Genomic DNA, 56,542 nt, shown 5'->3' on the forward strand with positions numbered 1-56,542 from the left:
GGACGCGATGAGCCCCCCTCAGCAACGATCTTAGATGCGCGAGTCATCCAATCCACTCCCGAGAGTGGTGCCAGAGCCGGTTACGATGGCGGCAAACGGCGGAAGGGCTCGAAGGTTCACGTGGCCATTGACACGCTCGGGCACCTTCTCGCCTTGAAAGTGACCCCAGCCAATGAACAGGAGCGAGCCCAGGTTTCCGACTTATGTGTCGCTGTGCAGGAGGCGACTGATCAGGCCATTGAAGTCGCCTATGTGGACCAAGGTTATACTGGCGAGAACGCGGAAGAGGCTGCCGCTGAGCAGGGAGTGGAACTGCGCGTCGTGAAACTCCCTTATGCCAAGAAAGGATTCGTATTATTGCCACGTCGGTGGGTCGTGGAGCGGACCTTTGCCTGGCTAGGACGATCACGGAGGCTGGCACGTGACTACGAACGACTGGCAGAAGTCTTGGCCGGATGGCACTGGGTGGCCATGGTCGCACTGCTGCTCAAATACACGCCGATCGTCGTCCAGAGTTCATAACAGGCTCTAGACTCGAATGCAGGGGCGGCTTGGCGAACAAATGGTCTTTTTTGCCCTGTATCCGCCAGTTGCATCAGCTTCTGAAATTGACATGGCTCGAAGAGAGTTGCCCGAAATCGGTTCACTCTCTTCGAGCCATGTTCGCCTTTGAGATTCGTCCTGTCAGATGAATCACGAATCAACGTTATTGTGGAGTCGAGCCTTCTCCTTCGAAGGGTCTCCGACCAAACGCAGCGCGAGGAGGTTCTCCCGTTTCCTGAACCTCGATCCGCAACCGTTCGAGTTCTTGCTTCAATGCCTGAACGGTCTCGGCAGAAGCGGGATCAGAGTAAAAATTCTTCACTTCCAGCGGATCTTGTTGACGGTCGAGCAATTCCCACTCATCCTCTTGGCTTGGAAGATAGTACCGAACCAGCTTGTAGCGGTCGGTGACCACTCCGTAGTGGGGACGCACGTGATGAGGTGCGGGGTATTCGTAGTAGTGGTAGTAAAAGCTCTTTCGCCAGTCTTCGGGGGTCTGCCCACTTAGCAACGGAACCAGGCTGCGTCCCTGCATATCTTCGGGCACTGCGACCTGAGCAGCGTCGAGCACCGTTTCTGCGACGTCAATGAGCGAGACGATTTCATCGTTGACACTTCCCGCTTTGACTTTTTCTGGCCAACGTACCAACAGAGGTGTCCGCAGCGATTCTTCAAAAATCCAACGTTTGTCGAACCGGCCATGTTCGCCGAGGTAAAACCCTTGATCGGAAGCACAAATGACGATGGTATTCTCTGTGAGGTTTTCCCGATCGAGCAGATCCAGCAGGCGGCCGACGCTCTCATCGACCCCTTTGACGCAGCCGAGGTAGTCGTGCATATAGCGATTGTATCGCCAGCGGACGAGGTCAGGTCCAGTTGGTTTCGACTCTCGGTATGCGGCGTTTCGTGGATCATAATATTTGTTCCACTCCTTTCGCGGTTCCTCTGTCATTCCTGGAACCGGCGAGAGTTTGACGTCCAGATCCAGAATCGTCTCCGCCAAACCCATATCGTGATCTTTGACCGCTTGTGCGCGACCTTCAAAATCGTCGAACAGTGTTTCAGGCTCAGGATAGTCTCGGTCGTTGTCCCATCCCAAATGACGAAGTGCAGGGGACCATTCGCGGTGAGGAGCTTTGTGTTGGCACATCAACAGGAATGGCTTCGACTTGTCTCTGTTGTTCAGCCAGTCGATCGACAGATCTGTAATGATGTCGGTCACATAGCCGGGCTGCTTCTCGGAGACCCCCATGCGGATCATTTCAGGGTTGTAGTAAATTCCCTGTCCGGGGAGGATGCGCCAATGGTCGAATCCAGTTGGATCAGAGCCAAGGTGCCATTTGCCAATCAAGGCTGTCGAGTAACCCGCCTGCTGTAACAGTTTCGGGAAGGTTTGCTGGGCGCCGTCGAATCGCGAATTCGCGTTGTTATAAAATCCGTTGAGATGAGAGTATTTTCCCGTCAACAGAACTGCTCGGCTCGGTCCACAGATGGAGTTGGGAACGAGGCAGCGGTCGAATCGCATCCCCTTGCGAGCGATGCGGTCCATCTGCGGCGTTTCCAATAATTTTCGCTGTTCCCCGTATGCGCTGATCGCCTGCCAAGCGAGGTCATCCGAAAATATGACGACGATATTCGGTCGTTGAGGTTCCGCAGCGTGAAGTACGCGGGGGATGGAGACACTCAATAGCTGCATAGCAGCCATGAGCACCAAGTAAGATTTTTTCACGATCGTGTCCTGTTTACGTGTTTGTTCTACTTGAGGTGGACCAGTCTGATTCGGCGAACGTCCATGACCGATTTTCCAGGAATGGTCAGGGCCTTGAGGACGAGAGGACCCTGTCCTTCGTTTCAAGGACACATTTCAACAGAGTATTTCTGTTTCTACTCGCGATCAGTCAGGTCCAACTTTAGAGCCGGCGGACAAAACTTAATCGGCGTTGAGGAATCGCCAGGTGATCAGTGAGTTAGTGATGTCATGAAACGCCTGAAAGATCTGTCCCAGCGGATCCGGATTCGACGGAACTGCTTGAGCCAGGCGATCGTCCGTTCAACGGGCCAGCGGCTGCCGCCTAGAGAAGAGGCCTGTCGCGTTCCGCGCTTGGGGATGTGCGTTTCAATCCCGGCCACGGCGAGAAGATCACGGGTGGTCTGGCAGTCGTAGCCCTTGTCCGCGATCACGCTACGGGGACGGTCCAGTGGCCGTCCTCGCTTGCCACCAATCTTGGGAAACTTCAGAAACACCAGCGGGAGAAGTTGTCTCAGATCAGGGACATTGGCAGCAGTGAGCGTGTTGGCCAATGGAATCCCGTTGTGAGTGGTCATCAGGTGCGACTTGCTGCCGCAGCGGCCGCGGTCTGTCGGATTCGGGCCGATTTTTGTCCTCCCAGCGGGGACTTAATCAACCCAGCATCGATGAGCACGTCGGCCAGTTCTAGGCGACCAGCGGCGTTGAGCTGCGTGAGGAGGTGGCGATGAATGTCTTGCAGGACTCCCAGATCGATCCATTGGCGAAGCCGCCGGTAGCAGGTCTTGTAAGAACAGCCCAGCTCCAGTGGCAGGTCTTCCCAGGCGATCCCAGTCTTGAGCACAAACAGAACGCAGGTGAAGACGGTGCGGTTCTCCGCAGGAGGTCGGCCCCCTTTGGGAGAGAACTCGTAGGTTGGGAAGAACGATTCGATCTCGTTCCACAAATCATCACTGAGCAATTGGCCAGCCATGTCGGTTCCTCCATGAACAGAAAAACCAGACCTTCCCACAATCCTCAAAACGTGCCAAGATCAGTTTTGTCCGAACGCTCTATGGATTCTCGGACAGTTGAGCTGCGGGCGAACTCCATCGATCTCGCGTTCATCTGTGACACATACCATCACTTCGAGTTTCCTCTCAAGACTATGGCCTCATTGCATCAGGCCATGAAGCCAGGAGGGCGAGTGATCATCATCGACTTCAAGCGAATTGAAGGACAAAGTTCGGACTGGGTCTTGAACCACGTTCGAGCTGGTCAGGGAGTTGTCGAAGAGGAAGTCCGGCAAGCTGGTTTTCGGAAAGTCAAAGAGCGTTCGCTGTCGCTCACAGAAAACTACTTCGTCGAGTTTCAAATGATTCCGAAGTCACAGGCCCTCAAGACGTCGCTGTTACCCGGTGTCGGCGGCGTGGCGGAATTGACAGGGGCTCCCGGTGCTCCAAAACAAGGCGGAAAGATCGTTTTTGACATCACGATTTCTAACAAGCCGGAGGAAGTAAACGCCGGGTTGGAACGTGCTGCGAGAGTGCTGAACCTTTATGGTGCCGGCGGCATGAACACCCGCGATGTTCAGATCTCGCTGGTGTTACACGGTGACGCAGCCTTCTGTGTCCAAACAGATGCATCAGCAACCGATTCGAAGAATCCCAACCGGGAACTCATCGCAGCTCTGAACCGCGCAGGTGTCGAAATCTTTGTCTGCGGGCAAACCTTAGCGAGAAAGAAAATACCACATTCGAATGTGTCTGAAGGAGTGACAATCGCGACATCAGCGATGACGGCACTCGTGAACCATCAGGTGGACGGGTATTCCCTGATGACCGTTCACTGAATCAATTCAACGGGATCAACTGAACTTCACCATTGATATCGCGGGCAGATGTCAACGCCATCTACGAATTACGGTTTAAGGAACTGACGATGAACCTGTCTCGCCGCGAATTTCACGCAACAACATTAAGCCTCCTCGGAGCCCAGCTCATTCCTGCAGCGTTCGCCAGTGCGAGCCCGCCACCGAGTAAGTCACTGACATTACTCCATTTCACGGACACGCACGCACAGTTGGAGACACATCTGGACTATGTCCCGGATCAGATTCCAGCGTTCCAGCAAATGGGAGGCTTTGCCCGGTTGAAGACGGCCATTGACCTTGAGAAGGGGAATGCGGCAGGCCCTGTGTTCATTGCAGATGGAGGTGATGAGTTCCAGGGCTCAGGTCCCGCCGCTTGGACGGAGGGAGAAGCGATTGTCGCCCCCTTGAATGCGCTGGGCGCCGACGTCTTCGTGCCGGGAAACTGGGAACCAGTCTACGGTCCGAAACGGTTCAAGGAGTTAATGAGTCGACTGACTGCGAAAGTGACCTGCTACAACTTCCATGATAAAGCCACCCAGCAGCGTCTCTTCCTGCCCGCTGCGATTATCGAGCGCAATGGTGTGAAGGTTGCCTTCGTGGGGGTTACCGATCTCAAGGCCAGTGAGAGACACGCCCCGGCGGAATACGCCGGCCTGGACACGACCAACTTCGTCGGGTTCCGAGAATATCTGGCGGAACTGAGAACCAAAGAACGCGTTGATCTCGTGGTGGGACTATTCCATACCGGGCTGACGGTTGCTCGATACTTGGCCAGAGAAGTCCCTGGGTTCGATGTCATCCTGTCCGGGCATACTCATGAGCGAACACCCGAACCCATCCTTGAAGGGAATGTGATCATTGTGGAGTCTGCAGGAATGGGCTCATTCCTCGGCCGCCTCGACATCACACTCAGCGATTCCGGGAAAGTCTCAGGTGCCAAATTCCAACTGATTCCTGTGACTCCGGACGCTCATGAGGAGAATCCTCACGTTCGCCAGTTGGTCAATGACGCACTGGCACCCCACCGTGCTCGAACCGACAGGGTCATTGGCCACACCGTGACTCCCATGATGCGGTACGACGTCCTCGAAACGAATGCCGACGACTTCATCACGGACGCAATTCGAGAGTCAACCGGTGTGGACATCGCGTTCTCGAACGGGTTTCGCTTCGGTATCCCAATTCCCGCTGGCAATCTCACTGTCGGAGACGTCTGGAACCTGCTTCCAATGGAGGCTCGGGTTAAAACCGGCTGGGTCACTGGAAAGCAGCTCCGCAATTACCTGGAGAACGAACTCGAGCTCGTCTACTCATCAGATGCTGAGAAGCTCTCTGGCGGCTGGGGGCCCCGAGCGTCTGGAATGACGATGTGGTACGAAGCACGCGCTGCGAAGGGGAGTCGAATGCGTGAGATACTCGTCGCAGGTCAGCCGCTTGATGATGACAGGAAGTACTCGGTGGCAAGCTGCGAAAGACGCGGCGAGCCATTGGAAGTTGTCTGCCGCATCAAAGGGGTGAAGGATGTTGAGTTCTCACCGACGTTGCTGCACGCAGCGATTGAGAAGTATCTCCAGAAACACCCATCCATCTCCCCCAGTCGCGAAGGGCGTGCCTACGCCATCGATCTTGCTCCCGTAGTCTTCAGCCAGGATGAAGTCGTCTCGAACGGAGGTAGCCGAGGTTCTTTTGCAGGGTAGCCACATCGTCAGTTTGGGGTAGCAACTCCGTGCAATGCTTCGCCGTTACGCTATCCCGAACTGACCATCTAACGATGTGAGAATGCCTGCGGCTCGCAGTCGGAGTTGATTCAGCTGGCAACTCCGACTGCCGGACCGGTCGCGGTATCGGCCCGGCGCCGTTCGACGATGGCGGGCAACGACAACCACTTGCCGAATGCTGAACCAGAGCATGACTCAGTCTCAGCATCGACGAGGTGGAAGTGAAATCCTTCGTCGGTGGCCTGGTTCATTCCTTCCACCGCAAGGCGTCCCGATCCCGGCCAGAGAACAAACGTGTTGACATTGTGCACACAGTCGGGGTAGAGTGGACTGAGGAGAAGTACTCATGGCCACAGCACCCGAACGCCACTCTGTTAAAACATCCGTGATCAATTTGCGGATTCAGCCTGCAGCGCGGAACCTGATTGATCTGGCAGCCCAGGCTGCCGGGAAGAACCGGACCGACTTCATGGTCGAGGCGGCCCGCAGGGAAGCGGAAGCGGTGTTGCTGGACCGTCGGCTGTTCTCGCTGAGCGAGGAGGCGTTCAAGGCATTCACCACGGCTCTCGATAGGCCGCCACGGAAAAACGCGAAGCTGAAACGCCTGCTGGAGACCCCCGCGCCGTGGGAACAATGAAAAAGCAGGGAAGTTCGCTCCAGCCACCTCGGGCCATCCACGCTGACGATGATCTCACTCGCTTTGACAGCGGGGAACCGGTCCTCGATGACTGGCTGCGGAAAAAAGCCCATCACAACGAGGCGAGCGGGGCATCAAGGACATATGTGCTCGTTCAGCCCGGAACCGCCTCCGTGATTGCCTATTATTCGCTGGCCACAGGGGCGGTCCTGCGTGCCAATGCTCCCGGCAGCGTTCGCCGGAACATGCCGGAGCCGATCCCGGTGATTGTTCTCGGCAGACTGGCGGTTGACCGAAACTGGCAAAGCCACGGCCTTGGAAAGGGGTTGCTCCGCGACGCGATCCTGCGAACACTTCAAGCCGCCGAGATCGCCGGCATTCGTGCCCTGCTGGTTCACGCCCTTTCCGCCGAGGCCAAAGCGTTCTACGAACACTGCGGTTTTCAGGAGTCGCCGATTGATCCGCTTACGCTCATGCTGAGATTGAGTGACATCAGCCACGCTTGAGACATTCAATTTCAAGACAGGAGTCAGCGAGTTCGAAGATGTCCCATATGAACTTGAACCAGCTGTTTAATGCTAATCGCGTTCTGGAGCATAGCCTGAGCTCATGAGTGTGCGTGACTTCGGATGAGATTTCTCGCCCACTTCGGCGGATTCGAAAGCGGGGATTCCCAACATTCGTTCACTAGAGCGCCTTTCATAACCGCCTGAGTGTGATGAGAGCACAGGCCAAGTGGATCCACCCCGTGTAACGCAGCATTGAGGTTTCATAGCGGATGATGGTTCTGCGAAAATTGTGCAGCCATCTGTGGGTTCGCTCGACTTTGTAGCGACGTTTGTATTGGCGAACAGATCGTCCATCCTGAGTCGGCCTTGTCTTCCGGCCTCTGCGATGCGGGCAAACCAACTCAATTCCGCGCTCCTCCTGCAACTGCTTTCGCAGCGGAACGCTATCGGCTGCCTTCTCATACAACAGGTGTTCCGGGGCTCTCCCGGGAATCTGCAGGGCCAAAGCGCGTCCACTCATCGAACCGCCTCCAGCAAGTTCTCGGCGAGGGAAAGCACTTTGGTAACTTTTCCCACTGGTAGCCTGTCAGAAGTACAAACAAAATCCCTTCCAGACAGGCCCGCTGAGAATGCGGAGGACGTCCTCCCTTGGGTTGGGAGAGTGGTTCCGGAATCAGATGCTTGATGCGATCCCATTGTGCGTCCGAGAGATACGTATTGCCAACGAGGTCAATCTTCCGTGTGCATGGCATGAGCGAAGCTCCTTTCGCTCAGACTGGTACGCAACTCGCTTGCCAATCAGAGTTATGCAAGGCACTCTAGACACAATCGGTGTCAATAGAATAAAACGAAACGACTTGAAGTGCATCACCACTCCAAGTCGCTTTCAGCCGTCACCCTGTAGTAGCAGGATGGAGCCTATCGTGTTTCACACGACCGTATTATGCGGACAATCGTTCAAGCATCGTTGCGTCACATGGTCTGAAAGACCATCTCTTCTTACGCAATCGTCTCCCTAAATGAAATCGCGAGCAGCGTAGATCGTCTGTACTTATACAGCGTGGCTTGCGTCGTTTCTGTGGGTGGCTGCAATCACCAAATAGAAAGACCACGATGTCCGGCAAGACATCGTGGCCATGCTGTTCACCGTTATTCCATCGCTTATAGAGAGCAGGAATATGAACAGTTTCAATGATGAAGGCATGTCGAGTTCTCCGGAGGTCAACACCAATTCCGTTAAACGGAAGCGAAAATCCTTCGCTGAAAACTTGCACTACGAACAACTGGCCGCGTTGGCCGGTTTGCCCATGCAGCAGAACACGCTTTGTAAATGTCTCAAGATCGGTAAGCCCAGATTGCAACAGATGGTTGCGGCTGGATGTCCGGTTATTGCGACGCTTTTCGAAGATCGCAAATTCTATGATCCCGTTGCCGTTAAGCAGTGGATGTTGAATTTCGATGGAGTGCTGCCAAACATGAAACCACCGAAACAACCTCGAAGAAAGACGTCGTGACGTATGCCCATTCGTGTCACAGCCATTAAGCGCAGTGGTCGGAAGTGCTTTGAAGCTCGCTGGATTGATCCTGTAACTGGGAAGAAGAAGACTCTCAGTACTGCTGAGGTACGGCGTCGTGAAGCGGAACGATTTGCATCTGATTTGGAAATGGATCTCAACTCCGAGGATACGGAAGAGAATGCCAAAGAAGCAAAGCCCACAATCCCGAAAGCGTCCCAGGTGAACTGGGCGAAATTCCGTCTCGACTACGAAGAGATTGTGTACCCAAGCCAAAAGCCAAAGACGCGATCGACTACGACCTCCACGTTCAATGCGATCGAAAAGCTGATCAATCCGAAGACACCGCGTGACCTTCACGTAGATGCGATCAGGGAGTTCACGAAGGAAGTCCGTAAGCTCCCGGCCAGAAAAAAAGTAACGAGGGTGAAGATGTTGTAAGGGTCTCGGAGTTCACCGTCGTTCGGCATCTTCGAGAGCTGCGAAAGATTGTGAATTGGGCGATTGATAATAATTACATTCCGGAACCGGTTAAGATCCGCGTGCCAACGGCCATCGGAAGGAAGGGTCGCGACATCACCCGGGAGGAACTCGAACGCGTGTTGTCGACGACAGACAAGTGTGACTTCCTCGATGATCATCAGCGTGAACCGTACAAGTTCTTCCTCGAAGGGTTGTGGTGGAGCGGATTGCGATTGCAGGAGTCGCTGCATCTCGATTGGCAAGATGACACGAACCTCTGTGTCGATCTGGACAGGGCGCGACCCGTCTTCCGAATTCAAGCCACGAACGACAAGGGAGGGAAGTACCGAATCCTTCCGATGGCTCCGGAGTTTGCACAGCAACTCGCTTTGGTTCCAGAAACGGAACGAGTCGGAGCGGTGTTTAAGTTGCCTGGGAGACGGGGGGAGGGATACCACTTGGCAGACCGAGTTGGCCACATCGTGTCGATGATCGGCAAGGCGGCGAACGTGAGAGTCTCGGAGCAGGCCGGGCGAGTGAAATTTGCCAGCGCTCACGACTTGCGAAGAGCGTTTGGAGTTCGATGGGCAGCGTTGGTTCTGCCACCCGCTTTGATGGAACTGATGAGGCATGCTGACATCAACACGACGATGAAGTTTTATGTCGGGCAGAACGCGGATCGAACAGCATCTCTCGTGTGGGATGCGTTCGAAAAGAAAACCAATTCTCCCCGGAAACGTGCAGTCGAAAAGGAATCGGACTCAGATGACGTCGATTTTGGTAACACAGTCAGAGACACTTTTGGTAACACTTTTGGTAACAACGCCACCTGAGTGTCACATCTCAAATCTCTGATAATGAAAAACCCGCTAAATCAGCGGGTTTTTTAGTGCACCCGGAGGGGTTCGAACCCCCAACCCTCGGTTCCGAAGACCGATGCTCTATCCAATTGAGCTACGGATGCAGACCTCTTATTGGCGGCCGAAACCGTCACGTCGAGACGGGGAGTATGAAGCGTTGTCGTTCGTTTTTCAAGCGCGAGGGGAGGGGATCGCGATCACAAAAGTGAGTTTTCAACTGAATTTCTGCATTTTCGGGTCGCGACCCCCGTTTCATCCGAAGAGAATTTCGGGTGGCAGTGTGCGTCTTCGGTGAAATCACCCCAATTTTAAATGTGGTCATTGGGCTGGCGGAGCAATTTGTTTGCGGGTGAGGCGAGTTGTCCGAGGCGAATTCACCCGCAAATTTTTAAGAGTACTTTCATTTGGTCGCTTTGAGTCGCTTTTGAAAATGCCTCAACGCCGTCCCGGAGTGAGTAACGTGAGGTGATCAATGATTCCACCTCGATCTCTCCAGCAGCCAGGGCTTTCAGTGCGGGGAGAAAAGGGCCGCAGCGTGAACCGGTAACGGTAATTTCGTCGATGACAACCGGCGCGAGGTTGGGGCCGTTATCGCCAGCGACCGTTGTCTTGAGGACGACTGTTCCACGTGGACGTACAATTCGGCAGGCGTGCTGGAATCCTGATGATCGACCCGTACAATCGACAACGAGGTCTGAGAATCTCGATTCCTCGATTTCATTCAGCAATGCTGTTCGAATGCCTAATCGACTCAATCTCGCAAGTTTGGACTGATGTTTTCCGATGACGAGTGGATCGCACCCAGCTTGTTGCAGGACCTGAGCACACAGGTTTCCCAGTCGTCCATCGCCCAGGATGGCGGTCTTTGGGAATTGCGATAGATCGAGTTGAGCTGGGATTTGGAATGCTGCCGCAAGTGGTTCGGTAAACACCGCTGCGTCGTCTGTTACGGAGTCGGGGACAAGGTGCAGGTTCTCTTCAGGTAACCAGACCCGATCTGCGAATGCCCCGTCATGTTTCAAAATGCCAAGTACAGTTCGGTGGGGGCAGTGCGTCGCGAGTCCGCTTTGGCATCCGTCACATCGCCCGCAAGCACAATTGATTTCACCGACGACTCGTTTTCCTGCGAACTTGCCCCCTTCTGCAACCCCGACAAATTCGTGTCCAAGCACTCCTCGGAAACCCATGTAGCCTTTGACAAGCTGGAGATCTGTCTCGCAGATTCCCGCCTGAAGGACACGAATCGAAATCTGGCCCGCCGCGGGTTGAGGTGTGTAATTGTCACACCAGCTAAGCTGGCTTTCAGTGAGAACGAGTGCCTGCAACGAATTGCTCCGGAGGAGGGCGATGTGGGAGAGTGATTATTTTTTGCGTAGAACGAACACGACATCTTCAGTTGTCGGAGTGATCTCAGTAAAGGTGTCGAGTTCGTAGCAGAAGTCGTGAAGAGCAGCGACTTCGAGTTCCGGACAAGTCGAAAGTAGCTTGTTCATCTGGCTGGCAGTATAGGTGCGGTAGTTCATCTCATCGACAATGCGGAACTGCTTGGTCGGGGTGTAGACATCGATGGTCATCCCCAGCTTTTCGTTTCGCTTTTTCAAGTCGAGTTCCTTTGACCACATCATGGAGTTCACTTGAAGGTGTCCACGGCGTGCCACCCAGTCCTCGGTTTCAGTACGCTCACCTTGAGTTGGAGTCAGGTGCAAACCGAGAACGTAAAGTCCACCTTTGGTCAGCGAATTCGCAATGCACTTGAGATGGCTTTCCGCACCTTTCTCTGAATCGAGGTGGCGGAAACTATTGATTGTATTGAAGGCTGCGTGCACCTTCTTTTTCAGCTTGAAATCAGCCATGTCGCCAATTTGAATACTCGCGGGAAAACCGGCTTTCTCCAGGCGATCATTGCAGAATTTGACCGCCTTTGGGTTCAGATCGTTCCCTCCAACTTCGTAACCTCCCTGGGCCAGTTTGATTAACAGTCTTCCTGTGCCACAGGCCGGCTCAAAGACTCTTGAGACATCGCATTTTGCGTATCGATCAAAACACCCGAGGAGAAATTCGTATTCTGCTTTCCAGTCGGAACCGAACAGCAAGTCGTAGTATTTGGGGAAGTCGTAAATGCTGGCTTCGGTCTGTTCCATGACGTTGCGAGAGCTTTCAATTTGCTGCTAGGAAAGTGTGGATTTCGTTGAATCAGAATTGGTCGGTTCTAATTTGAGCGACCGGCGTTTGGCTGCAAATTGCGAGGTCCGATCAGTTCGCGGGTTTCATCCATCAGTTGTTGCCAGCTGCCGGTCAAGGTCCGATTGAGTGCTGCTTCTTCTGCCTGGAGTGAGTTTCTGGCGCGTTGCGTGTTGTTATTGAGGGCGTCGAGGTAGGCATTCCCAACTCGCGCTTCCAGAGCTGCTTCCTGATCGAAGTCCTTTCGCAGGATTTCAAGCTGGGCACGTGCATCAGCTTCTCTTGTCCGGTCTTTCAGATAGAGCAGGGCAAGTTGTTCGTGAGCACGTTTTCTCCACAGTGTATCTTCCACGGATGGACGGAACGCAATGACCGCTTTGAAAGCGTCTTCATCATCCAGGCGGAACATCGCATACAGATATTGGGATCTTGCGTCCGGCATGACCGGAACGTCGCCAAGTGGGTTGACTGAAGTTTCTGGAATCGTGGCTCGAGATTGCCAGCCGATCCCAGCGCTCAGAAGAAACGCAAGGAAGCAGAGTGTCGAAACCCAAAGGCGAGGGTGCTTAAATGACCCTTTTTGAGTCGGCATCGGACCGGAGAGCTTCACTTCTTCCAGTGATTCTCCCGTCCGGACTGCTTTGGCGAGTTTGCGGACATCATTGACGATCGAGGCGGCGTCCTGATAACGCTGGTCCGGCTTTTTCGCGATCATTCGATCGACCATTGCACAAACGGCGGGGGGAAGGTCTCCCCTCACTTCAGCAAGATGGATCGGTGACTCGTGAAGATGTTTTACTGCGACGCTGACTGCATTCTCCCCTTGGAAGGGTGGGAATCCCGCGAGCATGTGATAGCACATGACTCCGAATGAGTAGATGTCGCTTCGCTGGTCGACGGCGTGACCGCTGACTTGTTCTGGACTCATATAAAGAGGAGTTCCCATTGTCATCCCCTCTTGGGTGAGGTTCAGTCGTTCTCCTCCTTGAAGCTGCGCGAGTCCGAAGTCGGCGACTTTTACGTCCCCTTTTCGGTTGAGCATAATGTTCTCGGGCTTGATGTCCCGGTGAACAATTCCTTGCTCCCCCGCAGCCTGCAGAGCTGCTGCCACTTGCCGCATGATCATGAGGGCAACGGACAATTCGAGCGGACCACGTTTGACCAGCAGGGATTTCAACGTTTGTCCGTGAACGTATTCCTGGGCAATAAAGTGCTGCCCCTTTTCGCAGCCGACGGTGTAAACCTGCACGATGTTGGGATGGTTCAGCCCTGCAGCGGCTTTACCTTCTGTCTGGAATCGCTTGATGTAGTTTTCATCTTCCATCAGCTCCGGGCGCAAGAGTTTGATGGCGACGTTCCGTTTGAGGGTCGTCTGCTCTGCGAGCCAGACATCCGCCATCCCTCCCTTGCCAAGACGGCGCAAGAGTTTGAATTCCCCGAGTTCCTGTCCAGCCAGCCGTGTTGAATGCGACTCCTGCGGAGGAGGATTGTTGTTCATTTCGGTTTCTTCATCTTGACCACTCATGCAAGTCGTCCTCGGAGTTCTCCAAAATTGCATACAACAATCGGCGATCTACTTTTTCGGAGAACTCCTTTTTTGTATGGAGACGAATGTGTCCACCAAAAAAGCGGGAATGTTCTGCACGGGGGAGGTGAGCTCGCCTGACTACAAAGAACCGGAGCATCTCGATGGAGTCTGGGTTGGCAGGGGCCGATAGACCACACGCAAGAGGCACCTTTTTTTCTATCATGGCACAAATCATTCGAGGCTGCAAAGTCTTTAGGAAAAGCAGCTTCAGCCGGTTGTAATGCGGATTCTCGCAGGCCGTTGCAGTTGAATTTGAGGGCAACTCCGGATACCCTGTTCGTTTCCAAATTGTGGAATGACACGCAATAGTGGCTGTAACGCATTGCCACTCAAGGAGTTAATAAGATGGTTCTCCGTCCTCGTACGAAGTTCAAAATTCAACGCAAAGAAAAACGCTGCGGAAAATGCAACGCGTTGATTCCGAAAAAAGGTAAGAAAGTTCGTTGCAAGCGCTGCTCAAAGGCTGTTGCGTAATGTGATGCAGGTGGCCGTCTGGTTACCTGCAAGTTGCATTGTGCCGGCTTTCGGTGAGAGAACCTGACTCCTCGGGTCTTGTCGCTGGAGTCAGTTGGGTTGTGCGCGGTGTCGTTTTTGACTGGTGCGTCGATCGCTTCGAATTTGGAAAAATGATTGAGATTTCGGCTCGAATTCATCCCAGAAAATGAATTTGGTTTGCCCGAAATCTTTTTTCATTTGATCTCTGTTGTTTTCAGCGGTGGCAATGTTTCGTCCACCTGATGGCTACCAAGCGTGGCGATTGAATTCAGTCGCCCAAACCGGAGAGATGAGTCGTGCTGGATCTTGCTCAGAAAATCGCTGAAGCTGTTGAAGTGATCCGTTCAAAGTGGGACAAGACACCGCATGCGGGGATCATTCTGGGAACCGGACTGGGAGGTCTGGTGAACGAGATTCAGGTGGAAGCGGAGTTTGAATACGATTCGATTCCGCACTTCCTGAAATCCACTGCCACCAGCCATCGTGGCCGTTTGGTTTGTGGCACGCTTGATGGCGTTCCCGTGGTCGCTATGGAAGGCCGCCATCATATGTACGAGGGGTATCCCCTCAAGTTACTCACGTTGCCGGTACGTATTTTCAAGGCTCTGGGCGCAAGCCTGATGGTGGTTTCCGGTGCGGTGGGAGGCATGAATCCGCTTCATCGCTGTGGTGATATCATCGTTATTGATGACCACATCAATCTGATGGGGGACAATCCACTGATCGGGGTGAACGACGATCAGCTTGGCCCCCGGTTTCCAGACATGTGTGCACCTTATGACCATGAACTGGGCGAAGTTGCACTGGAAATCGCTCGCAAAGCAAACTTCCGTGCACATCGCGGAGTGCTGGTCGCTGTTTCAGGGCCTAACCTCGAAACTCGTGCGGAGTACCGTTTCCTGCGACAGATCGGTGCAGACATCGTCGGAATGTCGACGGTTCCAGAAGTGATTGTTGCTGTTCACGCCGGTCTGCGAACCGTGGGACTCTCTGTCATTACAGACATGTGTCTCGCTGATTCCCTCAAACCAGCGGTGGTCGCAGAAATCATCGAAACAGCTAAGCAGGCCGAACCAAACTTGCGTGCTCTGGTTCGAGGAATCCTGACTCAGGATTATCAGAAATCAACCTAATCGGTGACCTGAAACTGGTCGCCGTTTTGGCCCAATAGAGTTGAGTGCTTTGCGAGGTGGTTCGACCAGGTCGGATCACCTCATTTTTTTATTGAAATCGCCCGCACTGATGCAATTGCGTCTGTGAGCGTTGACGATCCCCACCGGGGGCTTATTGTGGAGTGGACGGGGTGAGAGTTTTTCGCTCAGATCCCCTGTCTCCAGCGAGCAGTGGTGCGAGGGTGGGAGCGTTGTACTGATTCCCTCTGGAGTTTCAGAGTCTGAGGAAAAACGTTTCGCGAGATATCGTCCAACGATTGAGGCACGCAGAGGATGAAAATTGAACTGCTGGGAACGGGAGGGTACTACGCGAATGCCAGAAGGCAGACAGCTTGTATTCTCTTTCCCGAGCATGGAATCGTTCTGGACGCCGGAAGCGCGCTCTATCGGTTCTCGCAACGCTGCTCGGCAAAGCAGATTCATCTCTTTTTGACACATCCTCATCACGATCACATTTCCGGGCTCCCATTTCTGTTGGTGCCGGTGCTTCAGAAAACATTGGAGAATGTGACTCTTTACGCAAACGATTACACCCATAAAGCGATCAAAGACCATCTGTTTTCAGAAGCGGTGTTTCCGGTTCCGGTTCCTTACAAGCCGGAAGTGCTCACTGATCATGGGGGAATGCGTCTAACTCCAGGCGTCAGTGTTCGCTGGCAACCGCTTCCGAGCCATCCTGGAGGATCTGTTGCTTATCGATTCGAAATTGAAGAGGCAGGCCGAAGTTATTCAATCGCGTATGTGACGGATACAACGGTTGATGGTTCATACACAGATTTTATCCGAGGTTCTGATCTGCTGATTCATGAGTGCTACTTTGGCGATGAAAACCAGCATTTTGCAGAGATGACTGGCCATAGCCATACCTCAGCCGTGGGCGAGATCGCAAAGGAAGCTGGAGTTCAGCGTCTGATCGTGGTTCATATTGACCCGAATTCAGAGAGCGATGACGTCGTTGACCTGCCGCTGTTACAGTCGATTTTTCCCCAATCCATCATTGGAACTGATGGGTTCGTTATGGAGCTGTAATCGCTGCAATTTTGAAAGATGGTGCTCCTGATTCGTTAAGGGCGTTTGCGCGATTTCGGTAGAGGGTTTGCAAGCCTCTTGATTCTGCCGAATGTCTTTTGATTCTACCGAGGGTCTTTTCGAATGAAGTTATTTCCTCTAAGAACTTCGCTGCTGATTATGGCTTTCGGTTCTCTTGTTTGCGGGTGGAGCTTTCTCGCAGTTGGTCAGGAAGACAAAGACTCCGGCGATGCAGTTCGAAGCGATCCAGAGGGAGAACTTGCCAGGATGATTCAACTGGGGGAAGAGATTGTCAGGAAGACGACATCGCACGAACTTTCTCGGGCCTACTCAGGGAATGCACTCAATTGTACTTCGTGTCATCTAGACGAAGGGAGGCACCCAACAGCAGCCCCATTCATTGGAGTCGCCACTGCGTACCCGGCTTGGTCTCCACGAGAGAAGAAAGTGATCACTCTCGAAGAGCGATCGCGGAATTGCTTCATGAGAAGTATGAATGGAACCGCGCCTCCATTGGGAAGCGACGTTCTCACAGCGATTACGGCCTACATCACATCGCTTTCGGAGGGGGAGCCGATTCGGATGAATCCAGTTGCTCCCCTTGGGCCAAATGCGGTTCCAGCGTTGTCGATTGATCCCCGAAAGGCAGATCCGAAGCGAGGAGGGCTTCTCTATGCTGGGCAATGCGGGCACTGCCACGGCGATCAGGGAGAAGGGACTGAGGATGGGCCCCCAGTCTGGGGGGATCGATCATTCAACGATGGCGCAGGTCTTGCGAAAGTCGAAAAGCTGGCGGCGTGGATCCGTGTTGCAATGCCATTGGATGACACTCATCTCACGGAGCAAGAAGCGTTGGACGTCGCTGCATTTATCAATTCACATTCCCGGCCCAGATTCACTCTGCCAAAAGAGTAGGGGGGATGTGTTTGAGTACTGCTGTAGAGAACAGCTCAAATAAAAAACGCCCCGCGAAAATCGGGGCGTTTTGCGTGATTTCGAATTCCGACCGGAACTCCGGGCTCTCACAAATCCGTTTTAGATTTTGCCTAACACCAAGCAGGCGTTGTGGCCACCAAAGCCGAAGCTGTTGGAGAGCACGCGGTCGATCTTGATGCGACGTGCTTCGTTGGGCACATAATCGAGATCACAACCTTCACCCGGTTCTTCGAGGTTAATGGTTGGTGGCGCGACCTGATCCAGCAATGCCATGACGCACAGCACGAACTCGACACCACCAGAAGCACCCAGTAAGTGCCCCAGGTGACTCTTGGTGCTGGAGATGACAGCGCTCTTCGCAGCTTCCTGTCCGCCCCACACTGTCTTGATCGCGAAAGTCTCGGCCTTATCGCCCAGCGGAGTGCTTGTACCGTGAGCGTTGATATAGTCGATTGACTGCGCTGGCAATTTGGCGTCTTTGAGGGCACCCATCATTGCTCGTGCTGCTCCGCGACCCTCTGGGTCTGGAGCGGTCATGTGATTGCCGTCGGCAGACATTCCGTATCCGAGGACTTCGGCAAGAATGTTTGCTCCACGAGCGCGGGCGTGTTCGTATTCTTCAAGAATGACGACTCCCGCACCTTCTGCGATCACAAAGCCATCCCGTCCTTTATCAAATGGTCGGCTGGCTGTTTGTGGATCATCATTGCGAGTTGACAGAGCCTGCATTCGAGCAAAGCCCGAGAGGCCCATTGGGGTGATTGCTGCTTCGCTTCCGCCAGTCACCATCACGTCTGCATCACCACGCTGAATCAGGCGATATGCGTCGCCGATCGCGTTGGTTGCAGAAGCACAGGCAGTCGCGACGGCACTGTTCGGGCCGCGAAGCTTCCAGCGGACTGAAACGTTTCCGCTGGCCGCATTCACCATCAACTTCGGAATCATTAATGGGGAAACGCGCGTAGGTCCCTGGTCGAACAGTGCGGAATGTTGCTGCTCAATTTCATTGAGACCACCAATCCCACTGCCGATCAAGACACCGTGCATGTATGGGTCGCCGGCATCAAAATCAATACCGGATTGCCGGATTGCCTTGTGTGCTGCTGCCATCGCGAACTGAACGAAACGGTCCAGCCTACGGACATCTTTTTCAAGCATGTCCATATGCTCCGTCAGTTCGAATCCCTGAATTTCTCCGCCGAAACGGACCTTGAAATCCATTGTGTCGAACCGGCGAATCTGGCCGATACCGCTTTTTCCAGCGCAGATGTTGTCCCAAAGCTCAGACACTTCATGACCGAGCGATGTGGAGACACCCATCCCTGTGACTACTACGCGCCTACCCATTGCTCAAGCATTCTCTTTCTGCTTGATGTAATCGATTGCATCCCCGACGGATCGCAACTTCTCGTAATCTTCGTCAGGAATCGTTACGCCAAACTCTTCTTCGAACTTCATGCCAAGTTCGACAAGGTCCAGTGAATCCGCGTGCAAATCGTCAATGAAATTGCTGTCGCGGCTGATCTCTTCTTTATTCACACTCAATTGTTCACTGACAATTGAGATTACTTTCTCTTCCACTGGTTGCTCCTTCTGCAGCTATTCGGCCATCGTCCTGATGGAACCGAGGTCACTACTGAATTTCTTTGGGTGACGGGTGTGAACTCTATTCGACAGTAGAGGTTCATTGTAGATACTCCACTGTTTTCACGGAATAGGGAACAGAAATCAGTAGATTGAATGCTCCCCGCGTGAAGATATAACGTCAATTCCAATACATGTAAACGTCAAGCAAACAGCTCAATCCGGAGAATCGGCACTCCAGTCGCGAGAGTTCACGAATCATTGATTACGCTGCAGGGAATCTTACGATTGATTCGCTTCATCAAACTTGTCAGGACGCGGCCTGGCCCAATTTCGTAAAATTCATTGATTCCTTGGTCCAGCATGTAGCGGACCGAGTCTTCCCAACGCACAGGATTGATCACCTGACGCACAAGAACCTGTTTGAGATCTTCAGGCTCGCTGTGGGGAAGGGCATCTACGTTGGAAACCACGGGGATTTCCGGAGACTTCATCTGAACTGTTGAGAGTGCTTCTGCGAGTTGCTGGTCTGCCGGCTGCATGATTTGCGTATGGAATGCACCTGCAACAGCCAGTGGAACCACGCGGGCACCAGCCGCTTCGGCGAGCTCAACTGCTTTCTCAACAGCAGAGTTCTCCCCTGAAACAACAAGGTTGCCGGGGCATAGGTAATTTGCGATTTCGAGCAACCCGAATGCTTTTGCCTGATCGCGGACTGCTTCGACTTTCTCCAGTTCGAGCATGAGCACGCTGGCCATGCCGGATGGTGTGGCGTCGGCTGCGTCCTGCATCGCTTGTCCACGTTTCTGGACGACTCGCAATCCTTCTTCGAAGGACATCGCTCCAGCAAAAACGAGGGCAGTGTATTCGCCGAGACTGAGGCCAGCAGCCATTTCGCACGCCAGAACGACGTCCGGCGAATCAGCGCGAAGTTTTTCAAGAGCAGCTAGGCTGGAGACGAAAATCGCTGGCTGGCTGATCACTGTAGTGTCGAGCTCTGAGGCTGGTCCTTCGAAGCAGATTTTGGCGAGATCGTAGCCGAGAATTTCCTTTGCCTGATCAAATAGTGAGCGGGCAGCCGGATACTGCTCGACGAGTTGCTTCGCCATCCCGATGTGTTGGGCGCCCTGACCAGGAAATAGGAAACCAATGCGACTCATGGCTGTCTGGCACTTTCTTTCGATGGGCATTTCCGGAGCAAACAGAAGCCGAGTGCGAACTCAGCCTGGGTTGGTCGGCAGTATGGTCTCGAAACATGCTCGCCCGTATCGACGAGACTCGATTACCTCTGCACGCAGCTTTTGTTTGGCGGCATGCAGGAAATAAAAAGGCGGGCGTCTGAAAACGACTAGGAAACGGTCTGAGTGAGTCCCAGTTGTTCTGTAATTTGCTCATTGACCTTGCGGTCGTGAAGTTTGATTGAAGTGCGAATCGCATTTTCAATCGCCTTCGGGTCGCTGGAGCCGTGACAGATCATGCAGATCCCGTCGACACCCAGGAGTGGTGCTCCGCCGGTTTCATTATACTCGAAAAGCCGACCCGCTTCAGCGAATGCAGCTTTCGCGAGACCTTTTTCTTGGTCGAGCGCCCCAATCACTGACTTGGCAAGCGTCTTCATCATCATGCTCGCCATTCCTTCGCTGACCTTGAGCACAACGTTGCCCACAAAGCCCTCGCAGATAATGACGTCCGCTTCGCCGTGATACAGGCCACGTCCTTCAACGTTGCCGATGTACGACGGGCCGAGTGATGTCTGAAGAATCAGCTCATGGGTTTCTCGGACGAGGTCGTTCCCTTTGCCATCTTCGCTGCCGATGTTCATCAGGCCAACGCGAGGTGAAGCGATGCCAAGAGCTTCTCTCGCAAAGACGGATCCCATTACAGCGTATTGAGCGAGATGTTCAGGACGAGCACCAGGATTGGCGCCGACGTCCATCAGAACTGTCTGGCCATTCGCGGTGGGGAGGACGACAGCGATGCCGGGGCGTTTCACCCCTTTGAGGAAGAGCCGCGTCCAGAGTCCAGCTGCGACCACTCCACCCGTATTTCCAGCGCTGACGATCGCGTCTACCTCTCGGGCAGCCATCATCTTCCAGCATCGGGAAATCGAGTTATCAGGCTTTTTACGCAATGCTTCAGTCGGCTTCTCGTCCATTCCGATAAAGCCGACTGACCCAATGATCTGCAAGCGTTCGCCTGAATACCCAGACTCTAACAGCATTTTGTCGAGGACTTCTTTATCGCCGACCAATGCCAATTCGAGATCCGGGATCGTTTTGAGTGCCTGAATTGCGCCATCAACATTGATAGCTGGAGCGGCATCCCCTCCCATCGCGTCCAATGCGATCCGCATGTATTGCTATTCCTCTGTAGCAGCGACAGGGCGACCTTGGTAGTGGCCGCAATTTGGGCAAACAACGTGCGAAGGGATTGCTGTACCACAGTGTGGGCAGTACTGCAACTTCATTGGCTTAACGGTGTTGTGGCTATTACGTTTGCGTGAACGAGATTTTGACTGACGTCGCTTGGGTACAGCCATTGTGCCGCGCCCCTTCCAATTTCTGAATGCAAAACGAACATGACCAGCGCAATCCTTCTGCGCAGTGGCTCTGATTGATCACGGATCGTACGGCAGTCAGCAAAGTTATGTCAAGGAGACAGCCAACTCTTTCAAAAGTGGGTGAATATTTTGTGCAATATCCCCATCGCATTGGGTTCGGTGTTTCTTCTATACTTCACCCAAATTCCTGTTTTGATGAATGAATTCTTAAATTCTTTCTCGCGATCCGTCGACGTTGGGATTGCTGGGTAAGAGATAATTCACGGATGTTGTGTGGGCCACGGAAAGATTGTCCATGAAGATTAACTCCTCACGTACCACGAATTCAAAAGCTGAATTAGATGTGATTTTGTCCCGCATCAAGGCGGGGGCTTTCATGACAGTGGTTTGCGGATTGTTGTTCCTGACAGTCAGCAGCACTCTCGAAAATGACGCGACTCGCACGATTCTCTTAAGCACACTCACCGCTTTATTTGTCTGTAGCGGTGGGCTCCTTGGGTTAGTGTCGATGCATCACGTCTGCCACACGCACCTTCCCGATCTGCCAGAGGATGTTGATGCGAATTCGGAACTCAATAATCCGGATCTCATCGTCAGAACTCGGCAGCGCGGTGTCGGACTGATGGGATTGCTGGCTTTTGGGTCAGATCCGGCTCGACAGTCCCTACACAAAGGTGACGCTTCAAAATAAGCGTTCAGGCGCCTTCGGGGCAGGGGCCCTGATTTTGTTTGAATCCGGGTGAGATGAAGCCTCTGTCAGCGATAGACTGGTGGGGCGATTCTATAGAAACTCTGCCATGACGCTGTCAGCGACGAAGCTTCCTTCTCGTGTCAGTCGAACGTGGGTTGCGGTCTCTTCGATCCAATTCATTTTCAGGAAGTGGTCGTAAGCTTCGGGGGAAAGCTCTCGAACCGTGGCCCCGTAGCGAGCGGCGAATGCAGACTGCTCGATCCCGTTCAACTGGCGAAAACCAAGCATCACCGCTTCTCGGGCTCGCAACTCCGCGTCAAATTCTTCTCGTTCGAGGATCGCCGATTCACCGCAACGAATCCGCTTCAGCCACGTCGTCACGCTCCGATGATTCAGCGTGCGGACCCCCTGAAGAAAAGAGGCAGCTCCCGGCCCAATTCCAAAATAGGGTTCAGCTCGCCAGTACACTTGGTTGTGCCGGGATTCAAAACCGGGAATCGCGAAATTCGAGAGTTCGTACTGCCGATATCCCGCGTTCGGCAGTCTACTCATGGAATCGGCATACATCTCGCGTTCCAGCTCTTCTGTGACTGGCTGTAGCAGATTTTTGCTTTTACGGGTCCAGAACGCAGTCCCTTTTTCATACGTCAAGCCGTACGTCGAAATATGCTGCGGGCTCAGAGTGATGGCAGCTTCCAAAGTCCGTTGCCACTCGTCTCGAGTTTGACCGGGAACGCCGAAAATCAGATCCAGCGAGATGTTTTCGAACCCGAATTCCCGAAGTTGTCGGATGACTGTTTCCACTGTTTCAGCAGTGTGGCTTCTCTCCAGGGTTTGCAGGTGTTCCGCAAAGAATGATTGAACACCCAGACTGACGCGATTAATTCCGCCTTCCCGCATTGCCGCCATGCGATCGAGAGTGAATCGTTCTGGGTTACATTCGATCGTGAAATCCGCATCTCCGTCCAGCGGAAGCCACTTTTTCAGGAGTTCAAAGAGCTGATGCAGTTCAACAGCGCTCAGGTAGCTCGGCGTGCCACCACCGATGAAAACGGTTTTCATTGGGTGAGGTTCGACAAGGCGTGACTGGAGTTCCATTTCCAGGCAATGCAGATACTCCCCGATCAGATCGTCCCGGCCTGCGATCACCGTGAAATCGCAGTATCCGCATCGATGAAGGCAGAAGGGGACGTGAATGTAAGCAGACGTCGGAAGCCTGTGTTCTCCTGTCACAAACGCACAAATTCCTTCCACTCGGTGGCAAATACGCTAGGGAAAAGCCGTATTCTAGCAGAACCAAGTCAGTGCTCGTCAGCAGTCCGCTGCAGGTTTCCGGTATTTGGAATGCATTTCCGGTACGCGTCCAACAGCGGAAGTGGGGAGACTTCGGTGACGCGTTCTTCATTCGTCAGGATCAGCGGGGCGAGGCGATGTTTCGTGAAACTTCTCGCAGTAAACCCGAAGTGGCCAGCGAAGTTTCCATTGAACATGTATTCGCTGCGGTAAGGCATTTCGCAAAAGAGATCAGCTTCTGGCACCGTCAGTTCACGTTTGGAAAATCCGACCATCCCAGCACAGATCGATTTCTTTTCATCGATCGTCCCAGCGAGCTTAGTGAAGAGACCGAGGATCACGCAGTCTGCCAGCGAAGTGAAGTTCCAGAGTTTCTTTTCAATGTGAGACAGAGCTGGGCGATAGTCGTATTCGGGTGATACTGCGACTCCCAGCAGGATGGCTCCGGTGATCTTTTGATCGTTCGGGAGCCTCTCGAGCGATTTCAGCGTCATTCCACCCCCTCCAGAATGGCCGACGAGATAGACGGGGGCAGCCGGATATTGCCTGCGATAGGCGACAATTTTCTCTGCGATCGCAATCGATTTTTCGCAGTGCAACGGGTCTGATTGAAGATTGTAGAAGAGGCGACGCCAACCGCAGGTCCAGTCGAAGATTTCGATGGAATACGGCACATCGGCGCTCGCAAACCCTCGCAGAAGATTGCGATTCCAACAGCTGTAACCCTCAATTCCCGGTAGAATGATGACCAGTCCGCGGCGGCGACGGTCTTCGGAAATCAGGGATCGCTCGAAGTCATTCATTTTCGACCTTGAACGCTAGCGACTTGTGAACGCTTATTTCAGGGTGTTAAGACCATTCCAGAGAAGGGGCCCACCAGGTTCTTCGTCGGACTTCAATTTGATCGATCAGCTTCGGGGAAAGCGGAATCGCATCCGCCCTGGGTTGATCGTGTGCGTGAAGCCAGGTTCCTCCCGGACTCTTTGTCGGATTCAATCGTTGCAGACGCTGGGACCACTCCCACGCAATTCGCCCCATCGTCCACCGCGCATTGACATCCTGAATTGATCTCAATATCAAACCATTTTGCGATTTGAAGATCATCGCATCAATCCCGACTGGGCCAAAGTACAAGGATCTCTGCAATTCTCGAGCGAAGTTCTCTTGTTCCCGGATCAACTGTTGCCGAAAAGGTTCAAATTTCGCTTCAGGTGGAACTTTGGTGCCGGAGTACCCTCCACGGGGATCACTAAACAATTGTGTAATCCCAAGGATTCTGGGCTCCCCCTGTTGCGGAATCTCCCACTGGCTCCCCAACTCCATTTCAACCTCCAGAACCGGCTCGATATGGAGATACTTCTGTCGTTCAAGGAGCCGCTGGAGGGTGGAGAGTTCTTTTTCCGTCGGGAGATCTTTTCCACGGAGATGGCCGCGACCTGACTGTCCCTGAACAGGTTTCACCAGCCATTCTGATGAAGAATCGAGAATTCTGGAGATGGCCGCCAGCGCTTCTTGTGTGGTCGCTGCGATCGACTCACCGGGGAGTAGCTGGTTGTTGGCCTGACAGTGAAGAAACGCACTTCTCCGCGAATTTGCGTTCCAGATCACATCCTGTTCCGGGGCGACGATCGGGAGACGTAACGAACTAGCAAGGCGAAGGACCTGAGGTGTCCAGCCCCATGGAACGATTTCATCTGGATGGAAATTCGGCAGTTGCTCCGCTGTGACGGGGATGACTTTCGGGAGTCCGAATCTCTGCATCTCGTCCCAGAAACTCTCGGGAAGCTTCGATCGGGTGAAAATCAAATCACCATCATCAGCGACGGCAAGCCAGATGCAGGCCAGTTCTGCCTCGAGTCGGATGACCTGCCGGGTCGCGTTTCGTCCCGGGTCAATACCATCCTCAAAGGCAAAATTCCCGAAAAACAATCTCGACATGAAACTGGAAACCAACTGAGCGTTGTGTGGACGAAGCGGAGACTTTGACCATAATTGAACGATGCGATTGACGCCAACCTTGAAGGCAAAGTGAACTCCGTGACTCAAAACAACTACGACGCCATCCTCTTTGTTTCTTTCGGTGGACCTGAGTGTCGCGAAGATGTCATTCCTTTTCTGGAAAACGTCCTACGAGGTCGCAACGTGCCGAGAGAGCGGATGTTGGCCGTGGCGGAGCACTACTATCATTTCGATGGAGTGAGCCCGATCAATCAACAGAATCGCGACCTGATTGCCGCTGTTCAAAAGAAGCTGCCCGAATTCGGAATTCACCTGCCGATCTACTGGGGAAACCGCAATTGGCATCCGCTATTGCCTGAGACCCTGCAGAGAATGGCGGATGACGACGTCCAATACGCGCTTGCTTTCGTGACGGCGGCGCACAGCTCGTATTCGAGTTGTCGGCAGTATCGTCAGAACATCGAAGACGCTTGCCAGCAAGTCGGCTCTGCGGCTCCTCAAGTCGATAAAATCCGAGTCTTCTATAATCATCCCGATTTCATCGCAGCCAGCGTCGACCGTGCCAAACAGGCAATCCAGCAACTTTCAGCGATCGACCAGGCGAATTATCGAATCGCCTTTACAGCTCATAGTATCCCGACCTCGATGGCAAATAGCTCTGCATATGAGAAGCAGCTGCGGGAAAGTTGCCGGTTGGTGGCGGACGCGTTGGAATTGCCGCGCGATCGCTGGGAACTTGTTTACCAGAGCCGAAGCGGTCGCCCGGAGGATCCTTGGCTCGAACCGGATGTTCTCGATCATCTCAAGCAGCTGAAAGAGGAGGGGACTTCTGCTGTCGTCGTCCTTCCGATCGGCTTCATCTCTGACCATATGGAAGTTTTGTTCGATCTTGATATCGAAGCCAAAGACCTCTGTGAAGAAATTGGCCTGAACTTTCAACGAGCGGGCACTGTGGGAGTACATCCCAAGTTTGTCGAGATGATTTGCAAACTGATCGCAGAACGGGTTGCGGACGCAGACCGGGATGCGATCGGCGAGTACGAAGCGAACTGGGACGTCTGTCCGCAAAACTGTTGCCCAGCCCCACAACGTCGATAACCTCGCAGCGTCCACAAAGCCATGGCGACAAAGGCGAATCATGATTTGAGGTTCATGCAATGTCGCGGCGTGCCGGCCTGGCGGAGAGAAAGTGAACGATTCGACGACCGAGTCGATGTGAACGGGCCCATCGTGTTTGAAGATTCATCAGGTTGATTCAGCCGGATGGACAGGCTTTAAAGCGTTCCCCAGTTATCCCCTCTTTCCGCTGGCAGCCAGTTCCGCGAATTGCCAGATCAGGGCCGTCTTCCCCACCCCTTTGCGACCGGTGAGCAGCAGGTTCCCAGCATGAGTTCGTGACAGCCGCCGGGCCATCTGGATGCATCGCTCCCGCAGAACAGGCGTCCACAAATACAGCTCTCGCTGCTCTCCCAGCTCAATCGCCTGCGTCAGATCTCGCACCGGCATCAACCTCTCCAACCCCTCCAGCGGAACGCAACAGGACGAATTGTCCGAACGAAACTGTGAGGTCGCTGACATGGAAATCCTGTTCGATATGGCGGATCATAATGGAATCAAAACCTGCCTGCCGTTCTGATGATGCTCACCTGTGTTGCTCCCGTGCTTTTTCAATCGCCTCGACCAGCCATTGGCGCGAACGATCCTTTGTCAGCAATGGCTGACGACGAAAACAGGAAAAAGTCAGGGCATGTGCGTGTCCCGGTTCATTGAACCGACGACATGCCTTGCGGTGCGGGGAAAAATTCAGGCTGTCGGAAAACATCTCACTCTCCAGCTCCACCCGGCATGCTCGTACTGCTGACGCGACTTGAGCATGGCACGCAATATGATTCCTCAACAATACCACCCTGCCAGAGATAAAACAGGAATTGAGCATGCTTGCTAATAACTCACTCACCGCTTCAAACCCAGATGTTAATAACTTCTCTTCCTGCCAGCTCATTAGGGCCGCCGCCAGTAACAGACGCCTTGGAGTCCATCAGGTATTTCCATGCACAGCAATGTCGACAAACAAGCGGGAAGGGATCAGCGATTCGATCGCCCTAGGGATTGTCTGCGAGTATGCTGCAGTCACTAGCGTCCGTGCCATGTTCGAGTCTCCTGTTTCAGGCTGAGTGTGGTAACCCAATCCGTACTTGAGACTCGAACTTTCTGGCAAGACCAGACTTACGCTAAACTCAACGCCAGATCAACTTCATGGGCGGCGTTAGATGGCACCCGAAAATCGCGACATCTCACCCGGGGGACGCGGCCAAAATCATTTTTGACGAGCGTATTCTGTCGGGTCTTTTTCAAAACCATCCCAATACAGCCAAAGTCGCTTACAGTTCGGACACTCTAGAAAGCTTCGCAACTCTTGATAGAGACTCTCAGAATCGATCATATCTGAGAAACCGTCATATGCGGAATCGCTGATAAAAAGCCACTCTATCGGGTTTGGAATTTCACCGTAGCGAAGGATTTCACCACATTTGCACTTAATTGAAGGCATTTCAATCTCCACCGATGATGATAACAACCTTGATATTCGTCGCTCCGGCACCCCGAATCCGCTTCAAAACATCTCCAAGCTGCGCCTGAGTCACGCATGTGTTTGATAGATCGAGCACCACGCCTTCTGCTTGGTCATTCTTCTTTGCGGCCCCACCGATAATTCGATTCGGGTTACTAGTTTTTGGAGTGTAGACGTCGTAGCGGATTCCATCAACAAGCAAATCTGATGTTCCCCCACCAACTCGTGTTCCGGTTGGAGGCCGAAGGGTGACATCGTGACCCAAATCAGCCATATACTGTGCAGCCGCCTTCTCGCTTGCCGAGTATGTGCCACTCGGATCAATTGTCAGCTTACCTTTCCCGGTAGATAACGTCTTTGGAATCGGCGTGGTGCTGGGAGCATTTTGGGGTCTCGGCGTACCATACGGAAGCCCAAATCCATTGTCACTCAATGGAGGCATTTGTCCTTTCGGCAGATCACTCGGCGTCGGGAAGACGGGCGGACTCACAGGACCACTACCCATCCTTGCTATCGGTTTTTTCGATAGATCATCTGGCGTCGGGATGACGGCAGGACAATTTTGAGCTGGCTTCGAAGAATTGGGAGAAGGAAAATCCTCTGGCGTTCTCGGATCATTCAGTCGCGTCTTAATGGTGCTGGCCAGATTTGCTAGCTTCTCAATCAATTTTTGAATTGACTTGTAGCCAACTTCGGTCCACCTCCCAACGTCGTATTGACAAGATCGTAACTGTGGCGAACGCGACTGCCTGTATGTCACCAGTCGCCAATCCCCCGTATCCTATGGTAGCCGGAGAAAACGACCACAGCGTCGCGCAGACTATCCCAGCATTCGGACCTCTAATTAAATTGGCGACAAAACAATATGACCCCTGCCGCGACCGAGATGGACAAACAAACTAGTCGGGATAGTGTGAGATAGTCCCTCCAGTGGTGCAAATTTGCCCGTATGAAATCTTGGCCGACCTGCACTTCGTCTCGAATCCAGAGGTGATCTCTGAGAGAAGACCAGTCGTACTGAGGCTCAGCAAGAGCGACTGGAGTCGCGATAAGCGATCGCACCAGCGGTGGGTTGACACGAAAGTGGTCAAATCGGCCGGTCTGCCAGTCGTACAGGCCGGACGAGAGCACTGAAAGTTCCTGAGTAACCATGCCGCATCGAGATTGAGCTACCCAGACCAAGCACGCATGTGCAGACAAAAGCGTGAACAAAGTTAAATAGACATGCCACCTGCCAGCGTTCATGGTAACGAATCCAGAGGACCCGACGAGTGAAGCATTCCGTCGGAACTTGCTAAATTGAACCCTCGCATCTCAGAGTGCGAAGGCTGATCAGCAGCCGCGTAGTCGGCAAAATGCTTAATCAGCCGCCGCCCTTCGACGAAAATGCCGAAAAATCAAAATTGCGCCTAGAGTCTGTTATGGACTTAAGTGTTGGTTTTGAAGTAGTTTCCGTGGATGAGCAAGCCCCGGATGCCTTACCCCAGTGACGTCACGGACGACGAATGGGCCTTTTTAGCCCCCTATTTGGCGCTGGTGAAAGAGGACTCGCCGCAGCGGGTTCACTCCCTTCGAGCCGTGTTCAATGCCATGCGGTGGCTGGTACGCACCGGGGCGCAGTGGCGGTTCATGCCCCATGAGTTCCCGCCTTGGCCCGTGGTCTATCAGCAGGCTCGCCGTTGGCTGGAGGCTGGCGTGTTTGAGCACATCGCTCATGACCTGCGGGAAGTGGCTCGCGTGGCTCAGGGACGCGATGAGCCCCCCTCAGCAACGATCTTAGATGCGCGAGTCATCCAATCCACTCCCGAGAGTGGTGCCAGAGCCGGTTACGATGGCGGCAAACGGCGGAAGGGCTCGAAGGTTCACGTGGCCATTGACACGCTCGGGCACCTTCTCGCCTTGAAAGTGACCCCAGCCAATGAACAGGAGCGAGCCCAGGTTTCCGACTTATGTGTCGCTGTGCAGGAGGCGACTGATCAGGCCATTGAAGTCGCCTATGTGGACCAAGGTTATACTGGCGAGAACGCGGAAGAGGCTGCCGCTGAGCAGGGAGTGGAACTGCGCGTCGTGAAACTCCCTTATGCCAAGAAAGGATTCGTATTATTGCCACGTCGGTGGGTCGTGGAGCGGACCTTTGCCTGGCTAGGACGATCACGGAGGCTGGCACGTGACTACGAACGACTGGCAGAAGTCTTGGCCGGATGGCACTGGGTGGCCATGGTCGCACTGCTGCTCAAATACACGCCGATCGTCGTCCAGAGTTCATAACAGGCTCTAGTGTAAACGCCACTAATGCGTTCAAGAGTAGCCAGACCGATCGCTGTTCTGGACCTCGATCTGTGGAAACAGGCCTTTCGCCTTTTGTGACGGGCTTCTCACCATCCCAGATTTGCTTCGGGCCGCCAGGATGGGGCACTGTCCGTACACTCCTTCCAATTGGTATTTCTAGGCTCGATAATTCATAGGTGTCGTCTGGGATTGTCTCGTTCAATGAATTTACAACAATCGTCGCGGACTCCCCGTCGACGTGTGACCCGCCATAATCACGAGTGTATTCAAAGGACTTCGGAAACCATAATCCGTTTCTCCACTCGCTCACCGTGTAGCACGTCTCGTCCTTCAATCCGATCACGTCATCTGTGCCCCTGACCTTAAGAATCGAATACCCTAAGTTCGGAGCAATCCAGTACGAAAAGTCGACGTCAGTGACGAGTCGAAGCCTCAAGTGTAAGCAGGGGATTCCATCAACCACATCCACTTCAACTGATCGATCCTCTGAAGCAAGGCCAAGCATGATCTCCTCGACACTCGACGGGGTTAATGCTCCGCTGCAGTCGAAGCCGAGCGACCTTAAGTCGTGATGAGACTGGGCGTAAGCATACTCATCGTCAATCTCTTCACGTTCAGTTCGAATCTGCGCAACGAGTTGGCCGGGTCCGGGAAGCAGCATTGAATTAAAATGAATGTATCGATCAGTGTCAAAAATGTGGCGATCCCAATAAACATCATCCTTCAGCCCATCGAATCGACCTGACTCTTCGTATTGGCGCTGCTCATCCACACGATACCTTTTGCCGTCGAATCGAACTCGCTTTAGCCGCATATCCGGAACTAAAGTTGTTTTAGATGGATCGAACTCCAGCTGGATATCATAAGAATGAATTCGCATTCGCGAATCGATTGTTTTCCGAATTAAATCATCTGCACTCGGGATATCACTAGCCACAACCAGTCCGTCCACCCGAAAAATGAGGACACACAGAGTAAAAAAGGCGATAGAGATTCGGAGCAATTTCGTCATCAAATGGTACCTAAACTGGATGTTTTTGAGAGGAGCCCTTACTATATCAAAGACGAAGCGCAAACTCTGAAGCTGCAAAAATGTGAGACGACGGGCTGTATCGAGTGAGCTGACATGCAATTGTGACCGGGATTGACGCCAGTTGGACCTGGGTCAAGGCGTTACGCCTTCGGAGTGGGGCTGCCGTCAGGACTCCAGCTGCAGGTAGGGTGACTTGATTCGATGGATTCACCTCATGAAGCTGGCTATGCGGCTGGTGGGATGGATGCGTTCTTCCATTCACTATGCGAGCAATTTTTGTTGGTCTTAGGTTTTGTAACTGCTCAGACTCAAGGGCTCATCTAGAGCGCCTTTCATCACCCTGTTTGGCAAGCGAGTTGCGTACCAGATTGAGCGAAAGGAGTTTCGCTCATGCCCTGCACACGGAAGATTGATCTCGTTGATAATACGTATCTCTCGGACACACAATGGGATCGCATCAAACACTTGATTCCTGAATCACTCTCGCAGCCCAAGGGAGGACGTCCTCCGCACTCACAACGGGCCTGTCTGGAAGGGATTTTGTTTGTACTTCTGACAGGCTGCCCATGGGAAAAGTTACCAAAATGCTTCCCTTCACCCAGCACTTGCTGGCGCCGCTTCGATGAATGGACTCGCTGGGGCATCTTTGAGGGACTGTGGTATTCCCTCCTGATGGAACTGGAAGACCTGCAGGGGATCGATTGGAGGGAGGCGGCTGCGGATGCCTAGTTCGTCCGAGCTAAAAAAAGGGGGACCAGGTTGGGAAGACCAAGTGTGGCAAAGGCTGCAAGGTCATCGACATCGTCGATCCCGAAGGAACACCTCTGGGCGTCTACTTCGCTGCCGATAACCGAAGCGAAGTGAAAGAATCACTCGAAGGTTATTCATGAGCCATGGAGCAGGAGCCGCGCAGATTTGCCTTGGCGAGGAATCGCGGAGAGAAGTACGCCACTTTATGGTATGGGATCGTCACGTTCACCCTGCAGATGTCGCGTGGACGGGCAACTGAAAGCTGATTGCTCGGATTGGAATTGTTAGCGGCGGGGATGACAGTAATAGTGACAGCCACATCGTTGGCTGTAATCCCGTGTACTGTGTTCACCAATAAATTTTTTACGTCGTTCACCACCTGTTGATTGGTCGAGCCGTCGAGGATGGCGGTACGGGCGCCGTAGCGTGCTCCATTGGTAGCGAGTTGTCCGACAGACATAGCGCGCCCGAATTCCACCATTCCGAAGACGATCATCAAAAAAATCGGCATGACGATCGCAGTTTCCACCACCACAGCGCCAGAGCGATCAGACGGTGGTGTTCGCATAATCCGACTTTTCATGGCGAATTCCCTCGGCAGAAGGCCCGATTTCTGGAGTTACAAGGGACACTACAATACGATTTGCCACGTGGTCGCCAGAAAGAGAGAATTTGTTGCGTAAACGCAACGCTGCAATGTGAGACTATAGTCTCTGTAGCGGTTATGCGGGTCTGGTTCGAGTTTCAAAGAAAGTAGCTGCCATGGCAGAAAAGACGATATTCAAGCGAATTATCGATCGTGAAATTCCAGTTTCGCTGATCTACGAGGACTCGCTGTGTCTCGCATTTCACGATATCAGCCCGCAGGCTCCGGTGCACTTTCTTGTGATTCCGAAGAAGGAAATCCGATCATTGGCAGAAGCGGAGGATTGTGACCAATCGCTTTTGGGGCATCTGCTGCTCGTCAGCCGAAAGCTTGCGAAAGAGCAGGGATTGGAAAATGGATTCCGAACGATCATGAATTCGGGGAGCGATGGCGGTCAGACTGTCGACCATTTCCACATCCACATCCTTGGAAAGCGATCTCTGGGATGGCCTCCGGGATAAGCAATTGTGGGTGAGCCCATAAAAAAAGATCAAGGGGGTGGATTGTTTGAATCGACCCCCTCGATCTCTATGTCTGAGGCCATTTCTGACCTCAGCAAATCAGCCTGTAACTTTTCTCGAACCCCCACATCTCGTAGTCAGCGTGACTTCGTCTGCTTGTCCGCTTCCGCAAAGACGAGCAAGTGCTCGATTTAATGGAAGGCTTTCTTCCCGTGGAGGGACATGCGGGGCTGCATCGGCGATCGGGTGTCGAACAAGTAGTCCGCCGTCCAGGACAGCACCATCGTGAGTGCGTAGATCACCGTCGTACTCAGCGTGGTCAGGACCATCAACAGAGCAATCAGCATCGTGGCGATGAAAACTGTTGTTAGTGAGACCATGATCTTCCTCCTTGGAGCTATCTTCAATTTGCCTGTCGTTGATAAGCTATTGTGACTGATTTGAAGTTGTGGCGAAGCTCGAAAAGGTCCCAACCTGAAGTGGCCAAGCCGAAGTGCGGGCCGAATATCGTCTCGACGCACTTCAGGTTGAGATAAGTGTGAGCAAGTTGCCTATTTCAATGTCTGGGTGAGGGGTTCTTGAGGTGGACGCATCAATTCGAATGAAGCTGCCTACTGCTTCCTGTTCGAAAGGCGATCTCAAGAAGCCGAATCACAATCGATCACTGATTGAAAGCAAGACGCAATCGGTGGGCCAATCGTCCTTAAGATTTGAAAACTGCCGAAAAGTAACAGTTTTTGTAGGCTTGTGGTGGGATTCTGGACAATTCAGTGGGCAAACGGCTTCCCGCTTGGTGGTTCACCAAGCGTTTTGAGTGCTCTGGCTCAATTCCACCATCGGAACATAGAGAACCTGTCCGCGTTTTAGGAAATGGATGCGGGCTTACTCGCGATTGAGGCGTTGACTCTGCGACCATCACTTGGTGCCGCTGAACCTCCCAGAACTCGTCCGATTCGATTGCGTAAAAGTGATTGAATCTGCACGGGTGTCGTGGAGGCAATTCTGCAAATTGAAACAGGCGTGATGAACCAAGGGAGGGGCGCGAGATGGGTGAACGGGATTTCGGCGACTGGGCAGACAGCATCCTAACAGGAGTGATGCGACGTTCTAAGACGTTGATGAACCCTGCCAGCTATGCGAGCCTCTGTCGCTGTAACTCGTAACACAGAATGCCGGCAGCGACTGCAGCGTTGAGCGATCCAACGTGTCCCTGGAGCGGAATGCACGCCAGTGTTTCGCATATCTTCATGAGGTCGGCGGGGACTCCTGAACCTTCGTTTCCGATCACAACGGCACAGCCACGAGTGAAGTCCACTTGAGCAGGGGACTGGTCTCCATGCTCCGTTGCGGCGATCAACTTCAGTCCTTCGTCGCTCATTTTTTGGCAGAAGGCGATGAGATCAGGCACTTCCACGATATCGAGGTAATTTACCGCACCCACCGAGCTTCTGGCGACGTGGGAGGAAACTCCGGATTGCTGTGAAATTGGGACGACAACAGCATCAAAGGAGAATAAGTCCGCGGATCTCAGAATCGATCCAAAATTGAATGGATCCTGAATGCCTGCGAGTACCAGAACTGCACTTTTTGCATGGAGCTTTTGTAAAAGCGTCTCTGGTGATCCATACGGGTAAGGGGGCATCTTTGCCATCAGCCCTTGATGCTCTGTTGAGCCGCACCGCCGCTGGAGTTCATCTCGCTGGAGATCGAGTGCTGGCACATCCAGATACTCGGTCAACTGGAGGAGTTCCTTTAGAAGAGCCGGTTCAAGAGTTTCCGAAGAATAAGCGATTTCGATTGGGATCCATTTTCCAGCCCGCAGGGTCTCCATCACCGCGTGTCTGCCCCAGAGCCAGCATTTCTGGTGGCTCCCCAACAGTTGTCCCGATCGAATTTTTCGCTTTTTTTTTCCGACCACGTCTTCGCTCGTTCCAGTGTTGAGGCATTCGCAAACGCTGGATTCTAGCGGATTTTCAGACGTAAGGGGATTCAGAATTTGGGTTTGAAAATTGGGGGCCAGATGACGGGATAGCATCTCAGTGGAAGAAGTTCTGTACACAAGTTCTGCAAGCTTGCAATTTTCCACAAAGCCCACGCTTGCGACGGGATTGGAACAGCATCAGAATATTGAGACAGGAAAAGGACTTATGCGAAGATTGATTTCGTTTCGAAAGCAAAACCGTCTCCCTCTCTATGTTCTCGAAGAAGAGCAGGAGGGACTCCGCGCAGCTGGGCGTTTTAACGCTCAGTTGATGGATTTCCTCCGAACGCAGGTTCGCGAAGGGATATCGACCGACGAGCTCAACACGCTCGCTGAAACGTACACTCGGGACCACGGACATATCCCTGCGTGTCTCGGGTATCACGGCTTTCCCAAGTCAATTTGCACCAGCGTCAATGAAGTCATCTGTCACGGAATTCCTGATGACTATGTGCTGAAAGCTGGGGACATTGTCAATCTGGACTGCACCTCAATCGTGGATGGCTGGTACGGGGACTCTTCAGAGACCTTCCTGATCGAACCTGTCGCAGAATCCCACCGCAAACTCGTTCAGGCAGCCTTTGACGCGATGTGGATCGGCATTCGGTCGATCGTCCCATTCAGCCCGGTCTTTGATATTGGGCTCGCAATTTCTCGGTTCGGTCGCATTCAAGGGTATGGGGTCGTCGAGAATTTTCAGGGGCACGGCATCGGGCGCAAGTTTCATCAGGAACCGGGTGTTCCGCATGTCCCGATGCGTAAAAATCGCCGCGATATTCTTGCTCCCGGAGTTTCGTTCACGATTGAACCGATGCTGAATTTAGGGACCGAGAAGACTCATGGGCCGCTGGCTGATGGCTGGACAGTGCTCACTGAAGATGGTCTTCCATCTGCCCAGTTCGAGCATCAGATTCTGATGACAGAAGCTGGTCCGGAGATTTTGACCTTAACTCAAAACGGGCCTCAGGAAGGGCATCAGTTTTAGGCTGAAGTCGTCGTCACAGGATGTCTTTCTCCTTCCCATTTCCCTCCTGCCTTGGGATGCCATGAGTCGATCATTCCTGAGTTTAACCGAGACGACGGCGTCAGATTCCCCAGCCCACCCGCTACGGGTCGTCGCCGTCATGCCAGCGTATAACGCGGCCTCGACGCTGGAGCGGACAGTTCGGGACATTCCCGACGGGACTGTTGATGAAGTGATTCTGGTTGACGATTGCAGTCGTGATGAGACGGTCAATCTCGCCCGTTCACTCGGATTGACGGTCATTGTCCACGAAAAGAATACGGGTTATGGAGGGAATCAGAAGACCTGCTACCGCCATGCGCTTGCCAGTGGCGCAGACATCGTCGTGATGATTCATCCTGATTACCAATACGACAGCCGAGTGATCGGCGCAGCAGTCGAGTTTCTTCGATTAGGGATTTGCGATGTTATTTTGGGGTCGCGAATCCGAACGCGGCGTGAAGCGCTCTCAGGTGGCATGCCCGGGTGGAAGTACATCGCCAATCGTTGCTTGACGACGATTGAGAACGTTGCCCTCGGGCAGAATCTCGGCGATTTCCACAGCGGTTTCCGCGCGTATCGCAGGGAAGTGCTGGAAGTTGTTCCGTGGGAGAAAAACACAGACGACTTCGCTTTTGACAGTCAGTTTTTGGCTCAGTCAGTCTTTTTTGGGTTCAAGCTGGGAGATATCCCGGTTCCTGTTCGCTATTTCGACGAAGCTTCCAGTATTAATTTTCGACGAAGTGTCAAATACGGGCTGACGACTCTGTATATTTTGCTGCAGTTCTGGTTACAAAAGCTGCAGCTGGCGAGCTTCCAGATCTTCAAGCGAAACTGAATTGCATCTCGCTTCAATCCGTAAAAATCGCTAAATAAGTGATAATTTAGTTGTTGCCACCGGAATAATTTTGCGATATAGTTCGTGAGATCCCAGAGCAAACTTTTTGCTGGTAATGCAGATGTCTTCCCGTGTGAATAAACTGGCCTGGCTGAGTGCCTTCACGTCGATCGTGATGTTGCTCGGGGTTCAGATGTTTCACTCCCCGTTGCTGCATACTCTGGAACATCTTCAACTTGCTGCCGCGGATCAAACTGACGAACAGCATTCTGGGAACGTTCGAGGAGGCCGTACTGGCTGCGACCATGACTACAGTCACGGTCATTCTCATCCCCGTTCCTGCAGCCATTCACACCGCGATTCTCATGAAAACTCGCACCGTCACGCGGGCTGCCAAACGAAGGGCGTGCCTTGTGGCAACTCGGATGGCGAGTCAGGCGACGGATCGCATGAACACTCTCATGACTGCTCGATCTGTAGCGTTTTAGCTCAGAAATTACAGCCTTTTACGCTTCCTGTGCATCTGGTAGGGGCGGAGACTGTTTCAGAGCAGCCCGCGATCGTTCTCCCTGAAGTGCTTCTTGTCTGGGTCTCTCTCGCTCAGCCTCGTGGACCGCCCGTTGTTGGCTAACGAGATGAACTGCTGTTTGGATGAAACCTGTCAGTATTGACGCGGTTTCTCACAGCGTGCTTTGATCATTCAACGTTGATACTCCGCTCCAGGACTGATCCGTTCTGGCGTGTTCTCAACGGTAAGGGTCTAGCTTCGTCGCCCGGAATTCAATTTTCGGTGACGGTTCATCTCTCCAGTTTGTGCACCCAATCGTGAAATGACGATTGGTGAATGCATCCGTTAGCCCTCGTTGCACGGCTTGTCGCGCGTCCATCTCGGACGATGCGTACCTCATCTATTAGCACTCATTAGCACGGCTTCTTTATCAGCCTGTGTAATGTGGAGATATTACTATGCGACCGCATCGTCGTTCAGGATTTACGTTAATTGAATTGCTTGTCGTTATTGCAATTATCGCTGTGTTAATCGCACTGCTTCTGCCGGCAGTTCAGCAGGCGAGGGAAGCGGCCCGCCGGACTCAGTGTAAAAACAATCTGAAGCAAATTGGACTGGCGCTTCACAACTACCACGATACCATGAATTGCTTTCCACCGGGTTGGATCGGTGTCTCAGGATTCGCATCCAATCCGCGAGGAGGGAATGGCTTCTCCTGGGGAGCGTCAATTCTTCCGTACGTCGACTCCTCGCCTCTCTACTCTCAACTCCGATTCGATTTGCCGATGTCGCAATCTCCCAACGCGGAATTTTTGAAGACTCGGCTTCCTTATCATCAGTGCGCCAGCGATCCCAAGCCAGACACCTTTGAGGCGGAAGGGCTCGTGCTCGCGACCTCAAACTACGCGGGGGTGTTTGGAGTGACCGAACCGGACGTGTGTTACAAATCGTACGTGCCTGGGACTCGATTCGGGCTCACTTCCAGCGGCCAGTGCGTCAGCGACGGAGCATTTTTTCACAACAGCAAAACGAGTCTGCGAGATTTCACTGACGGTAGTAGTCAAACGCTGATGGTGGGTGAACGAACAACGTTTGTACGTGGTGAGGAGGATGATCACGACCACGACCATGACCACGACCACGATCATGATCATGACGATGACCACGGGCCCGCAATTGTCTACGGAACCTGGGCTGGAGCGATTCCAGGTGAAGGTGGTGCGGCCGGACGTGTCATCGGCCACGCTGGACACCTTCCCAACGAAGGGCACTCTGCTGAAGATTTTGGAAGCAGCCACGTCGGAGGTGCTCACTTTGTCATGGCAGACGGTCACGTCGTATTTCTCAGCCAAAACATGAGCGAAGAGATTTTTAACGCTCTCGCCACACGCTCCGGTGGGGAAGTCGTCGGAGAGTACTAAAATGAATGCGGTCGCAATACGGGGCGTTTGCGGCCGCAATAGCCCGTCCGCAGAATGAGTCCCGACAATTTTGAAGTCGCGCCAGTTCATAAGAACGCAAGTCGATTCAGTTCGCTTGCGTTCTTCGCGTTTTAGGCCACTTGCTGGTCAGAGAGATCGATCGTTCGATTGACGCGGAAATTTGCCTTCTCTTCAAGAATCGACGTCGCATCGAACCGGTGCCCGAAGTACTGCCGCTGGGCCTCGGGATCATTGAGCACTGTGGCGATGTCACCACTCACAAGGACGCGCCCAGCGCAGATGATGTTGCTGCGATCGGTGATGGTCAGTGTTTCGCGTTCGCGGTGGTCTGTCAGCAAAATCGAAATTCCGGAATCTCGCAGTTCGCCGATGATGTCCTGAATGTCGTTGATGGTTGTCGGGTCAATCCCGGTGAACGGTTCATCCAGCAGGATGATCTTCGGTTCACTCGCCAGGCAACGGGCGATTTCAAGTCGGCGTCGTTCTCCTCCGGACAGCGTGGAGGAGATCTGCCGGCTTCTGTTGGTCAGTCCGAATTGGCCAAGGAGGCGATCGCAACGTTGGCGTCGTTCTTTCGCAGAGAATGGGAGGAATTCAAGGATTGCCATCACATTCTGGTAAACCGTCAGCTTGGTGAAGATGCTCTGATCTTGCGGGAGATAACCCATTCCATTGCGTGCACGCTGGAACATCGGAGCGTCGGTGACATCCTTCCCATTCAGGAAGACTTTCCCCTGTGTGGGAGCGATCAAACCACACGCCATACGGAACGTCGTCGATTTGCCTGCTCCGTTCGGGCCGAGCAGGCCAACGATCTCTCCTGGATTCACATCGAATGAAACGCCATCCACGGCACGTTTGCCACCCGGATAGACTTTCACCAGACCATGACATTCGAGAATCGACATCGGAACCCCTCCTGAAATCAAAAGCGTCACTCTGCGACGCTAGAATTGAACGGAAGTCTAGGGCACAACTCGGGAAAGGGGCAAGATGAACCTTGCCTTCGACACTCCCATCCCCCTGAAATCCGATCGATACTCTTCTTCTTTTTTGAGTTCGCAGCACCTGTAGTAAGGTGAGTCTCGGAGGGAGGTTGGGAGTTCTCGGAGTTTTTCTTGAGGTTATTGGAGTGCGATCGACCCTGATCAATCGTTTCACCTCGAACGAACCGGCCGTTTCCCATAGACTGGCGACAGGCAGAAATCCTTTCATTCTTCCAGGGGAGCGTGATGAAGACGCGATTACTGAAATTGATGCGTCCAATTCTCACACACTTCACATTGAATCGATCCTTGGGATTGCTGTTGGGGATTCTGATTCTGTTTCCCGCGGATCGCGTTTCCGCTCAATTGACCAAGCCGAAGCCCGCAGCGACTCCAAAAGAATTTGGTGGGAAGAAAAACCGGCTCGCCCGAGAATCCAGCCCGTATTTGCGATCACACGCTGATAATCCCGTCAACTGGTACCCATGGGGGCCAGAGGCGATGCAACTGGCATTGAAAGAAAATAAGCCGATTTTTCTATCGATCGGCTACAGCAGTTGCTTCTGGTGCCATGCCATGCGCCGCGAAGTGTTTGAAGATGCGGAAATCGCAGCCTACATGAACGAACACTTCATCAATATCAAAGTCGATCGGGAAGAACGCCCTGACATTGATGATGTCTATATGACCGCTCTTGAGGTCTACTTCCAGCTTTCAAAATCATCACAGGGAGGAGGGTGGCCTCTCTCCCTCTTTTTGACGCCGGATGGACGTCCGATTGCGGGGGGAACCTACTTCCCAGCAACTCCGAAGCCCGGGATCACCGCATTTCCAGATGTCTGTCGGCAAATCCAAAGTGCCTGGGAGACACGCGAAAAGGATGTGCGAAAGACGGCGGATATCATCACCCGGGAAGTCGGACGCCTCACGGTTCCCAGACTGCAGCTGAAACCTCTTGAAATTGATGAAAGACTGGTTGCAGCAGCAGTGCAACAAGTGGCTGAGTCGTATGACAGTGAATTCGGCGGCTTTGATGTTCAGCTAGACGCTGTTGAAGGACCGAAATTCCCGGTTCCTTCCAAGCTGGCACTGATTCAGGCACAAGTCGGGCGACCAGCCAAAGAAGGAGAACCCAATTATGCAGCGATGCTTGATAAAACGCTCATAGCGATGGCTTCTGGCGGAATTTGGGATCAATTGGGCGGAGGGTTCCATCGCTACAGTACAGACCGGCAATGGCGTGTCCCACACTTTGAAAAGATGCTCTACGACAACTCTCAGTTAGCAGAGATCTACGTGGAAGCGTACCGTCGCACTGGTCGGGAGCAGTTCCGCGTAGTCGCGGAAGAGATTTTTCAATTCGTCAAACAGGATCTCACCGGGCCAAGAGGAGAGTTTCTCGCGGCACTGGATGCGGAAACCGACGGCACAGAAGGTGCCTATTATGTTTGGTCGAAGGAAGAGCTTCAGAGTGTCCTCACCGCCGGAGAATACCGAATCTTCACGGTTGTCTACGGAATCGATGGCCCAAGCAGTATTGCAGCAGGATATGTGTTGCATCGAAATCAGTCGCTGACAGAGATTGCCGACAGCCTGAGCCTTCCGCTGAGCGAATTGAATCTGCGATTGTCTGAAATCCGCAAGAAGTTGCTCGTTGTCCGTTCCAAGCGCAGGCCGTTGGCGAAGGATGACCACGTCCTGACCGGCTGGAACGGATTGATGATTCGGGCTTATGCCAGAGCGGGGCTGGTTTTGAAACGCCCGGAGTACATTCAGGCGGCGGAAAAGGCAGCTCTGTATCTCCTGACAGAACATCGCGATGCGAATGGCGTTCTGCTGCGAACTTCTGCTGAATTACCTGATCCCCAGCCAGCATTTCTGGAAGATTATGCCTTCCTGATCAGCGGGTTGATCTCCTTGTATGAAGCGACAAACGAAGAAAAATGGCTGAGTGCCGCGGGGCGGCTGATGGAGGAGCAGCAGACGGGGTTCTGGGATCAGCAACGAGGAGGCTATTTCTTTACAGCCCACAATCAGGAAGTGGTTCTCGTGCGGCTGAAAGGGGGAAGCGATAATGCGCTGCCGTCCGGAAACAGCGTCGCAGCTCAAAATCTGGTTCGCTTTTCGAAATTCAAACATGATGACACTTACCGCAAAAACGCAGAGAAGGTCTTTATCGCCTTTGGATCCCAATTGAGTGAAGAGCCGGATCGAGCCCCCTATTTGGCGCTCGCATTGCAGGAATATCTCCACTGGTACGGGGCGACGGAGATCAAAGCTGCTGGTGAAGGCTTATTCGCTGGTGGCATCACTGGAACTCCTCCGCAATCTCAACAGAAGATGACTCCCCTTACGCAGCCTGGGGTGAAAAAGGAAGCGTCACTGCTGGGGGGAGAACTTCAGTTTCCTATTCAGGAAGGGGAAACAGTCAGCTTCGAGCCGGTCAATGCTCAACAGATCGCCGCACGTGGATTTCTTTCGGTGAATCAGATTCCAGTGCAAGGAGAGTGTGGATTTGCCGTCGAAGTGGTGTTGGAGAAAGACTGGCACGTCAACGCGAATCCTCCAAAACCTGATTACGTGATTCCACTGCGGGTGACCTTGACTGGTCCAACCGGGGTCGTCCTGAAAGAGGTGAGCTACCCCAACGGCAGTGATTTCAAGGTCGAAGGGATCAGTGACTCTCTCTCCGTTTATGAAAATCGAGTCATTGTCAAAGGGAGCTTCCAGACAGACCTGCAGACGAATAGTCCTGTCGAGTTGAAAGTGTCGCTCCGCTATCAACTCTGCGATCATCAGCAGTGCCTCGCCCCAAAGAATCTGGAGCTCAAGGCGACAATTCCTGTCGCAGCAGCGGACGCGACTCCTGAGCCGGTGAATGCACACTTGTTTGGGGAGAAGCAGGCGGACTGGAAGGCGAGGTCGGAGACACCGACAGCACCCCCATTTCCTGAGTAACTGCCGATCGCTCATAGGGGCGGCGAGTGTGGGAGCGGTGTGCTTTGTTGTTACTGGCTGCTGAGGCACGTACCAGAGAGCCTCGCGTGGCCCAAAAGATGAAAGGGGGGCCCGTTTCCCCTTTTGCAGCGTTTTGCTGATGAGGGCTCGTTCTTGTTGCGGATCAGATCGAACGGCTGTAGGATCAATCGCGTGAAATTGAAACGATCGAGTCGATTATACTGACGCGAATGGATTCAACATCTTGACCGGACTGTCTCCCCGGCGGCAAGATCACTCTCTTGCTGCATTAAATGACAACGACTCTGCGTCGCCGAGAATGCCCGTTTCTGTTGAGAAACAGGGCGGTATTGGCGCGTCACGGGTGCATTCCGTTGTTCGATTTCAGCGATCCGGGATTGTTCGCAATGCCGTATATATGGTCATGGCGTTGGCCCTCTTTTTCTTCTCCAGGCAACTCGTGGCTCAGGTTCTGGCTCCTATTCGCAATGCCTCCTATGCCGGTGAAGTCTCCTCTCAGGCACTGATTCAGCGAAGTTTCCCCGGCAACGAATGGACGTTCGTCTCCGCTAAAAAGGGTGGCACTCTTGAAGATACCTGGGAAATCAGAGCAGAACCGGGAGATGTCTTTCCAATTCTCGTCTGTCGCGGTCAGCCGCATGGCTATCTGAAGACGAATACGAAATATCAGAATTTCCACCTCAGCGTTGAGTGGCGGTTCCCCAAAGACCCCGATGGAAACAGCGGAATCCTCCTGTTCACCGGTGACGAAGAGCGACTTTGGCCGAAATCTGTGCAGGTACAATTGCATCAACCCGAAGTGGGGGCGACGTTTCCGGTTGGAGGAGCGAAAACAGCTAACCGTATTCGTGGCCTGCATCGTCTGGCGAAACCAGTGAATCAATGGAATCGCTGTGAAGTGGAATGCCGGAATGGCCTGGTCAGCGTGACGGTTAATGGCCATCGGCTCGGCACGATTACCGATTGCATGCCGTCCAACGGGGCAATTGGCTTACAAAGCGAAGGCTACGAGGTGCATTTCCGCAATCTCTCAATTCGAGAGATCCCCGAAGTGTCGTCCCCCGCGGTCGCAAATAGCGAAGTCACGACGGATTCTGATCGCTGAGCGTTCCACCTGATAGGCGAACCGTACCTTCGGGAATCTGTTTCCGTATCGCATTGCTTTGATGTGTTTGCTCGTCGCAACATGCGAGTCACCATTCCCATGCTGCATGCAGTGCCGCGCTCGTTGAAGAGACGCATTCCATGACTCATCTTAGCGGGGCTTGAACTCAGGCTTCTGCGGGTCCTGGCACTGTCTGGTGAAGACAATCTCGCCGTTGCTAAGGCGTATAAGGGAAAAGCACGCCTGAGAGCGTGATAGGAAGAGCGCCACGAAAGGACCTTCGAGGTTCCCTGCGAGCATCTTGCGGCAATCGCAGGCGATGTGCAATGTGCAGGGGAGAGGCGACCGAAGTTGTATCAAATTTATCGATAGAAATAAAAATGCCCTTGGTCACAAGAGAAGATTTGCTTGCGGCTCGTGGAGGTCGTTGGCTGCAGAGTGGGTCAGGCTGCAATCAAAAGCTCGCTAATCTCGTCTTGATCCCAAGGGCAATCGGTTGGGGTCGGAATTCTAATATGCATCTCTTGTGCCTTTTTTTGAAAAATCTTGTTCGATGTCAGCGCCGAGCACGTAAATCGCGTTTTCTCAGTAATTATGAACTATTTCTGTTCTTGAATTTCTTGCAAGAGTGGCTTAGAGTCGTTGTAGCGGCGCTTGTTTCGGCGCCGAAACTACAAAAAAAGCGCCGAAATGAATGGTCGAGGAATACAACGGTGGTCGATTTCGGCGCTTGCTGCGTTTGCGATCTCCTATGGCTTGGTCGTCATGTGGTACGTGCCGACCCAACCCTGTATGCCGCTCCGTTGTCTGCTGACAAATGCGACGCACCCTGATGCTCGGGGGCTGGAAATCAGGGATGTCCGACTTCTCAAAGGGCTCAGTTCCATCAAAGGAACCGTACCTGAGGTCGGGGATCGAATCATCGAGGCTGCTGGCCATCCGATTCGGAGCTTCGCCGACTGGGCGAAAGTGCATCGCGTACTGCGAAATTGGAAGAGTGACTCTGCATCTCGATTGTCGATCGGAGCAGATCCCACAGAAGAGAGCTCGTTGTCGAATCTCTCGGTTTTTGAGTTTCTCGACAAGTCCCGGGCGGTTTTGGTTTGGTTCGAGCGGGATGGCGTCGATGAACCGCTGCTTGCCTGTCTTCCGTTAATTGGTCAGTCGACGTTCGATGTGTCGATCACCCTGTTGTGGTACATGCTGCAGTTGTGCGTCGTGATTGTCGGGGGAGTGGCGACCTGGAACCGCCCGTTTGATCAGCCGCTCAGAGCGTTCTTTGCACTCTCCGCTCTGACGCTCATGGCATTTGTCGGTGGGAGTCATTGGTGGTTGATTTCCGCCAGTCCCACTCTGATCATCTTGTTCACCATCGTGGGCTGCATCCTCCCTGCGACGCTGCTGCATTTCTTCCTGATGTATCCATTCGCTCCCTCGTTCTTCGCTCATGATCGTTGGTGGATGCGGGTTCTCCTGTATTTTGTTCCCGTCATGACAGGCGTCGTGTTGGCGGGGCTCATGCTGATTACTGCATTGCTCACTGTCGATTTCGGACCCGGCCCATTTGCGTCGACTTTGGAACGTCTTATCGGCAACGCGAATCGCAGCGTGTTTCCGATCATGCGAAACGGAGTGTATTTTGCTTTGGGGATGGAACTGATGTACTTCATTCTCTCTGTGTTAGCGATTCGCAGAAGTTGTCAGGTTGCGAGAAATCCCTTCGAGCGAAATCAGGTGACTTCATTACTCTGGGGGGCGATCGTCGCTGGAGTTCTGATTGTCTTCACCTTCTATCTGGCGGTCTTTCACCACGTCTATTTCGCGTTCGGCGGTGCCCGCATTCCGATGTTCGGAGCCAGTCTCGCCTTCATGTTCGCCTATGCGGTGGGGATTGCCCGTTACAAACTGCTGCTCATTGATCAGGTTGTTTCCAGCGGCGTCTGGTATTACAGCGCCAGCGCTGGCCTGACGGTGATCTTCGCTGCACTCATTTCAGTGAGTGTGGTGAACACCATGCAACAGAATTTTTCGCCCATCGGTCAGGCGATTCCACTGACACTGGTGCTGATGATTTCGGTGCTTGTCGTGATCTGGGTGCGGGATTCCATTCAGAAGAAGCTCGACCGCAAGTTTTTCAGTGCGAAGTACCAGCTAGACAAAGCATTGAATCGGGTGAATCGAGTCGTCTCGAGCGTCCTTGAACCTGAGGCTGTGGCAGACAGTCTCTTGAATTCCTGTTGCGAGATTTTGCATGTCGATCAGGCCTCGCTTTACTTGAGAAAAGGGACCCGGCTGGAATTCCGCATGTCGACCGCCGTCGGGGATGGTCACCTTCCGTTGAATATTACGCTGGAGCAGGAGACCTTTGAGGCGATCACGGAACACCTGGTGATTCAGCGAATACCTCATCAGGGAAGTCCAACTCAATCGGTACTCCGTCAGCTACGCGCTGAAGTTGTGCATGGTTTGGAAATTCGGGAGCACATGGGTGGTCTGCTCGTTCTGGGCGCCAAACGCAACAATCTTCCTTATTCAGCTGAAGACCTCGCGTTCGTCGATGCGATGGCGAGAATTTCCGGTGTGGCATTGCACTGCGCGACTGTGCAGAAGGATGTTGCCAGATTGAATCAGGATCTTCAGCTGAAGATGAACAAGATTGAAGATCAGGAGCGTCAGCTCAGTGCATTGCACTCGGAACTCGCGTCTCTCTCCGAGACACCTGTACGCGTGGCGATTGAAAGTGATCTTCGTCGTGAAGATATCAAAGGGCACGGGCCAGCGATGTCTCATGTTCTTGAAACAGTCAAGAAAGTTGCTGGAAGCAATTCATCAGTGCTCGTACGGGGAGAAAGCGGGACAGGTAAAGAATTGTTGGCGAAAGCGCTGCACGACAACAGCCCGCGCCGAAATGGTCCTTTGGTGAGCGTTCACTGCGGCGCACTCTCTTCGAATTTGCTGGAGAGCGAACTTTTCGGACACGTGAAAGGGGCGTTCACCGATGCTCATCAGGACAAAGTGGGGCGTTTTCAGGCAGCGAATGGCGGCACGCTCTTTCTTGATGAAATTGGGGATATTTCACTTGATGTTCAGGTGAAATTGCTGCGAGTTTTACAGGAGCGAACATTCGAACCAGTTGGTAGCTCCAAATCGATTTCCACCGACGTGCGAATCGTGGCAGCGACTCACAGAAATCTCGAACAGCTCATCGCTGAAGGACTGTTTCGGGAAGACTTGTTCTATCGCCTGAATGTGATCAGCATCACGCTTCCTCCACTCAGAGACCGTCGTGAAGATCTCTACGAACTCGCATTGCATTTCCTGAGGCGAGCTTCCGGGGAAAGTGGGAAGTCCGTATTTCAAATCGACGATGCAGCGTTGCGTTTGATGCAGTCTTATGACTGGCCTGGAAATATTCGCGAACTTCAGAACGTCATCGAACGAGCTGTGGTTCTGACGGATGGAAATTCGATCCGGGTGCAGGATTTGACCATTGAAGTTTCGGATCCGCGAGCATCGCGAAACGTCGTGTTCTCAGACCCCTTATATCGGCCACGAATCGCAACAAGCTCGCAGCGATCGGCACCGCCTGCTCAAAGCGTGTCCGGTCCAAACTCCGAGGAAGATGAGAAGATGCTTCTCATTCGAACTCTGGCGAGCTGTCAGGGAAATAAAGCGGAAGCGGCTCGATTGTTGGGAATGCCACGAAGTACGTTCTTCAGCAAGCTGAAAAAGAATGGCCTGAGCTGATCGTTTGCTGCTTCCCAGCGAAAAACTCAGCAACAACCATCAGGACAGACTCTGTTTGCCGCCGGCTGAATCACGCGGTCAGCAGACTTCCCATCAAGCGATGCGTAGGGTCTTCTGCCAATTCAGACCGAGCATGATGGAATTGAGGCCGCTCCCAATTCCAAGCAGGGCGAGTTGATCTCCTGAGGAAACGAAGCCTTGTTCCAGTCCCAGTGCTACAGCAGTGGGGAGAGCGGCGGCTCCTGTGTTGCCAAGGAAATCGACGGTTGGGAAATCGCGATCAACAGGGAGCTTCAGACGCTCCAGAAGTAACGAACGATGAGCTTTTCCGACCTGATGTGTAAAGATTTTGTCGACGGATTCGGTTGTCCATCCGAGTTCGTGACAAGTTTTGGTCCAGGTCTCTTCAGCAAGTTCAACTCCAGCATGAAGCAATGCCTCGGAATCGGTGCTCATCAGCGGGCGTCCATCGCTCGCACCGGTGGAGTCGACTCCTCCCGCGCAGAGATCGTGTTGCGATGTGTTGGCGAGATAGGCTCCCCCGATCAGACGATTTCCAGTCTTGGAAATTGACTCGTCACACAACACGATTGCGGCAGAACCTGAGCCGATTGTGAGTGAAGCGAAGTCGAGCTTGATCGATTTCCGAGTGACCGTGGGGTCTCGGAGAAGCTTGGAAATTGTTCCTTCAACGAGCGGGCGGCCGATTTCTGTGCCTACGACGATTCCTGCCTTGATTCGCCCCAGTTCAATCATGTCTGCGATGGCAAGCATGCCATTGAGTAGTCCAAGGCAGGCGTTGCTGAAGTCGAGAACGAGAGCGTCTCGTGGAAGTCCTGCAGCGTGGTGTACCCCGGCGGCCGTCGCTGGTTCCATTTGATCCCGACAGACAGAAGCGTGGATCAATGCGCCACACTGGGTCGGGTCGAGCTGGGATTCCTGAATTGCTTTGCGGACAGTCTGGCCGCTGATTTGACCCGGGAGTGTTCCCGGAGCATAGAAGCGCCGCTCACGGATTCCTGACATCAGTTCGAGTCGGCCTTCGGGGAGCCCAAGCCGCTGGTAGACGGGCGAAAGCTGGCCTTCAATCTCTGCCGACGTGACGATGTCGGGAGGGAGGAGGGTGGTGAATGATTCAACACAGACTCGCTGATACCGCATTGCTTTAAGACTTGCCGAATCGAAGTGGAAAAAGAAAAAAGCCCGCCAGAGCGGTTTACCCGGCTCGGGCAGGCTTTGAGATGTTAACGAGTCATGATTGCGGCACGAGGAGAATTGGATCGATCGAGAGGCAAGCTCATCGGACGCATCATGAAGCTGCTGCATCAGACACAGTCAGATCATTAAACCGCTGCGGTCTCAACGACTTTGATCTCATTCACAATCGACTCGATTGCTGCGATTTCGTCGTATTGATTGCGGCGGTGTTCCTGGACTGCATCGGTGTAGTTCTGCATGTCCAACGCAACGGAACTTCGAACGAATCGAAGACCGCGTAGGAGAATCTCCTGCTGTTTGCGGGTCAGCTGAATGCTCAAATCTGCCATATTATTTTTCCGTATAGCGGTGCTACCGAATCGCTCCTGTTTTCCCATCCGTGTTCGATCTGGAGGGGGGTAGCCCGATTATTAGTACAGGTCACATCCATCGATGGATGTGGACAAGTTGTCTCACTGTAAACATCGATCCGCTGCCTCTTCGGTCTTGCCCAACAATCTTATGGGAGGTGCGACCGAAATAACCAGCAAGATCTGCCGCAATATTTTAGCGGAGTCAATCTGCAATTGCACCATTCTGCGCGGCTCGTAGTGTTCCTGACAAGTACGCGTCTGCCATTGCTTTTGGAATTTCCGCTTCTGCCAGAACCACCTTTGCGCGGTTCTCCTGAGTTAACGCTTGCATTTCCTGTTCCGTTGCCACGGCTTCCGCACGACGTTGCTCCGCTTTTGCTCGGGCAACTCGCATATCTGCTTCTGCCTGATCAGCTTGCAGCCTCGCGCCAACATTGTCTCCGACGTCGATATCAGCGATGTCGATGGAAACAATTTCATAAGCGGTCTGTGAATCGAGACTTTTTCGCAATACCGCTTGGGCAATCAGTGCAGGATTTGCCAGCACCTCTTTGTGTGAATTCGAGGAGCCAATGGCGGAGACGATCCCCTCACCGACGCGGGCGATAATGGTGTCTTCTGTCGCTCCACCGATCAATTGACTCAGATTTGTACGGACGGTCACGCGTGCCCGTGCTTTCAGTTGAATCCCGTCTTTGGCGACTCCATCTAGGGTCACTCGGCCATTTCGGGTGTCAGGGCAGTCGATGACTTTGGGGTCAACGCTGGTGCGGACCGCCTCAAGAACATCGCGTCCCGCCAAGTCGATCGCGGCAGCGGTGTCCCAGTCGAGAGCGATCGATGCTCGATGAGCAGCGATGAGTGCGCGGACGACGCGGGTGACGTTCCCCCCTGCGAGGTGATGCGCAGAGAGGGCACTTGTTGGGATATCAGTGATCCCACCTTGTACCGCGGTAATTTTCGCGTCTACGACGATTGACGGATTGATTTTTTGAAGCGACAGGGCGACAAGCGTCAACGGGCTGATTTTCGCTCGCGTCGCAAACCCGCGAAGCCAAAGGCTGAAATACCTGCCAAACAGAAACACGAATGCGAGAACCATGATCCCGACAAACAGGCTTCCGATGATCAACGCCGCTTGGTAGGGGTTATTTCCAGCTTGTGCTAATACACTTGCAAGCACTGCGACCTCGCGTTTCTAACGTGATTCATCCGGTAGGAAAACAACCCATATCTGTGACTTGGGCCTCGGAGCACATTGTACGAGTAGGGACAAGTGGACCACCTGCAGAATCTGACTCCCGCGACAGTGACACCCGGCCCAGTAAGTCAATTCTAAAAAACGACTTCGGATTTTCCAACTCACTTAAGATTGGCCTTGCTTACGACGGTTTGGCTATCAATTTCCGACGCTCAACATGGCTTTCTTTGTGGAATTGGAGCGGTTTGTACGTGCAGATTCCATGATGATCCATGAAATTGCATGGAATTTAAGCTTCTTCAGTCGAGGAATCGTGTGAGGGGGGCGATCGCTTCTTTTTTTGTTCTTGAGTCTAAATTGGAGGAAATTCCAGATTTTTCAATAAACAGTGATGATTGAGACTTTGAAACGGATAAGCTGCTGTTAATGGATTCTTTCCCTATGGAGGTTCTTTATGAACAGGTTGGACCCTGAGACTCCTTTCGCTTCGCAGTCACATTTCGCGATTGATGACCTGGTTCCCGGCGATAGCCAGCCAGGTTTTATAGGGAAAGACTGTGAATCGCCCCACAACGTCGAGCGGCGCGCGTATCGAGCGCTCATGCAGATTCAGGGGGTTCGGTTCTCGTCTCTCAATGTTCGTCGCTGTGAAAGTGGGATCTTCCTGACTGGTGTCGCTGAATTAACTGGCAGGGCGACAGTGAACAAAACCGTCAAATCGATCGAAGCGGTTGCCGCTCAGGCTGGAGACGCTGGACAGGTCGTGAATCGACTCGTCATCCAGTGTCCTACGCGTCGCTACAATTAGCCCGTGATAAAAGCGATTGGTTCTCTTCAGTTTTCCTTGATGGAACGACTTTTTAGGGATGGAATCACGAATTCTGCTCCGCAGAGTGGTTCCATTCCTTTTCTGGTCGTGTTCTCCTCAATTTGGTGCGGTCTGGAATTCCTCGTGACCAATGGGCGCTGGTTCGGATAGAATGCAGGGAACTGGAGTTGTTCTCTGCACGCCTGAGGTGAGGATGAGCAAATGACTCGATCGATCGACCGCGACTTCCAACGGTTCAATGAGATTGTGCGAGGCAAGATTCGCAAAGATCTCAAGAAGTACGTCAATCATGGCGAAATGCTCGGAAGGAAAGGTCGCGAGACAGTCAGTATTCCCGTCCCGAGTATTGACATCCCTCATTTTCAGCACGGAAATCGTGGGTCCGGCGGGACAGGACAGGGCGACGGAGAAGTGGGGCAGTCAGTCGGTCAGGGCCAACCTCAGGATGGCGAGGGGATCGGTCAGGCAGGCAGTGATGCGGGTCGACACGTCCGCGAAGTGGAAGTGACCCTCGATGAACTCGCCGAAATGCTCGGGTCCGAACTGCAGCTTCCCAATATCGTTCCCAAGGGGAAGGATTCTTTGAAATCGCAGAAGGACAAGTACAACACGGTCTCGCGATCGGGACCTGACTCGCTGCGACATTTCAAACGGACTTACAAACAGGCGCTCAAGCGGCAGATTTCGAGCGGAAATTACGATTCGGAACGTCCTGTCATCATCCCCAATCGGGATGATGAACGGTATCGAAGCTGGACGACCGTCAATGAACCCCAGGCCAATGCCGCCATTATTTACATGATGGACGTTTCTGGTTCGATGACGGACGATCAGAAGGAGATCGTTCGGATCGAAGCTTTTTGGATAGACACTTGGTTAAAGAGCCAATACGACGGGATTCAGCGGCGATACATTGTGCACGATGCCGTTGCTCATGAAGTGGATGAAGAGACGTTCTTCCGTATTCGTGAATCCGGTGGAACGCGGATCTCCTCTGCCTATCACAAGGCAGCTGAGGTCATTAACAGAGAATTTCCCCCAGCGGACTGGAATATCTACTGCTTCCAGTTTTCAGATGGCGACAACTGGGGGGAGGACAGCAAGGAAAGCTCGAAGTTTCTGATCGAAAAGCTGCTCCCCATCTCGAATCTGTTCTGCTACGGACAGGTCGATTCTCCCTACGGGAGCGGAGACTACATCAAAGATCTTCGCAAGATCCATGCGGAACACGAGAATCTGATTCTCAGCGAAATTCGCAACAAAGATGCGATCTACGACTCGATCAAGCTGTTTCTCGGGAAGGGGAAGTAAGAGTTGGTCGATTCAGGTGGGAGGCCAAAAAGCACATCAGGCCGGTGTCAGACTGAAGTCCGGCACCGGCCTGATTGTTACTGCAAGGTCCTCGTTGCTCGAGCGAGAAGACCGACTATTTCTTTTTCACGCCTTTGTTCGCTTTGACCTCAAAGCTGAGGTCGTTCTTCCCCCCTGCCGGAATCTCGGCAGTCAGTGTGGTTGCGCTGTTGAACTCCTTGGCGACTCCCTCCTGAAAGATTTTTACCGTTTCGCTATCTGGGGTGTCGTATTTTTTTCGTTCTCCAACGACGACAGACGAGTTGATCGAAACGTTTTTAGTTCCGGGAGGTACTGGACCTGAAAACTTCCCAGCTTTGATTTCCATGCCAGCAGGGACACCCTCACCCATCGATGGATTGAATGTGATGTAGCCCTCTTCGAGTGGTGCTCCATCGATGTTGACAGTCCCTTCAACTTGAACGGTGTCGACTTTGCCACCGCCTCCACCACAGCCAGAGGCCACAGCGATCGCACATGTGAGGACTGTCATTGCGGAATTACGTAACCATGACATTTGAAACTACCTTGGATGGGATTGGTGGAAAGAGATCAAGATCCTTCCTGGAGAGGTGTTTTCCAGGAAGGATCTTGTATCGGTGAAGCGAAACGTCCTGTGATTGCTCAACTGCAGGTTCAAAAGTCCAAGCAATTATCGATCGACTTCCAGTCCTGTTTCTTCTCAATCAAGCGATTTCGGACCGATCCTCGTCGCTCTCTGATTCAGGCACCCTATGAGTCGAACCGGATGACGTTTGAACACTTTGCCAATCGTCGGATCAACGCTTCATGAACCGCATTATTCACAACGATTAGTCCTAGAACTCGCCGACAACTTCGCCGCCAGCGATTGTTCCGAGCCGAATCCAGGTTGCTTGGTCGATGTTGTTTGCGACAAAACGGACAGCTCCGTCGCACATGAGTGTGTGGACCCCACCAACGTGCTGGCTGCGGGCAGCAACAGACCATGTCACAGGAGTCGTTGTGCAAGGCATTCCCAAGCGAGCTTGGTCTGCAAGAGAAGGGGATCCCAGGCAGCCGCGAGGGTTGTCAGCGACCAAAGAGTTTGGAGTCACAGTGGTCATGAACATGTAGCCGACAGAATCGTCGTTGAAGATCGCTCCGCGTGTGTCAGTGTCGTCCATATCGTTGGCACGACGGGTTTCAGACATCATGAGCGTGTTTGAAGTTCCATCCGTGATATCGGAAATCTTGGAACTTCGGCCTCGTGAGTTGAGTTCACCCTGGCTCGAGTTAAATCCAAACAGCGCCCGATTTGAACCATCGGTTCGTGAACCATTGGGGAGTCGGAAGTCGCCCCAGCAGACGACATAGTTCGCACGCATACGGTTGCCGTTTCGAATCGCTCCGTTGTCGCTAGGACAGTTGTAGATTGCGACAGGAACGTCCGACAGTGGCTGGTTTGGAGCTTCGTAAAAATGTCGTGTGAAGTCCCATTGGTTGTAAAGAGCGCTTTGCTCCAGGTATGGCCACAGCGACACGATAAACGTATGTCGGCGGCCGTTGTCATGCTCGTTGACCGCAGCGAAAGGAAACGCATTCAACGTGTCGTGGTAGTTGTGCATTGCCAACCCGTATTGCTTCAGGTTGTTTTTGCACTGTGACCGGCGGGCGGCTTCTCGCGCTTGCTGAACAGCGGGGAGCAGCAGAGCAATCAGGACGGCGATAATCGCGATCACCACTAACAGCTCGATGAGTGTGAACCCGCGACGAGTTTTCTTCATTTCTTGGTTCCTTTACTAAAGTTAACAAACAAAGTTAATAATGCAGCTGGTAATGCTGATGGATGACGCCTGGAAAAATCTCTAGAACAGTGTGTTCTCAGCCCCCTCGGTGCAAATGTCGACATTCCGCCCAAATATTTGCATGATTTCTCGGTTTATAATGTCTTTTGTAGAGAGCTGATCTATCGAATTCTATGCAACGGGAATAGGTAGCGGTAGTCTTTGATGAATTTTTGCCCTTAAGATTGGTGAAGAAACCTGCTTTTTTAAAGAATATTGTTAACAATTCAGGCGAGCTAAGTGCCTCTGTGTTAGGCTGGTTGATATTTCGAGATATTGGTGTGCGAGGCATTCGACTGTCGGTGTCTCTTTCGTCGGGAAGTACCAAATGAATTCGTACGACTGAGTCGGAGAAAGCAGCTGGGTGTTTCTAGCCAGCGATCTCGTCAAGTCGGTTTACGTTCACTCGCCAGCAGCGATCGAACCTGATCACTTGCTCTTGATCAGGTTCGGAGTCATTCGACAGGATTGGGGGGCTGTTGAAATCTGGGGCGAGCAGAGATCTCAGGTTGCGAACTGAATGCTGAAGCGCGATAGTCAGGGAAGCAGAGTCTCTTTGGCCGGGGCAAACGTGGAAATGTTAATCAACGTTCTAAACCGGAGCCGAGCGGGCTCAGGTTGCTTTCAGGCCGCCAAATCGACGCTTCCGGCTGGCAAAGTCACGAAGGGCTATCAACAATTCTTTCTGTCGAAAATCTGGCCAGGCTGTTTCTGTAACGAACAGCTCAGCGTAGCTGATTTGCCAGAGAAGAAAGTTGCTAACTCGCATTTCACCCGAGGTGCGGATGACCAGATCTGGATCGACCATACCAGCCGTGTACAGGTAGTCTGAGATCGTCGACTCGGTTATCTCGTTCGGGTCGATTTGACCGACCTTGGCTGCTTCGGAAATGGCTCGAACGGCAGCGACAATTTCGTCGCGGGCACCATAGTCCAGTGCCAGACAAAGCCGCATTCCGGTGTTGTTCTGACTCTGCCTGATGGTCTCGTTGACTGCCTCAAGAATGCGAGAATCGAGACGATCTGTCCTGCCGATCGTTGTGAACTGGATTCCGTTCTGGAGGATCAGTTTTCGCTCTGCGACCACAAATCGCTGCAACAATCCCATGAGGAGATCGAGTTCCAATTTGGGGCGTTTCCAATTCTCGCTGCTGAAGCAGTACAGCGTCAATTGCTGAATTCCCAGGCGGGAACATTCTTCAACGATCTCGCGAACGCTTTGGACTCCGCGGCGATGTCCTTCAAACCGGGGGAGTCCCCGAGCCTGAGCCCAGCGGCCGTTCCCATCCATGATGATGGCAATGTGTGCAGGGAGCCGATCTGCTGAGAGCCCTTCAGCTTCGAGTTGGGCACTTGTGTATTGGGAGTCGGATTTCACAGTCGGAAAATCAATATTCCAGCAAAAATTGTCATCAGGCGGAACGGGCCTTGAGCGAATCAACTCCATTCTGACCGATCTGTCTATCCGCATCAAGAAATCGAAGATAAGCACTTTCAGAATTAGTGATTATGAACGTTTGGAGAATGCCGACCGAACCGGCAACGTGAGAGATTTTGATCGGAAGTGGAGTAGCATCAGTCGGGGTGGATCTAAAAAAAGGGGAAATTCCTCTCGGCGTGACAGCAACTGACTCAATCTCTCGAAATCAATAAACTATGATGCTGCGGCCATCTCACTGTGAACACTTGCTTTGCAACGTGGTGACCGGGCCGATGGAGGTGTGGGGTTCCAGAGAACGAATCGCGGTCTTTCCGGTTCCGTGCGATGAGGGCTCACCATCGATGAAATCAAGATCCATCTCATTGTTGAATTTTCTGAGTCTGCAGGAATGCCTCTTATGGCTGCGGGAAATCCGGGATTTCGTGTCTGGTTGAGAGAACCGTTGCTTCAACTCTTCTCTCGATTTTCGAATGCGATCTGTTTTAGAAGCGCTTGGCGCCTTGTTTGCCTGCTCACTCTGATTCTCGCCGTGCACTGCGGGATAACTCGAAGTTCGCTCGCTAATGAGGAGGACTTTCAGCTTGAAAACCTCTCCGTTGGTTTACAGGGTAATTTTAAGCTCGGTTCCTGGACGCCGGTTGAATTTGATTTGTCCGGACCGGCCGGGAAAACAGT

57 protein-coding genes and 1 tRNA gene (2 of these 58 cut by a window edge) are annotated in these 56,542 nt (G+C 53.0%); 26 read left to right on the top strand and 32 right to left on the bottom strand.

Going from position 1 to position 56,542, the window contains the following annotated elements:
* Positions 1-522, top strand: the 3' portion of a protein-coding gene (locus SH668x_RS08820; RefSeq protein ID WP_437185075.1) for an IS5 family transposase. It extends 288 nt beyond the left edge of the window; only the last 522 of its 810 coding nucleotides appear in the window; the start codon falls outside the window, past its left edge; it ends in the stop codon at positions 520-522.
* Positions 523-706: 184 nt separating this feature from the next.
* Here the strand turns inward: SH668x_RS08820 and SH668x_RS08825 are convergent, their stop codons facing one another.
* The 3 genes from SH668x_RS08825 to SH668x_RS08835 form a co-directional block, all read right to left on the bottom strand.
* On the bottom strand, positions 707-2,248 hold the full coding sequence (locus tag SH668x_RS08825; RefSeq protein ID WP_437188525.1) for a sulfatase family protein: 1,542 nt from the start codon (positions 2,246-2,248) through the stop codon (positions 707-709).
* A gap of 254 nt (positions 2,249-2,502) precedes the next feature.
* Entirely contained in the window at positions 2,503-2,868 is a 366-nt protein-coding gene (locus SH668x_RS08830) for a transposase (RefSeq protein WP_437188325.1), read from the bottom strand.
* Positions 2,868-3,263, bottom strand: a complete 396-nt coding sequence (locus tag SH668x_RS08835; protein ID WP_437185515.1) for a transposase — start codon at positions 3,261-3,263, stop codon at positions 2,868-2,870. The genes SH668x_RS08830 and SH668x_RS08835 overlap by 1 nt, the downstream gene beginning before the upstream one ends.
* A gap of 12 nt (positions 3,264-3,275) precedes the next feature.
* Here SH668x_RS08835 and SH668x_RS08840 point away from each other — a divergent pair, with 12 nt between their 5' ends.
* Complete coding sequence (locus SH668x_RS08840; protein WP_437188326.1) at positions 3,276-4,121, top strand: DsrE family protein; 846 nt, start codon at positions 3,276-3,278, stop codon at positions 4,119-4,121.
* 89 nt (positions 4,122-4,210) lie between these two features.
* Positions 4,211-5,839, top strand: a complete 1,629-nt coding sequence (locus SH668x_RS08845) for a bifunctional metallophosphatase/5'-nucleotidase (protein WP_437188327.1) — start codon at positions 4,211-4,213, stop codon at positions 5,837-5,839.
* A 110-nt stretch (positions 5,840-5,949) separates the two neighbouring features.
* On the opposite strand, the gene SH668x_RS08850 is transcribed toward SH668x_RS08845, so the two are convergent.
* On the bottom strand, positions 5,950-6,111 hold the full coding sequence (locus SH668x_RS08850) for a hypothetical protein (RefSeq protein ID WP_437188328.1): 162 nt from the start codon (positions 6,109-6,111) through the stop codon (positions 5,950-5,952).
* A gap of 95 nt (positions 6,112-6,206) precedes the next feature.
* Between SH668x_RS08850 and SH668x_RS08855 the strand changes: the two genes are divergently transcribed.
* Positions 6,207-6,497: a DUF1778 domain-containing protein gene (locus tag SH668x_RS08855; RefSeq protein ID WP_437188329.1), complete on the top strand. Its 291-nt coding sequence runs from the start codon at positions 6,207-6,209 to the stop codon at positions 6,495-6,497.
* Entirely contained in the window at positions 6,494-7,003 is a 510-nt protein-coding gene (locus SH668x_RS08860) for a GNAT family N-acetyltransferase (protein ID WP_437188526.1), read from the top strand. Before SH668x_RS08855 ends, SH668x_RS08860 begins: the two co-directional genes overlap by 4 nt.
* Positions 7,004-7,196: 193 nt before the next feature.
* On the opposite strand, the gene SH668x_RS08865 is transcribed toward SH668x_RS08860, so the two are convergent.
* Positions 7,197-7,526: a transposase gene (locus tag SH668x_RS08865; RefSeq protein WP_437188330.1), complete on the bottom strand. Its 330-nt coding sequence runs from the start codon at positions 7,524-7,526 to the stop codon at positions 7,197-7,199.
* On the bottom strand, positions 7,465-7,758 hold the full coding sequence (locus SH668x_RS08870) for a transposase (RefSeq protein ID WP_437188331.1): 294 nt from the start codon (positions 7,756-7,758) through the stop codon (positions 7,465-7,467). Before SH668x_RS08870 ends, SH668x_RS08865 begins: the two co-directional genes overlap by 62 nt.
* A gap of 378 nt (positions 7,759-8,136) precedes the next feature.
* Here SH668x_RS08870 and SH668x_RS08875 point away from each other — a divergent pair, with 378 nt between their 5' ends.
* From SH668x_RS08875 to SH668x_RS08885, 3 genes are read left to right on the top strand one after another with little or no spacing between them, the layout of a single operon-like run.
* Complete coding sequence (locus SH668x_RS08875; protein WP_437188332.1) at positions 8,137-8,520, top strand: hypothetical protein; 384 nt, start codon at positions 8,137-8,139, stop codon at positions 8,518-8,520.
* 3 nt (positions 8,521-8,523) lie between these two features.
* Positions 8,524-8,961 carry a hypothetical protein gene (locus SH668x_RS08880; protein ID WP_437188333.1) on the top strand — a complete coding sequence of 146 codons (438 nt, stop codon included), beginning with the start codon at positions 8,524-8,526 and terminating at the stop codon, positions 8,959-8,961.
* A gap of 50 nt (positions 8,962-9,011) precedes the next feature.
* Positions 9,012-9,815, top strand: a complete 804-nt coding sequence (locus SH668x_RS08885) for a tyrosine-type recombinase/integrase (protein ID WP_437188334.1) — start codon at positions 9,012-9,014, stop codon at positions 9,813-9,815.
* A gap of 57 nt (positions 9,816-9,872) precedes the next feature.
* Here SH668x_RS08885 and SH668x_RS08890 read toward each other — a convergent pair.
* The 4 genes from SH668x_RS08890 to SH668x_RS08905 form a co-directional block, all read right to left on the bottom strand.
* A tRNA-Arg gene (locus SH668x_RS08890) sits at positions 9,873-9,946 on the bottom strand.
* A gap of 270 nt (positions 9,947-10,216) precedes the next feature.
* On the bottom strand, positions 10,217-11,167 hold the full coding sequence (locus SH668x_RS08895; protein ID WP_437188335.1) for an MDR/zinc-dependent alcohol dehydrogenase-like family protein: 951 nt from the start codon (positions 11,165-11,167) through the stop codon (positions 10,217-10,219).
* A 36-nt stretch (positions 11,168-11,203) separates the two neighbouring features.
* A complete protein-coding gene (locus SH668x_RS08900) occupies positions 11,204-11,983 on the bottom strand; it encodes a class I SAM-dependent methyltransferase (protein WP_437188336.1) in 780 nt (259 codons plus the stop codon).
* A 68-nt stretch (positions 11,984-12,051) separates the two neighbouring features.
* Positions 12,052-13,548, bottom strand: a complete 1,497-nt coding sequence (locus SH668x_RS08905; RefSeq protein WP_437188337.1) for a serine/threonine protein kinase — start codon at positions 13,546-13,548, stop codon at positions 12,052-12,054.
* A gap of 854 nt (positions 13,549-14,402) precedes the next feature.
* Between SH668x_RS08905 and SH668x_RS08910 the strand changes: the two genes are divergently transcribed.
* The 3 genes from SH668x_RS08910 (at position 14,403) to SH668x_RS08920 (ending at position 17,222) form a co-directional block, all read left to right on the top strand.
* The gene (locus SH668x_RS08910) at positions 14,403-15,239 is read left to right on the top strand and encodes a purine-nucleoside phosphorylase (protein ID WP_437188338.1); all 837 of its coding nucleotides are present in this window, start codon (positions 14,403-14,405) and stop codon (positions 15,237-15,239) included.
* A gap of 312 nt (positions 15,240-15,551) precedes the next feature.
* Entirely contained in the window at positions 15,552-16,307 is a 756-nt protein-coding gene (locus SH668x_RS08915) for an MBL fold metallo-hydrolase (RefSeq protein ID WP_437188339.1), read from the top strand.
* Positions 16,308-16,430: 123 nt separating this feature from the next.
* Entirely contained in the window at positions 16,431-17,222 is a 792-nt protein-coding gene (locus tag SH668x_RS08920; RefSeq protein WP_437188340.1) for a c-type cytochrome, read from the top strand.
* Between the two features lie 120 nt (positions 17,223-17,342).
* On the opposite strand, the gene fabF is transcribed toward SH668x_RS08920, so the two are convergent.
* From fabF to rpmF, 5 genes are all read right to left on the bottom strand, one after another.
* Entirely contained in the window at positions 17,343-18,590 is a 1,248-nt protein-coding gene (gene fabF, locus SH668x_RS08925; RefSeq protein WP_437188341.1) for a beta-ketoacyl-ACP synthase II, read from the bottom strand.
* A 3-nt stretch (positions 18,591-18,593) separates the two neighbouring features.
* The gene (gene acpP, locus SH668x_RS08930; protein ID WP_437188342.1) at positions 18,594-18,824 is read right to left on the bottom strand and encodes an acyl carrier protein; all 231 of its coding nucleotides are present in this window, start codon (positions 18,822-18,824) and stop codon (positions 18,594-18,596) included.
* Between the two features lie 254 nt (positions 18,825-19,078).
* Entirely contained in the window at positions 19,079-19,987 is a 909-nt protein-coding gene (gene fabD / locus SH668x_RS08935; protein ID WP_437188343.1) for an ACP S-malonyltransferase, read from the bottom strand.
* Between the two features lie 188 nt (positions 19,988-20,175).
* Complete coding sequence (plsX, locus tag SH668x_RS08940; protein ID WP_437188344.1) at positions 20,176-21,180, bottom strand: phosphate acyltransferase PlsX; 1,005 nt, start codon at positions 21,178-21,180, stop codon at positions 20,176-20,178.
* 6 nt (positions 21,181-21,186) lie between these two features.
* The gene (gene rpmF / locus SH668x_RS08945; RefSeq protein ID WP_437188345.1) at positions 21,187-21,366 is read right to left on the bottom strand and encodes a 50S ribosomal protein L32; all 180 of its coding nucleotides are present in this window, start codon (positions 21,364-21,366) and stop codon (positions 21,187-21,189) included.
* A gap of 316 nt (positions 21,367-21,682) precedes the next feature.
* Between rpmF and SH668x_RS08950 the strand changes: the two genes are divergently transcribed.
* The gene (locus tag SH668x_RS08950) at positions 21,683-22,078 is read left to right on the top strand and encodes a hypothetical protein (RefSeq protein ID WP_437188346.1); all 396 of its coding nucleotides are present in this window, start codon (positions 21,683-21,685) and stop codon (positions 22,076-22,078) included.
* Between the two features lie 90 nt (positions 22,079-22,168).
* Here the strand turns inward: SH668x_RS08950 and hemW are convergent, their stop codons facing one another.
* The 3 genes from hemW to SH668x_RS08965 form a co-directional block, all read right to left on the bottom strand.
* Entirely contained in the window at positions 22,169-23,311 is a 1,143-nt protein-coding gene (hemW, locus tag SH668x_RS08955; protein ID WP_437188347.1) for a radical SAM family heme chaperone HemW, read from the bottom strand.
* Between the two features lie 68 nt (positions 23,312-23,379).
* The gene (locus SH668x_RS08960; RefSeq protein ID WP_437188348.1) at positions 23,380-24,174 is read right to left on the bottom strand and encodes an alpha/beta hydrolase; all 795 of its coding nucleotides are present in this window, start codon (positions 24,172-24,174) and stop codon (positions 23,380-23,382) included.
* Positions 24,175-24,220: 46 nt separating this feature from the next.
* Positions 24,221-25,309 (bottom strand): hypothetical protein, encoded by a 1,089-nt coding sequence (locus SH668x_RS08965; RefSeq protein ID WP_437188349.1) that lies wholly within the window; start codon positions 25,307-25,309, stop codon positions 24,221-24,223.
* A 90-nt stretch (positions 25,310-25,399) separates the two neighbouring features.
* Between SH668x_RS08965 and SH668x_RS08970 the strand changes: the two genes are divergently transcribed.
* Positions 25,400-26,428, top strand: a complete 1,029-nt coding sequence (locus SH668x_RS08970; RefSeq protein ID WP_437188350.1) for a ferrochelatase — start codon at positions 25,400-25,402, stop codon at positions 26,426-26,428.
* Between the two features lie 192 nt (positions 26,429-26,620).
* On the opposite strand, the gene SH668x_RS08975 is transcribed toward SH668x_RS08970, so the two are convergent.
* The 3 genes from SH668x_RS08975 to SH668x_RS08985 all read right to left on the bottom strand — a co-directional run bounded on the left by SH668x_RS08975 (position 26,621) and on the right by SH668x_RS08985 (position 28,344).
* Positions 26,621-26,908, bottom strand: coding sequence for a hypothetical protein (locus SH668x_RS08975; RefSeq protein ID WP_437188351.1), 288 nt, complete (start codon positions 26,906-26,908; stop codon positions 26,621-26,623).
* Between the two features lie 64 nt (positions 26,909-26,972).
* Positions 26,973-27,332, bottom strand: coding sequence for a hypothetical protein (locus SH668x_RS08980; RefSeq protein ID WP_437188352.1), 360 nt, complete (start codon positions 27,330-27,332; stop codon positions 26,973-26,975).
* 550 nt (positions 27,333-27,882) lie between these two features.
* On the bottom strand, positions 27,883-28,344 hold the full coding sequence (locus SH668x_RS08985; RefSeq protein WP_437188353.1) for a hypothetical protein: 462 nt from the start codon (positions 28,342-28,344) through the stop codon (positions 27,883-27,885).
* Positions 28,345-29,360: 1,016 nt separating this feature from the next.
* Here SH668x_RS08985 and SH668x_RS08990 point away from each other — a divergent pair.
* On the top strand, positions 29,361-30,170 hold the full coding sequence (locus SH668x_RS08990) for an IS5 family transposase (RefSeq protein WP_437185075.1): 810 nt from the start codon (positions 29,361-29,363) through the stop codon (positions 30,168-30,170).
* Here the strand turns inward: SH668x_RS08990 and SH668x_RS08995 are convergent.
* Positions 30,136-31,071, bottom strand: coding sequence for a hypothetical protein (locus SH668x_RS08995; protein WP_437188354.1), 936 nt, complete (start codon positions 31,069-31,071; stop codon positions 30,136-30,138). The genes SH668x_RS08990 and SH668x_RS08995 overlap by 35 nt on opposite strands.
* Positions 31,072-31,614: 543 nt before the next feature.
* On the opposite strand from SH668x_RS08995, the gene SH668x_RS09000 reads away from it, so the two are divergent.
* Entirely contained in the window at positions 31,615-31,953 is a 339-nt protein-coding gene (locus SH668x_RS09000; RefSeq protein WP_437188355.1) for a transposase, read from the top strand.
* Between the two features lie 151 nt (positions 31,954-32,104).
* Here SH668x_RS09000 and SH668x_RS09005 read toward each other — a convergent pair whose 3' ends face one another.
* Positions 32,105-32,557, bottom strand: a complete 453-nt coding sequence (locus tag SH668x_RS09005; RefSeq protein ID WP_437188356.1) for a TadE/TadG family type IV pilus assembly protein — start codon at positions 32,555-32,557, stop codon at positions 32,105-32,107.
* Between the two features lie 179 nt (positions 32,558-32,736).
* On the opposite strand from SH668x_RS09005, the gene SH668x_RS09010 reads away from it, so the two are divergent.
* Positions 32,737-33,081, top strand: a complete 345-nt coding sequence (locus SH668x_RS09010) for a histidine triad nucleotide-binding protein (RefSeq protein WP_437188357.1) — start codon at positions 32,737-32,739, stop codon at positions 33,079-33,081.
* Between the two features lie 191 nt (positions 33,082-33,272).
* Here the strand turns inward: SH668x_RS09010 and SH668x_RS09015 are convergent, their stop codons facing one another.
* Complete coding sequence (locus tag SH668x_RS09015; protein ID WP_437188358.1) at positions 33,273-33,461, bottom strand: hypothetical protein; 189 nt, start codon at positions 33,459-33,461, stop codon at positions 33,273-33,275.
* A gap of 752 nt (positions 33,462-34,213) precedes the next feature.
* Complete coding sequence (locus SH668x_RS09020; RefSeq protein WP_437188359.1) at positions 34,214-34,999, bottom strand: TrmH family RNA methyltransferase; 786 nt, start codon at positions 34,997-34,999, stop codon at positions 34,214-34,216.
* 229 nt (positions 35,000-35,228) lie between these two features.
* On the opposite strand from SH668x_RS09020, the gene map reads away from it, so the two are divergent.
* The 4 genes from map to SH668x_RS09040 all read left to right on the top strand — a co-directional run bounded on the left by map (position 35,229) and on the right by SH668x_RS09040 (position 38,832).
* The gene (map, locus tag SH668x_RS09025; protein ID WP_437188360.1) at positions 35,229-36,047 is read left to right on the top strand and encodes a type I methionyl aminopeptidase; all 819 of its coding nucleotides are present in this window, start codon (positions 35,229-35,231) and stop codon (positions 36,045-36,047) included.
* A 61-nt stretch (positions 36,048-36,108) separates the two neighbouring features.
* Entirely contained in the window at positions 36,109-36,903 is a 795-nt protein-coding gene (locus SH668x_RS09030; RefSeq protein ID WP_437188361.1) for a glycosyltransferase family 2 protein, read from the top strand.
* A 121-nt stretch (positions 36,904-37,024) separates the two neighbouring features.
* Complete coding sequence (locus SH668x_RS09035) at positions 37,025-37,534, top strand: DUF2946 family protein (protein ID WP_437188362.1); 510 nt, start codon at positions 37,025-37,027, stop codon at positions 37,532-37,534.
* 335 nt (positions 37,535-37,869) lie between these two features.
* Entirely contained in the window at positions 37,870-38,832 is a 963-nt protein-coding gene (locus SH668x_RS09040; protein WP_437188363.1) for a DUF1559 family PulG-like putative transporter, read from the top strand.
* 131 nt (positions 38,833-38,963) lie between these two features.
* Here SH668x_RS09040 and lptB read toward each other — a convergent pair whose 3' ends face one another.
* A complete protein-coding gene (gene lptB, locus SH668x_RS09045; protein WP_437188364.1) occupies positions 38,964-39,761 on the bottom strand; it encodes an LPS export ABC transporter ATP-binding protein in 798 nt (265 codons plus the stop codon).
* A 324-nt stretch (positions 39,762-40,085) separates the two neighbouring features.
* On the opposite strand from lptB, the gene SH668x_RS09050 reads away from it, so the two are divergent.
* From SH668x_RS09050 to SH668x_RS09060, 3 genes are all read left to right on the top strand, one after another.
* The gene (locus SH668x_RS09050) at positions 40,086-42,797 is read left to right on the top strand and encodes a DUF255 domain-containing protein (RefSeq protein ID WP_437188365.1); all 2,712 of its coding nucleotides are present in this window, start codon (positions 40,086-40,088) and stop codon (positions 42,795-42,797) included.
* 319 nt (positions 42,798-43,116) lie between these two features.
* Positions 43,117-43,923, top strand: coding sequence for a 3-keto-disaccharide hydrolase (locus SH668x_RS09055; protein WP_437188366.1), 807 nt, complete (start codon positions 43,117-43,119; stop codon positions 43,921-43,923).
* Positions 43,924-44,613: 690 nt separating this feature from the next.
* Positions 44,614-47,670, top strand: a complete 3,057-nt coding sequence (locus SH668x_RS09060) for a sigma 54-interacting transcriptional regulator (RefSeq protein ID WP_437188367.1) — start codon at positions 44,614-44,616, stop codon at positions 47,668-47,670.
* Positions 47,671-47,763: 93 nt separating this feature from the next.
* Here the strand turns inward: SH668x_RS09060 and SH668x_RS09065 are convergent, their stop codons facing one another.
* From SH668x_RS09065 to floA, 3 genes are all read right to left on the bottom strand, one after another.
* Positions 47,764-48,831 carry a 3-oxoacyl-ACP synthase III gene (locus SH668x_RS09065; RefSeq protein WP_437188368.1) on the bottom strand — a complete coding sequence of 356 codons (1,068 nt, stop codon included), beginning with the start codon at positions 48,829-48,831 and terminating at the stop codon, positions 47,764-47,766.
* 182 nt (positions 48,832-49,013) lie between these two features.
* Positions 49,014-49,217 (bottom strand): hypothetical protein, encoded by a 204-nt coding sequence (locus SH668x_RS09070; RefSeq protein ID WP_437188369.1) that lies wholly within the window; start codon positions 49,215-49,217, stop codon positions 49,014-49,016.
* A 226-nt stretch (positions 49,218-49,443) separates the two neighbouring features.
* Positions 49,444-50,424, bottom strand: a complete 981-nt coding sequence (gene floA / locus SH668x_RS09075) for a flotillin-like protein FloA (protein ID WP_437188370.1) — start codon at positions 50,422-50,424, stop codon at positions 49,444-49,446.
* A 472-nt stretch (positions 50,425-50,896) separates the two neighbouring features.
* Between floA and SH668x_RS09080 the strand changes: the two genes are divergently transcribed.
* Together SH668x_RS09080 and SH668x_RS09085 are read left to right on the top strand one after the other, a co-directional pair.
* Positions 50,897-51,250 carry a hypothetical protein gene (locus SH668x_RS09080; protein WP_437188371.1) on the top strand — a complete coding sequence of 118 codons (354 nt, stop codon included), beginning with the start codon at positions 50,897-50,899 and terminating at the stop codon, positions 51,248-51,250.
* Positions 51,251-51,472: 222 nt separating this feature from the next.
* Entirely contained in the window at positions 51,473-52,582 is a 1,110-nt protein-coding gene (locus SH668x_RS09085) for a DUF444 family protein (RefSeq protein ID WP_437188372.1), read from the top strand.
* 115 nt (positions 52,583-52,697) lie between these two features.
* On the opposite strand, the gene SH668x_RS09090 is transcribed toward SH668x_RS09085, so the two are convergent.
* The 3 genes from SH668x_RS09090 to SH668x_RS09100 all read right to left on the bottom strand — a co-directional run bounded on the left by SH668x_RS09090 (position 52,698) and on the right by SH668x_RS09100 (position 55,804).
* The gene (locus tag SH668x_RS09090) at positions 52,698-53,138 is read right to left on the bottom strand and encodes a hypothetical protein (RefSeq protein WP_437188373.1); all 441 of its coding nucleotides are present in this window, start codon (positions 53,136-53,138) and stop codon (positions 52,698-52,700) included.
* A gap of 301 nt (positions 53,139-53,439) precedes the next feature.
* Positions 53,440-54,366 carry a DUF1559 family PulG-like putative transporter gene (locus tag SH668x_RS09095; RefSeq protein WP_437188374.1) on the bottom strand — a complete coding sequence of 309 codons (927 nt, stop codon included), beginning with the start codon at positions 54,364-54,366 and terminating at the stop codon, positions 53,440-53,442.
* 673 nt (positions 54,367-55,039) lie between these two features.
* Positions 55,040-55,804, bottom strand: coding sequence for an isoprenyl transferase (locus tag SH668x_RS09100; RefSeq protein WP_437188375.1), 765 nt, complete (start codon positions 55,802-55,804; stop codon positions 55,040-55,042).
* Between the two features lie 712 nt (positions 55,805-56,516).
* On the opposite strand from SH668x_RS09100, the gene SH668x_RS09105 reads away from it, so the two are divergent.
* Positions 56,517-56,542 carry the 5' end (the start) of a hypothetical protein gene (locus SH668x_RS09105; RefSeq protein WP_437188376.1) on the top strand. It continues 2,041 nt past the right edge of the window, so the window shows 26 of its 2,067 coding nt (coding positions 1-26); it begins with the start codon at positions 56,517-56,519; its stop codon lies beyond the right edge, outside the window.

The organism is Planctomicrobium mucosum (assembly GCF_051466335.1).
Classification (GTDB): Bacteria; Planctomycetota; Planctomycetia; order Planctomycetales; family Planctomycetaceae; genus Planctomicrobium.

Bases quoted from the DNA above. Each gene is read 5' to 3' on its own strand.
- SH668x_RS08825 (WP_437188525.1), bottom strand. From the start codon at position 2,248: ATGGCTGCTATGCAGCTATTGAGTGTCTCCATCCCCCGCGTACTTCAC.
- SH668x_RS08830 (WP_437188325.1), bottom strand. From the start codon at position 2,868: ATGACCACTCACAACGGGATTCCATTGGCCAACACGCTCACTGCTGCC.
- SH668x_RS08835 (WP_437185515.1), bottom strand. From the start codon at position 3,263: ATGGCTGGCCAATTGCTCAGTGATGATTTGTGGAACGAGATCGAATCG.
- SH668x_RS08840 (WP_437188326.1), top strand. From the start codon at position 3,276: ATGAACAGAAAAACCAGACCTTCCCACAATCCTCAAAACGTGCCAAGA.
- SH668x_RS08845 (WP_437188327.1), top strand. From the start codon at position 4,211: ATGAACCTGTCTCGCCGCGAATTTCACGCAACAACATTAAGCCTCCTC.
- SH668x_RS08850 (WP_437188328.1), bottom strand. From the start codon at position 6,111: ATGAACCAGGCCACCGACGAAGGATTTCACTTCCACCTCGTCGATGCT.
- SH668x_RS08855 (WP_437188329.1), top strand. From the start codon at position 6,207: ATGGCCACAGCACCCGAACGCCACTCTGTTAAAACATCCGTGATCAAT.
- SH668x_RS08860 (WP_437188526.1), top strand. From the start codon at position 6,494: ATGAAAAAGCAGGGAAGTTCGCTCCAGCCACCTCGGGCCATCCACGCT.
- SH668x_RS08865 (WP_437188330.1), bottom strand. From the start codon at position 7,526: ATGAGTGGACGCGCTTTGGCCCTGCAGATTCCCGGGAGAGCCCCGGAA.
- SH668x_RS08870 (WP_437188331.1), bottom strand. From the start codon at position 7,758: ATGCCATGCACACGGAAGATTGACCTCGTTGGCAATACGTATCTCTCG.
- SH668x_RS08880 (WP_437188333.1), top strand. From the start codon at position 8,524: ATGCCCATTCGTGTCACAGCCATTAAGCGCAGTGGTCGGAAGTGCTTT.
- SH668x_RS08900 (WP_437188336.1), bottom strand. From the start codon at position 11,983: ATGGAACAGACCGAAGCCAGCATTTACGACTTCCCCAAATACTACGAC.
- SH668x_RS08905 (WP_437188337.1), bottom strand. From the start codon at position 13,548: ATGAGTGGTCAAGATGAAGAAACCGAAATGAACAACAATCCTCCTCCG.
- SH668x_RS08915 (WP_437188339.1), top strand. From the start codon at position 15,552: ATGAAAATTGAACTGCTGGGAACGGGAGGGTACTACGCGAATGCCAGA.
- SH668x_RS08920 (WP_437188340.1), top strand. From the start codon at position 16,431: ATGAAGTTATTTCCTCTAAGAACTTCGCTGCTGATTATGGCTTTCGGT.
- fabF (WP_437188341.1), bottom strand. From the start codon at position 18,590: ATGGGTAGGCGCGTAGTAGTCACAGGGATGGGTGTCTCCACATCGCTC.
- fabD (WP_437188343.1), bottom strand. From the start codon at position 19,987: ATGAGTCGCATTGGTTTCCTATTTCCTGGTCAGGGCGCCCAACACATC.
- plsX (WP_437188344.1), bottom strand. From the start codon at position 21,180: ATGCGGATCGCATTGGACGCGATGGGAGGGGATGCCGCTCCAGCTATC.
- rpmF (WP_437188345.1), bottom strand. From the start codon at position 21,366: ATGGCTGTACCCAAGCGACGTCAGTCAAAATCTCGTTCACGCAAACGT.
- SH668x_RS08950 (WP_437188346.1), top strand. From the start codon at position 21,683: ATGAAGATTAACTCCTCACGTACCACGAATTCAAAAGCTGAATTAGAT.
- SH668x_RS08960 (WP_437188348.1), bottom strand. From the start codon at position 24,174: ATGAATGACTTCGAGCGATCCCTGATTTCCGAAGACCGTCGCCGCCGC.
- SH668x_RS08965 (WP_437188349.1), bottom strand. From the start codon at position 25,309: ATGTCGAGATTGTTTTTCGGGAATTTTGCCTTTGAGGATGGTATTGAC.
- SH668x_RS08975 (WP_437188351.1), bottom strand. From the start codon at position 26,908: ATGTCAGCGACCTCACAGTTTCGTTCGGACAATTCGTCCTGTTGCGTT.
- SH668x_RS08980 (WP_437188352.1), bottom strand. From the start codon at position 27,332: ATGAGCTGGCAGGAAGAGAAGTTATTAACATCTGGGTTTGAAGCGGTG.
- SH668x_RS08985 (WP_437188353.1), bottom strand. From the start codon at position 28,344: ATGCCTCCATTGAGTGACAATGGATTTGGGCTTCCGTATGGTACGCCG.
- SH668x_RS08990 (WP_437185075.1), top strand. From the start codon at position 29,361: ATGAGCAAGCCCCGGATGCCTTACCCCAGTGACGTCACGGACGACGAA.
- SH668x_RS08995 (WP_437188354.1), bottom strand. From the start codon at position 31,071: ATGCGAATTCATTCTTATGATATCCAGCTGGAGTTCGATCCATCTAAA.
- SH668x_RS09000 (WP_437188355.1), top strand. From the start codon at position 31,615: ATGCCCTGCACACGGAAGATTGATCTCGTTGATAATACGTATCTCTCG.
- SH668x_RS09005 (WP_437188356.1), bottom strand. From the start codon at position 32,557: ATGAAAAGTCGGATTATGCGAACACCACCGTCTGATCGCTCTGGCGCT.
- SH668x_RS09010 (WP_437188357.1), top strand. From the start codon at position 32,737: ATGGCAGAAAAGACGATATTCAAGCGAATTATCGATCGTGAAATTCCA.
- SH668x_RS09015 (WP_437188358.1), bottom strand. From the start codon at position 33,461: ATGGTCTCACTAACAACAGTTTTCATCGCCACGATGCTGATTGCTCTG.
- map (WP_437188360.1), top strand. From the start codon at position 35,229: ATGCGAAGATTGATTTCGTTTCGAAAGCAAAACCGTCTCCCTCTCTAT.
- SH668x_RS09030 (WP_437188361.1), top strand. From the start codon at position 36,109: ATGAGTCGATCATTCCTGAGTTTAACCGAGACGACGGCGTCAGATTCC.
- SH668x_RS09035 (WP_437188362.1), top strand. From the start codon at position 37,025: ATGTCTTCCCGTGTGAATAAACTGGCCTGGCTGAGTGCCTTCACGTCG.
- SH668x_RS09040 (WP_437188363.1), top strand. From the start codon at position 37,870: ATGCGACCGCATCGTCGTTCAGGATTTACGTTAATTGAATTGCTTGTC.
- lptB (WP_437188364.1), bottom strand. From the start codon at position 39,761: ATGTCGATTCTCGAATGTCATGGTCTGGTGAAAGTCTATCCGGGTGGC.
- SH668x_RS09050 (WP_437188365.1), top strand. From the start codon at position 40,086: ATGAAGACGCGATTACTGAAATTGATGCGTCCAATTCTCACACACTTC.
- SH668x_RS09055 (WP_437188366.1), top strand. From the start codon at position 43,117: ATGCCCGTTTCTGTTGAGAAACAGGGCGGTATTGGCGCGTCACGGGTG.
- SH668x_RS09060 (WP_437188367.1), top strand. From the start codon at position 44,614: ATGAATGGTCGAGGAATACAACGGTGGTCGATTTCGGCGCTTGCTGCG.
- SH668x_RS09065 (WP_437188368.1), bottom strand. From the start codon at position 48,831: ATGCGGTATCAGCGAGTCTGTGTTGAATCATTCACCACCCTCCTCCCT.
- SH668x_RS09070 (WP_437188369.1), bottom strand. From the start codon at position 49,217: ATGGCAGATTTGAGCATTCAGCTGACCCGCAAACAGCAGGAGATTCTC.
- SH668x_RS09080 (WP_437188371.1), top strand. From the start codon at position 50,897: ATGAACAGGTTGGACCCTGAGACTCCTTTCGCTTCGCAGTCACATTTC.
- SH668x_RS09085 (WP_437188372.1), top strand. From the start codon at position 51,473: ATGACTCGATCGATCGACCGCGACTTCCAACGGTTCAATGAGATTGTG.
- SH668x_RS09090 (WP_437188373.1), bottom strand. From the start codon at position 53,138: ATGTCATGGTTACGTAATTCCGCAATGACAGTCCTCACATGTGCGATC.
- SH668x_RS09095 (WP_437188374.1), bottom strand. From the start codon at position 54,366: ATGAAGAAAACTCGTCGCGGGTTCACACTCATCGAGCTGTTAGTGGTG.